This is a genomic window from Hydrogenophaga sp., from assembly GCF_011772445.1.
In the GTDB taxonomy this organism is placed as follows: Bacteria; Pseudomonadota; Gammaproteobacteria; order Burkholderiales; family Burkholderiaceae_C; genus Hydrogenophaga.
The window spans coordinates 1-55,059 of sequence record NZ_WVZN01000009.1 but is presented as its reverse complement, the minus strand read 5'-3'; the positions used below and the strand labels follow the sequence as shown (position 1 = coordinate 55,059).

55 protein-coding genes are annotated in these 55,059 nt (G+C 68.0%); 38 read left to right on the top strand and 17 right to left on the bottom strand.

Translation table 11 applies throughout. From position 1 onward, the window contains the following. The first annotated feature begins 49 nt into the window (after window positions 1-49). From GTO19_RS03820 to GTO19_RS03755, 14 genes are all read left to right on the top strand, one after another. Window positions 50-448: a DoxX family protein gene (locus tag GTO19_RS03820; protein ID WP_291017267.1), complete on the top strand. Its 399-nt coding sequence runs from the start codon at window positions 50-52 to the stop codon at window positions 446-448. Between the two features lie 141 nt (window positions 449-589). Then, a complete protein-coding gene (locus GTO19_RS03815) occupies window positions 590-1,075 on the top strand; it encodes a hypothetical protein (protein WP_291017265.1) in 486 nt (161 codons plus the stop codon). Between the two features lie 67 nt (window positions 1,076-1,142). Continuing rightward, complete coding sequence (locus GTO19_RS03810) at window positions 1,143-1,790, top strand: TetR/AcrR family transcriptional regulator (protein WP_291017263.1); 648 nt, start codon at window positions 1,143-1,145, stop codon at window positions 1,788-1,790. A gap of 132 nt (window positions 1,791-1,922) precedes the next feature. Then, window positions 1,923-3,002, top strand: coding sequence for an epimerase (locus tag GTO19_RS03805; protein ID WP_291017261.1), 1,080 nt, complete (start codon window positions 1,923-1,925; stop codon window positions 3,000-3,002). Further along, complete coding sequence (locus tag GTO19_RS03800) at window positions 2,989-3,861, top strand: GNAT family N-acetyltransferase (RefSeq protein WP_291017259.1); 873 nt, start codon at window positions 2,989-2,991, stop codon at window positions 3,859-3,861. Before GTO19_RS03805 ends, GTO19_RS03800 begins: the two co-directional genes overlap by 14 nt. A gap of 6 nt (window positions 3,862-3,867) precedes the next feature. Further along, complete coding sequence (locus GTO19_RS03795; protein WP_291017257.1) at window positions 3,868-4,932, top strand: dihydrodipicolinate synthase family protein; 1,065 nt, start codon at window positions 3,868-3,870, stop codon at window positions 4,930-4,932. A 24-nt stretch (window positions 4,933-4,956) separates the two neighbouring features. Then, on the top strand, window positions 4,957-5,733 hold the full coding sequence (locus tag GTO19_RS03790) for an ABC transporter permease (protein WP_291017254.1): 777 nt from the start codon (window positions 4,957-4,959) through the stop codon (window positions 5,731-5,733). A 43-nt stretch (window positions 5,734-5,776) separates the two neighbouring features. Further along, window positions 5,777-6,793 (top strand): ABC transporter substrate-binding protein, encoded by a 1,017-nt coding sequence (locus tag GTO19_RS03785; protein ID WP_291017251.1) that lies wholly within the window; start codon window positions 5,777-5,779, stop codon window positions 6,791-6,793. Next, window positions 6,790-7,605, top strand: a complete 816-nt coding sequence (locus tag GTO19_RS03780) for an ABC transporter ATP-binding protein (RefSeq protein ID WP_291017250.1) — start codon at window positions 6,790-6,792, stop codon at window positions 7,603-7,605. The genes GTO19_RS03785 and GTO19_RS03780 overlap by 4 nt, the downstream gene beginning before the upstream one ends. A 49-nt stretch (window positions 7,606-7,654) precedes the next feature. Further along, window positions 7,655-9,121 carry a mandelate racemase gene (locus GTO19_RS03775; protein WP_291017248.1) on the top strand — a complete coding sequence of 489 codons (1,467 nt, stop codon included), beginning with the start codon at window positions 7,655-7,657 and terminating at the stop codon, window positions 9,119-9,121. Then, window positions 9,118-10,551 (top strand): amidase, encoded by a 1,434-nt coding sequence (locus tag GTO19_RS03770; protein ID WP_291017245.1) that lies wholly within the window; start codon window positions 9,118-9,120, stop codon window positions 10,549-10,551. The genes GTO19_RS03775 and GTO19_RS03770 overlap by 4 nt, the downstream gene beginning before the upstream one ends. 137 nt (window positions 10,552-10,688) lie before the next feature. Next, window positions 10,689-11,069, top strand: coding sequence for a hypothetical protein (locus GTO19_RS03765; RefSeq protein WP_291017242.1), 381 nt, complete (start codon window positions 10,689-10,691; stop codon window positions 11,067-11,069). Then, on the top strand, window positions 11,066-12,661 hold the full coding sequence (locus GTO19_RS03760) for a M48 family metalloprotease (RefSeq protein ID WP_291017239.1): 1,596 nt from the start codon (window positions 11,066-11,068) through the stop codon (window positions 12,659-12,661). The genes GTO19_RS03765 and GTO19_RS03760 overlap by 4 nt, the downstream gene beginning before the upstream one ends. Continuing rightward, window positions 12,651-14,438 (top strand): CHASE2 domain-containing protein, encoded by a 1,788-nt coding sequence (locus GTO19_RS03755; RefSeq protein ID WP_291017236.1) that lies wholly within the window; start codon window positions 12,651-12,653, stop codon window positions 14,436-14,438. Before GTO19_RS03760 ends, GTO19_RS03755 begins: the two co-directional genes overlap by 11 nt. Before the next feature lie 34 nt (window positions 14,439-14,472). Here GTO19_RS03755 and GTO19_RS03750 read toward each other — a convergent pair whose 3' ends face one another. Continuing rightward, the gene (locus GTO19_RS03750; RefSeq protein ID WP_291017233.1) at window positions 14,473-15,252 is read right to left on the bottom strand and encodes an IclR family transcriptional regulator; all 780 of its coding nucleotides are present in this window, start codon (window positions 15,250-15,252) and stop codon (window positions 14,473-14,475) included. Window positions 15,253-15,410: 158 nt separating this feature from the next. On the opposite strand from GTO19_RS03750, the gene GTO19_RS03745 reads away from it, so the two are divergent. Genes GTO19_RS03745 through GTO19_RS03710 form a run of 8 tightly spaced genes read left to right on the top strand, consistent with a single transcriptional unit; the run spans window position 15,411 to window position 24,306 of the window. Then, window positions 15,411-17,171, top strand: coding sequence for an FAD-dependent oxidoreductase (locus GTO19_RS03745; protein WP_291017231.1), 1,761 nt, complete (start codon window positions 15,411-15,413; stop codon window positions 17,169-17,171). A 10-nt stretch (window positions 17,172-17,181) separates the two neighbouring features. After that, window positions 17,182-17,961 (top strand): glucose 1-dehydrogenase, encoded by a 780-nt coding sequence (locus GTO19_RS03740; RefSeq protein WP_291017228.1) that lies wholly within the window; start codon window positions 17,182-17,184, stop codon window positions 17,959-17,961. A gap of 52 nt (window positions 17,962-18,013) precedes the next feature. Beyond that, window positions 18,014-19,207 (top strand): ABC transporter substrate-binding protein, encoded by a 1,194-nt coding sequence (locus GTO19_RS03735; protein WP_291017225.1) that lies wholly within the window; start codon window positions 18,014-18,016, stop codon window positions 19,205-19,207. 58 nt (window positions 19,208-19,265) lie between these two features. After that, entirely contained in the window at window positions 19,266-20,189 is a 924-nt protein-coding gene (locus GTO19_RS03730) for a branched-chain amino acid ABC transporter permease (RefSeq protein WP_291017222.1), read from the top strand. Next, window positions 20,186-21,973 carry a branched-chain amino acid ABC transporter ATP-binding protein/permease gene (locus tag GTO19_RS03725; protein ID WP_291017220.1) on the top strand — a complete coding sequence of 596 codons (1,788 nt, stop codon included), beginning with the start codon at window positions 20,186-20,188 and terminating at the stop codon, window positions 21,971-21,973. Before GTO19_RS03730 ends, GTO19_RS03725 begins: the two co-directional genes overlap by 4 nt. 11 nt (window positions 21,974-21,984) lie before the next feature. Continuing rightward, window positions 21,985-22,695 (top strand): ABC transporter ATP-binding protein, encoded by a 711-nt coding sequence (locus tag GTO19_RS03720; protein ID WP_291017218.1) that lies wholly within the window; start codon window positions 21,985-21,987, stop codon window positions 22,693-22,695. 23 nt (window positions 22,696-22,718) lie between these two features. Further along, on the top strand, window positions 22,719-23,417 hold the full coding sequence (locus tag GTO19_RS03715; RefSeq protein ID WP_291017215.1) for an EthD family reductase: 699 nt from the start codon (window positions 22,719-22,721) through the stop codon (window positions 23,415-23,417). A 1-nt stretch (window position 23,418) separates the two neighbouring features. Then, the gene (locus GTO19_RS03710; protein ID WP_291017212.1) at window positions 23,419-24,306 is read left to right on the top strand and encodes a DMT family transporter; all 888 of its coding nucleotides are present in this window, start codon (window positions 23,419-23,421) and stop codon (window positions 24,304-24,306) included. A gap of 4 nt (window positions 24,307-24,310) precedes the next feature. Here GTO19_RS03710 and GTO19_RS03705 read toward each other — a convergent pair whose 3' ends face one another. From GTO19_RS03705 to GTO19_RS03695, 3 genes are all read right to left on the bottom strand, one after another. Next, window positions 24,311-24,949 carry a hypothetical protein gene (locus GTO19_RS03705; protein ID WP_291017208.1) on the bottom strand — a complete coding sequence of 213 codons (639 nt, stop codon included), beginning with the start codon at window positions 24,947-24,949 and terminating at the stop codon, window positions 24,311-24,313. 63 nt (window positions 24,950-25,012) lie between these two features. Further along, window positions 25,013-26,275, bottom strand: coding sequence for a hypothetical protein (locus tag GTO19_RS03700; RefSeq protein WP_291017205.1), 1,263 nt, complete (start codon window positions 26,273-26,275; stop codon window positions 25,013-25,015). 221 nt (window positions 26,276-26,496) lie between these two features. Beyond that, a complete protein-coding gene (locus GTO19_RS03695; protein ID WP_291017202.1) occupies window positions 26,497-27,378 on the bottom strand; it encodes an alpha/beta hydrolase in 882 nt (293 codons plus the stop codon). Between the two features lie 102 nt (window positions 27,379-27,480). On the opposite strand from GTO19_RS03695, the gene GTO19_RS03690 reads away from it, so the two are divergent. Then, window positions 27,481-28,287, top strand: a complete 807-nt coding sequence (locus GTO19_RS03690) for a hypothetical protein (protein WP_291017200.1) — start codon at window positions 27,481-27,483, stop codon at window positions 28,285-28,287. A 54-nt stretch (window positions 28,288-28,341) separates the two neighbouring features. On the opposite strand, the gene GTO19_RS03685 is transcribed toward GTO19_RS03690, so the two are convergent. From GTO19_RS03685 to dnaA, 9 genes are all read right to left on the bottom strand, one after another. Next, window positions 28,342-28,578 (bottom strand): hypothetical protein, encoded by a 237-nt coding sequence (locus GTO19_RS03685; RefSeq protein ID WP_291017197.1) that lies wholly within the window; start codon window positions 28,576-28,578, stop codon window positions 28,342-28,344. 334 nt (window positions 28,579-28,912) lie between these two features. Further along, a complete protein-coding gene (locus tag GTO19_RS22380) occupies window positions 28,913-29,275 on the bottom strand; it encodes a DUF6527 family protein (RefSeq protein ID WP_363302850.1) in 363 nt (120 codons plus the stop codon). Window positions 29,276-29,294: 19 nt separating this feature from the next. Continuing rightward, entirely contained in the window at window positions 29,295-30,512 is a 1,218-nt protein-coding gene (locus GTO19_RS03680; protein ID WP_291017194.1) for a ThiF family adenylyltransferase, read from the bottom strand. Continuing rightward, window positions 30,472-30,774 carry a multiubiquitin domain-containing protein gene (locus tag GTO19_RS03675; protein ID WP_291017192.1) on the bottom strand — a complete coding sequence of 101 codons (303 nt, stop codon included), beginning with the start codon at window positions 30,772-30,774 and terminating at the stop codon, window positions 30,472-30,474. Before GTO19_RS03675 ends, GTO19_RS03680 begins: the two co-directional genes overlap by 41 nt. Window positions 30,775-31,027: 253 nt before the next feature. Next, complete coding sequence (locus GTO19_RS03670; protein WP_291017189.1) at window positions 31,028-32,242, bottom strand: ImmA/IrrE family metallo-endopeptidase; 1,215 nt, start codon at window positions 32,240-32,242, stop codon at window positions 31,028-31,030. Next, a complete protein-coding gene (locus GTO19_RS03665) occupies window positions 32,239-32,550 on the bottom strand; it encodes a type II toxin-antitoxin system HigB family toxin (protein ID WP_291017187.1) in 312 nt (103 codons plus the stop codon). The genes GTO19_RS03670 and GTO19_RS03665 overlap by 4 nt, the downstream gene beginning before the upstream one ends. A 378-nt stretch (window positions 32,551-32,928) precedes the next feature. Next, complete coding sequence (gene gyrB / locus GTO19_RS03660; protein ID WP_291017184.1) at window positions 32,929-35,505, bottom strand: DNA topoisomerase (ATP-hydrolyzing) subunit B; 2,577 nt, start codon at window positions 35,503-35,505, stop codon at window positions 32,929-32,931. A 78-nt stretch (window positions 35,506-35,583) separates the two neighbouring features. Further along, on the bottom strand, window positions 35,584-36,690 hold the full coding sequence (dnaN, locus tag GTO19_RS03655; RefSeq protein ID WP_291017181.1) for a DNA polymerase III subunit beta: 1,107 nt from the start codon (window positions 36,688-36,690) through the stop codon (window positions 35,584-35,586). Window positions 36,691-36,812: 122 nt separating this feature from the next. Next, entirely contained in the window at window positions 36,813-38,225 is a 1,413-nt protein-coding gene (gene dnaA / locus GTO19_RS03650) for a chromosomal replication initiator protein DnaA (protein WP_291017179.1), read from the bottom strand. Window positions 38,226-38,442: 217 nt separating this feature from the next. Between dnaA and rpmH the strand changes: the two genes are divergently transcribed. The 7 genes from rpmH (at window position 38,443) to GTO19_RS03615 (ending at window position 43,844) form a co-directional block, all read left to right on the top strand. Further along, window positions 38,443-38,577: a 50S ribosomal protein L34 gene (rpmH, locus tag GTO19_RS03645; RefSeq protein ID WP_006299042.1), complete on the top strand. Its 135-nt coding sequence runs from the start codon at window positions 38,443-38,445 to the stop codon at window positions 38,575-38,577. Window positions 38,578-38,603: 26 nt separating this feature from the next. After that, on the top strand, window positions 38,604-39,014 hold the full coding sequence (locus GTO19_RS03640; protein ID WP_291017478.1) for a ribonuclease P protein component: 411 nt from the start codon (window positions 38,604-38,606) through the stop codon (window positions 39,012-39,014). After that, entirely contained in the window at window positions 39,004-39,294 is a 291-nt protein-coding gene (gene yidD, locus GTO19_RS03635) for a membrane protein insertion efficiency factor YidD (protein ID WP_291017126.1), read from the top strand. The genes GTO19_RS03640 and yidD overlap by 11 nt, the downstream gene beginning before the upstream one ends. Further along, on the top strand, window positions 39,291-41,015 hold the full coding sequence (yidC, locus tag GTO19_RS03630) for a membrane protein insertase YidC (protein WP_291017123.1): 1,725 nt from the start codon (window positions 39,291-39,293) through the stop codon (window positions 41,013-41,015). Before yidD ends, yidC begins: the two co-directional genes overlap by 4 nt. Window positions 41,016-41,126: 111 nt before the next feature. Then, window positions 41,127-42,506, top strand: a complete 1,380-nt coding sequence (mnmE, locus tag GTO19_RS03625) for a tRNA uridine-5-carboxymethylaminomethyl(34) synthesis GTPase MnmE (RefSeq protein WP_291017120.1) — start codon at window positions 41,127-41,129, stop codon at window positions 42,504-42,506. Between the two features lie 107 nt (window positions 42,507-42,613). Next, entirely contained in the window at window positions 42,614-43,105 is a 492-nt protein-coding gene (locus tag GTO19_RS03620; RefSeq protein ID WP_291017117.1) for a cyclic nucleotide-binding domain-containing protein, read from the top strand. A gap of 67 nt (window positions 43,106-43,172) precedes the next feature. Further along, on the top strand, window positions 43,173-43,844 hold the full coding sequence (locus GTO19_RS03615) for a hypothetical protein (RefSeq protein ID WP_291017114.1): 672 nt from the start codon (window positions 43,173-43,175) through the stop codon (window positions 43,842-43,844). Between the two features lie 21 nt (window positions 43,845-43,865). Here GTO19_RS03615 and GTO19_RS03610 read toward each other — a convergent pair whose 3' ends face one another. Further along, window positions 43,866-44,411, bottom strand: a complete 546-nt coding sequence (locus GTO19_RS03610; RefSeq protein ID WP_291017112.1) for an adenine phosphoribosyltransferase — start codon at window positions 44,409-44,411, stop codon at window positions 43,866-43,868. 38 nt (window positions 44,412-44,449) lie between these two features. Next, window positions 44,450-46,435, bottom strand: coding sequence for a monovalent cation:proton antiporter-2 (CPA2) family protein (locus GTO19_RS03605; protein WP_291017110.1), 1,986 nt, complete (start codon window positions 46,433-46,435; stop codon window positions 44,450-44,452). 73 nt (window positions 46,436-46,508) lie between these two features. On the opposite strand from GTO19_RS03605, the gene GTO19_RS03600 reads away from it, so the two are divergent. The 4 genes from GTO19_RS03600 to GTO19_RS03585 are packed head-to-tail and all read left to right on the top strand — an operon-like array spanning window position 46,509 to window position 49,514. After that, window positions 46,509-47,504: a KpsF/GutQ family sugar-phosphate isomerase gene (locus GTO19_RS03600; RefSeq protein WP_291017107.1), complete on the top strand. Its 996-nt coding sequence runs from the start codon at window positions 46,509-46,511 to the stop codon at window positions 47,502-47,504. Beyond that, a complete protein-coding gene (locus GTO19_RS03595) occupies window positions 47,504-48,049 on the top strand; it encodes an HAD family hydrolase (RefSeq protein ID WP_291017105.1) in 546 nt (181 codons plus the stop codon). Before GTO19_RS03600 ends, GTO19_RS03595 begins: the two co-directional genes overlap by 1 nt. Continuing rightward, window positions 48,046-48,726, top strand: coding sequence for an LPS export ABC transporter periplasmic protein LptC (gene lptC, locus GTO19_RS03590; RefSeq protein ID WP_291017103.1), 681 nt, complete (start codon window positions 48,046-48,048; stop codon window positions 48,724-48,726). The genes GTO19_RS03595 and lptC overlap by 4 nt, the downstream gene beginning before the upstream one ends. Continuing rightward, window positions 48,723-49,514 carry an SDR family oxidoreductase gene (locus GTO19_RS03585; RefSeq protein ID WP_291017100.1) on the top strand — a complete coding sequence of 264 codons (792 nt, stop codon included), beginning with the start codon at window positions 48,723-48,725 and terminating at the stop codon, window positions 49,512-49,514. The genes lptC and GTO19_RS03585 overlap by 4 nt, the downstream gene beginning before the upstream one ends. Before the next feature lie 62 nt (window positions 49,515-49,576). Here the strand turns inward: GTO19_RS03585 and GTO19_RS03580 are convergent, their stop codons facing one another. Further along, window positions 49,577-49,972 carry an RNA-binding protein gene (locus GTO19_RS03580; RefSeq protein WP_070399703.1) on the bottom strand — a complete coding sequence of 132 codons (396 nt, stop codon included), beginning with the start codon at window positions 49,970-49,972 and terminating at the stop codon, window positions 49,577-49,579. A 353-nt stretch (window positions 49,973-50,325) separates the two neighbouring features. Between GTO19_RS03580 and GTO19_RS03575 the strand changes: the two genes are divergently transcribed. Together GTO19_RS03575 and metW are read left to right on the top strand one after the other, a co-directional pair. Next, entirely contained in the window at window positions 50,326-51,564 is a 1,239-nt protein-coding gene (locus tag GTO19_RS03575) for a homoserine O-acetyltransferase (protein ID WP_291017094.1), read from the top strand. 58 nt (window positions 51,565-51,622) lie between these two features. Then, window positions 51,623-52,204: a methionine biosynthesis protein MetW gene (gene metW / locus GTO19_RS03570; RefSeq protein ID WP_291017091.1), complete on the top strand. Its 582-nt coding sequence runs from the start codon at window positions 51,623-51,625 to the stop codon at window positions 52,202-52,204. 25 nt (window positions 52,205-52,229) lie between these two features. On the opposite strand, the gene GTO19_RS03565 is transcribed toward metW, so the two are convergent. Further along, window positions 52,230-52,889, bottom strand: coding sequence for a transglutaminase family protein (locus tag GTO19_RS03565; RefSeq protein WP_291017088.1), 660 nt, complete (start codon window positions 52,887-52,889; stop codon window positions 52,230-52,232). Between the two features lie 208 nt (window positions 52,890-53,097). On the opposite strand from GTO19_RS03565, the gene GTO19_RS03560 reads away from it, so the two are divergent. Continuing rightward, a complete protein-coding gene (locus GTO19_RS03560) occupies window positions 53,098-53,625 on the top strand; it encodes a chemotaxis protein CheW (RefSeq protein WP_291017085.1) in 528 nt (175 codons plus the stop codon). 45 nt (window positions 53,626-53,670) lie between these two features. Then, window positions 53,671-55,059: Cache 3/Cache 2 fusion domain-containing protein (locus GTO19_RS03555; protein WP_291017083.1), on the top strand; the 1,389-nt coding region annotated here is incomplete at its 3' end.

Below are 55,059 nucleotides of genomic sequence, written 5' to 3'. Positions count from 1 at the left end.
CATGCTCGGGTCCCCCGTCACTGTCGACGGCTCTTTTTCACCTTGCTTCATGAACGCTCTCAACGCCCTCTTCGACCAACCGCGCTTCGGCGTGCTGCTGCTGCGCTGGACGCTGGCCATCCTCATGCTCTTCCACGGCTGGTCCAAGATCACCAATGGCGTGGGCGGCATCGTGGGCATGGTCAGCGCGCACGGCCTGCCGGGCTTTCTGGGCTATGCGGTGTACCTCGGCGAGGTGGTGGCGCCGCTGATGCTGCTGGTGGGCTTCTGGGTGGTCCCGGCCGCGCTGGTGATCTTTCTCAACATGGTGGTGGCGCTGGTGCTGGTGCACTCGGGCCATTTCCTGGACGTGACCAACTCCGGCGGCTGGCGCCTGGAGTTGCAGGCCTTCTTCCTCGTCAGCGCGCTGGCGGTGGCGTTCACGCACCGGCTCGGCCCGCAGCGTTGAGCGGGGGCATGCGTGCGCAGCGGCCGTGCGGCGGCCGAAGGCATCAGGCAAACCTCACGCGCACCATGCCCGGCGGAACCCCACCGGGGCCATTGCCCACGATAGGACGGTCGTCATATCGCGCGGTGGTGCGCCCTGTCCATGATCAAGTCCGCTTCGAAGCTCTTTCTCAGCACCAGCCAGCAGCAGCGCAAAGCCGATGACCGCCAACGCCGGCACCGCATCGCCAACCAGCCCACGCCGGGCGAGATGCTGGAGTGGCTCCAGGGCGTCAAACGCGGACACGTCCTGGTGCTGGTGAACAAGACCGGGCAGGCCGCGGACGCCCGCGTGAAAGATGTCGGGCGCGACTTCACCAATGCGCTGGACCCCGTTCGCCCTCGGGGGGCGGGGACGTTCCGCCGACTCATGCGGCGCATGCTGTCCGAACTCGCCGATGTGCCGCAGGACGGGCTGCGGGCCGCACAGCTCCTGAGCGATCTGCTCGCCAGCGATGACGTGAAGACCTTCGGCGTCGTGTGCACGGACACCCTTCTCCTGCGGTTGACGGAGCTGAACGACTCGCTTGAGCGCCAGCGGCAGGCGCGACGGGATCGTCGGGCGACGACCCTCGAGGCGTCCGAATGAGGGTGCATCCGTTTCGCGCCGAGGGCTCGCGCCGATAATCCCGCGCACCGCAACCGGTCGACCCACGATGCCCACACGCCGCGCCGCCGCCAGCAGCACACCCGACGCCGACAGCAGTGCCGCGCGCGCGGCCATCCTCGCGGCGGCCCGCGCAGAGTTCTCCGCCAAGGGCCTCACCGGCGCGCGCGTCAACGAGATCGCGGCCCGCGCCGGCGTCAACAAACAGCTCCTCTACTACTATTTCGGTAGCAAGGAAGACCTGTACCGCACAGCGCTCGAGGTGGTCTACACCGAGATCCGCACGCAGGAGCGCAGCCTCAAGCTGGGCGACATGAAGCCCGAGGAGGCCATGGCCGCGCTCATCGGCTTTTCGTTCGACTACCTGGCGCAGCACCCCGATTTCATCGGCCTGCTCAACCACGAGAACGCGCAGGGCGCGCCGCACGTGCGCGACTCCAGCGCCATCCGCGACACCAACTCGCCCCTGATCGAACTGATCGCCAAGACCCTGGCGCGCGGCATCCGGGCCAAGGTGTTCCGCCGCGGCATCGACCCGGTGGAGCTGTACATCTCGGTCGCGGGCATGTCGTACTTCTTCTTCTCCAACCGCCTCACGCTGGCGTCGATCTTCGATCGTGACCTGCAGTCCGAAGCGGCGGTGAGCGCCTACCGCGCGCACGTCGTCTCCTTCGCGATGGCCGGCCTGCGCGCCTGATCCGCACCTCGGTGAGGCCTGGGCGGGCGTCCCTGCTGGCATACCCCTATGCCGCATTTCAACCAAACGGTTGACGCTATGCGGTCACGCCCCTATGCTCATTCCATCGAGTCTGAGAAAAGGGGCGATTCCATGCCAAGCCAGCCATCCGGGGCCTCGGGGCGCAGCCGCGTCACCTTGCTGGATCCGGCCCACCTGCCCGAGCGCTTCGAGTCCGTCGAGGCGCTGGAGGAATTCCTGTCGCGGCCCAGCCAGGCCCTCATCGACGACCTCGCGCAAGTGGACGGCGACCTCATGATCCTCGGCGTGGCCGGCAAGATGGGCCCCACGCTCGCGCGCCTGGCCAGGAACGCCGCGCCGCACAAGCGCGTGATCGGCGTGGCGCGCTTCAGCGACCCCGAGGTGCGCGAGCGCCTGGAGGCCTGGGGCATCGAGACCATCACCGCCGACCTGCTGGACCGCGCGTCCATCGAGGCCCTGCCGCGCGTGCCGAACATCGTCTTCGCTGCCGGCCACAAGTTCGGTGCCAAGGACAACCAGGCCCTCACCTGGGCCATGAACACGCACGTGCCGGCCCTCGTGGCCGACACCTTTCGCGACTCGCGCATCGTGGGCTTCTCCACCGGCAACATCTACCCGCTCACCACCGTGGGCCGGCAGGGCGCCAGCGAGAGCACGCAGCCCGCCCCGCTGGGCGAGTACGCGCAGTCGTGCATCGGGCGCGAGCGCATGTTCGAGTACTTCTCGGCGCGGCACGGCACGCCGGGGCGCCTCTTCCGCCTCAACTACGCCATCGACATGCGCTACGGCGTGCTCTACGACGTGGCCTCCAAGGTGCACCGCGGCGAGGCCGTGGACGTGACCATGGGCCACGTGAACGTGATCTGGCAGGGCGATGCCAACGCGCAGGTGCTGCGTTGCCTGCGCCACTGCACCACGCCGGCCACGCCGATCAACTGCACGGGGCCCGAGACCCTGTCGGTGCGCTGGCTCGTCGAACAATTCGCCACCCGCCTGGGCGTGCCGGCCAAGGTGGTGGGCCAGGAGGCCAGCACCGCCCTGCTGTCGGACACCACGCTGGCCTGCCGCCTGTTCGGCTATCCGCTGGTGCCGCTGGGCGCCATGCTCGACTGGGTGGCCGACTGGGTGAAGCGCGAGCAGCCCGCCTTCAACAAGCCGACCAAGTTCGAGGTCAGGGATGGCGCCTTCTGAGGCCCTGAGCCTGGTGGTGCTGGGTCCGGACGACGCGCCGGACGGCCTGGCGCTGTCGGACGCGGCGGGCTGGAACCAGACCGCCGGGGACTGGCGCTTCTTCGTGCGCCACGGCCGCGTCTTCGGCCTGCGCGCCGCGGACAACGGGCGCCTGGTCGCCACCGCGGCGGCCTTGCCTTATGGCTCAGGGGTGGGCCAAGGTGTGGGCAACGGAGCGGGCGGTGGCATCGGCTGGATCTCCATGGTGCTGGTGGCCGCCGAGTGGCGGCACCAGGGCCTGGCCACGTCGCTGATGGGGCACTGCATCGCGCACCTGCGCGCGCTGGGCGCCACGCCGGTGCTGGACGCCACGCCGGCCGGGCAACCGGCCTACGCGAAGCTCGGCTTCGAGGCCGGCTTCGCGCTCTCGCGCTGGGAAGGCACGCTGGCCCAGGCACCGGCGACGCACGCCACGAACGCGGTGGACGCCGCAGCCATCGCAGGCCTGGACGCCCAGGCCAATGGCTTTGACCGCGGTGCCCTGCTGACCGACTTCCTGCAGCGCCCCGGCACGCGCGTCCACGCGTCGCCGGACAACACCGGCTTCGCACTGGCCCGCCAGGGCCGCCGCGCCACGCAGGTGGGCCCGCTCGTGGCCGCCGACGAGGCCTCGGCCGTGTCGCTGCTCCAGGCCACGTTCGCCGCGCTCACCGGCCCCGTGTTCCTCGACGTGCCCGAGCGCTGGACCGCATTGACGGCCTGGCTCGCGCAGCACGGCTTTGCGCGCCAGCGTTCCTTCGCGCGCATGGCGCTCGGCGCCGCTCCCATCGCCTCCGTCCCCCACCGGCTCTTCGTCGTGGCCGGCCCCGAATTTGGTTGACACCCCATGAGCCTGAGCCCCACCCACGTCCAACACGCCCGCGCGCTGCTGCAGCGCGGCCTGGCCATCCCCGCGCACCCGCTCGCGCTCAACGCGCAGCGCCAGCTCGACGTGCGCCGCCAGCGCGCGCTCAGCCGCTACTACCTGGACGCTGGCGCCGGTGGCCTGGCCGTGGGCGTGCACACCACGCAGTTCGCCATCCGCGAAGTCGGTCTCTACGAAGAGGTGCTGCGCCTGGCGATAGACACCGCGCGCGACTGGGTGGCCCCCGGCCGCGAGCTCGCCATGGTGGCGGGCGTCTGCGGCCGCACCGAACAGGCCATGGCCGAGGCGCGCCTGGCCCTGGGCCTGGGCTACCACGCCGGCCTGCTGAGCCTGGCCGCCATGAAGGGCGAGAGCGAGGACGCGCTGATCGCGCACTGCGAGGCCGTGTCGCAGGAGATCCCGCTGATCGGCTTCTATCTGCAGCCCGCCGTGGGCGGCATGGACTTGAGCGCCGCGTTCTGGGCGCGCTTCGCGGCCCTCCCCAACGTGGTCGCGATCAAGGTCGCACCCTTCCACCGCTACCGCACGCTCGACGTGGTGCGCGGCGTGGTCGAGGCGCGCGCCGAGGACCGCGTGACGCTCTACACCGGCAACGACGACCACATCGTGCTGGACCTGCTCACGCCCTTCACCGTCATGCGCGATGGCCAGCCCGTGAGCGTGCGCTTCCGTGGCGGCCTGCTGGGCCACTGGTCGGTCTGGACCTCGGGCGCGGTGCGCCTGCTGGCGCAATGCCAGGCCGCGGCGCGCGAGCCGGCGGTGAGCGCCGAGATGCTCGCGCTCGACAGCCGGGTCACCGACTGCAACAGCGCCTTCTTCGACGTCGCCAACGACTTCCACGGCTGCATCGCCGGCTGCCACGAGGTGCTGCGCCGCCAGGGCCTGCTCGAAGGCATCTGGTGCCTGGACCCCAACGAAGGCCTCAGCCCCGGGCAGAAAGAGCAGATCGACCGCGTGTACGCGCAGCACGGCGAGCTGGCCGACGACGCCTTCGTGGCCGAAGGGCTGAGCCGCTGGCTGGCCTGAGCATTGCCTAGCAAGGAACCCACCATGACCCAGAACAAGCTCGTGCGCTGGACCGCCCACTACCTGCCCGCCATCGGCCTGTTCGTGGGCTTCATCCTGCTCTGGCAGCTCGCGGTCACCGTGTTCGACATCCGCGAGTACCTGCTGCCCGGCCCCTACGCCGTGTGGCAGGCCATGCTCAGCGACGAGATCCCCTGGCTCGCGCACAGCTGGATCACCGGCGTGGAAATCCTCGGCGCCTTCGTGCTGGCCGGTGTGGCCGGTGTGGCCCTGGGCATGGCTATCGCGTGGTCGCAGGGCATCTCGCGCGCGCTCACGCCCTTCCTGGTGTTCGTGAACACCTTGCCCAAGGTGGCCATCGCGCCGCTGTTCCTCATGTGGCTGGGCTACGGCATCCTGCCCAACATGCTGATCGGCGCGCTCATCGGCTTCTTCCCCGTGGTCATCAACACCGCCGTGGGCCTCACGCAGATCGACCAGGACATGGTGGACCTGGGCCGCGTGTTCAGCGCGCCCAAGTGGAAGGTGTTCCTGAAGATCCGCATCCCCAACGCCTACCCCTACATCCTGAGCGCGCTCAAGGTCACCGCCACCTCGGCCGTGGTGGGCGCGGTGGTGGGCGAGTTCGTGGCCTCGCAGAAAGGCCTGGGCTACGTGATCATCACCACGCAGAGCAGCATGAACACGCCGGCCGCCTTCGCCGCGCTGGTGTGGATCTCGGTGCTGGGCCTGCTGCTCTATGGCCTGGTGGCCTTGCTCTCCCGCCTGCTCGCGCCCTGGGCCGAAGAGGCGCCGCGCTGATTCCCCGTTCGCCCTCCCACCCGTCCTCCGAAAGGAAAGCACCATGACTCCCCGGATCGCTGTTCCCCTCGCCGCCCTGTGTTCGGCGCTGCTGGCGCTGATGCCGCTGCCGGCCGCCGCGCAGGCCAAGGAGAAGTTCACTTTCGCCCTGAACTGGTTCGCCGTGGGCGACCACGCCGCCTACTGGGTGGCGCTGGACAAGGGCTACTACGCCCAGCGCGGCCTGGACGTGACGCTGGAAAACTCCAAGGGCTCGGGCGATTCCATCGCCAAGGTGGACACCGGCCGCGCGGACGCCGGCCTGGCCGACGCGGTGCCGGTCATCTCGGCCGCCTCGCGCGGCGCGCGCGTGAAGATGGTGGGCATGGTGTTCGACAAGACGCCCATGACCTTCTTCAGCCACGCCGACAAGCCTCTGCTCAAGCCCAAGGACCTGGAAGGCAAGACCGTGGCCGCGCCCGCCGGCGACAGCCAGCGCCTGGCCTTTCCCGCCTTCGCGCGCCTGAACCAGATCGATCCCAACAAGGTCACCTGGGTGAACATCGAACCCACCGCCAAGGTGGCCTCCATCGCCGAGAAGCGCGTCGACGGCGTGGCCGACTACACCACCGGCCAGCCCTTCTACGACAAGGCCATGGGCGCGGGCAAGGCGGTGCGCCTGCAGTGGGCCGACTACGGCTTCGACCTCTACGCCATGTCCATCATCGCGGGCGAGAAGACCATGGCCGACAAGCCGCAGCAGCTCAAGGCCTTCCTCGAAGCCAGCTACATGGGCTGGCGCGACGTGATGAGCAACCCCAAGGAAGCCTTGGCCATCTTCAAGAAGCGCGTGCCCGAGATCGACCTCGCCATCATCGAGGCCAACATGCAGATGGGCTTCGACCTGATGCGCACGAAGAACTACGCCGACAACGGCATCGGCTGGATCGACGAGAAGAAGATGTGCGCCTCCACCGAGATCGTGAACACCTACATGGGCCTGCCGAAGAAGGTGGACTGCAAGGACGTGTTCAACCCCGCCTTCTTCACCAAGGTGGCGATGCCGCTGACCGTCAAGTGAACCCACGCGTCCTCATCGAAGTCGACCACGCGGGCATGGTCTACCAGGCCGACAGCGGCCCGGTGGAAGCCCTGCGCGACATCTCCCTGCAGATCCACGAGGGCGAGTTCGTCGCCCTCGTGGGCCCCAGCGGCTGCGGCAAGTCCACGCTGATGCGCGCCATCGCCGGGCTGCGCCCGGTCACCAGCGGCCGCATCCTGGTGGACGGCGTGCCGGTGGACAAGCCCATCCCGAAAGTGGGCATGGTGTTCCAGGCCGCGCTGCTGCTGAAGTGGCGCACCGTGCTGGACAACGTGCTCCTGCCGGTGGAGCTGTCCGGCGGCCACCCCGCGCAGTACCGCGAGCGCGCGCTCGGCCTGCTGAAGATGGTGGGCCTGGGCGACTTCGCCGACAAGCGCCCCGGCGAACTCTCGGGCGGCATGCAGCAGCGCGCCTCGCTGTGCCGTGCCCTCATCATGGACCCGCCCATCCTGCTGATGGACGAGCCCTTCGGCGCGCTCGATGCGATGACGCGCGACGAGATGAACATCGAGCTGCTGCGCATCTGGGGCGAAAGCGCCGGTGGCGGCCAGCGCAAGACCATCGTCTTCGTCACCCACTCCATTCCCGAGGCGGTGTTCCTCGCCGATCGTGTGGTCGTCATGTCGCCGCGCCCCGGCCGCGTGGCCAACATCCGCGCGGTGGACATCGCCCGCCCGCGCACCGCCGAAACGCGCGCCGACCCCGCGCTGGGCCGCATGGCCTTCGAGCTGTACACCGAACTGTCCGGCGCCACCGGGCGGGGCGAGAGCCGCGCCGGCCCGCACTGGTGAGCGCCCGCGCGATCGGCATTTCGATGGCCTGCCGAAGGCCCTGGACTGAATGAGCACCACGCCCGACGCCCCCCGCCTGAAGGTCCTGTCCGTCGAGCGCTTCGAGTCGCCCTACCGGCTGCGCCTGCCCTTCCGCTTCGGCGTCATCACCGTCACCGAAGGCCGCCAGGCCATCGTGCGCGTGCGCGTGCGCCACCAGAACGGGCGCGAAGGCACCGGCTACGCCGCCGAGGCGCTGGGCGCCAAGTGGTTCGACAAGAACCCCGCGCTCTCCGACGCGCAGAACCTCGATCAGTTGCGCAAGGCGCTGGAGCTGACGGCCGACGCCTACGGCGCTGCGCCCGGGCTCAGCGCCTTCGACCTGTACGCCGAGCACTACCGCGCGCTGCTGGACGCGGGCGCCGCCTGCGGCCTGAACCCCCTGGTCACCAGCTACGGCCCCGCCCTGCTGGACCGCGCCGTGCTCGACGCGCTGTGCCGCATCGAGGGCCTGAGCTTCTGGCAGGCCCTGCGGCACAACCGGCCCGGCCTGCGCGCGCACGCCATCGCGCCCGACCTGGAAGGCTTTGATCTGGCGCCCTTTCTGCGCGGACTCGAACCCCTCACCAGCGTGGCGGTGCGCCACACCGTGGGCCTGCTCGATCCCATCGTCGCGGCCGACCAGGCCAGTGGCACGCGCGTCAACGACGGCCTGCCCGAAACCCTGGAAGAGGTGGTGTCCGCCTACGGCAACCGCTACTTCAAGCTCAAGGTGAGCGGCCAGGCCGACGCCGACCTGGACCGCCTGCGCCGCATTGCCTCCGTGCTCGACCGCCTCGACGAGCCCTACGCCGCCACGCTGGATGGCAACGAACAGTACGAAGACGCCGGGGCCATCGCCGCGCTGTGGCAGCGCATGGCGGCCGAGCCGTCGCTGCAACGGCTGTGCGACTCCACGCTGCTGATCGAGCAGCCCATCAAGCGGCAGGTGGCGCTGGCCCGGCCGGTGGCGGCGCTGGCGCGTTACAAGCCGGTCATCATCGACGAGTCCGATGGCGATCTCGAGGCCTTCCCCCGGGCGCGCACGCTCGGCTACGCCGGGGTGTCCTCCAAGGCCTGCAAGGGCTTCTACAAGTCCTTGCTCAACCTCGCGCGCTGCCGCGTGTGGAATCGGGTCGAGGGCCGGTCCACGTACTTCATGTCCGCCGAGGACCTGACCACGCAGCCCGGCCTCTCGGTGCAGCAGGACCTCGCGCTCGTGGCCCTGCTCGGCATCCCGCACGTGGAGCGCAACGCCCACCACTTCATCGACGGCTTCAACGGCCGCCCCCCGGCCGAGGCGCAGGCCTACCTCGCCGCCCACCCCGACCTGTACCACGAGCAGAACGGCCGCGTGCGCCTGCGCATCGAGCGCGGGCAACTGGCGCTGGGCTCGCTGGCCGGCGTGGGTTTCGGCTCCGCCGTTGACCCGGTGCTCGACGACACCGGGCCCATGCCGCGCGCCGACTGGCCGCCCACCCACTCGCCGCCGCCATGAACGACTACGAACAACACGACGGCCTGGCCTTGGCCGCCCTGGTGCGACAAGGCGAAGTGACGCCGGGCGAGCTGCTGGACGCCGCGCTCGCGCGCATCGATCGCCACAACCCCTCGCTCAACGCCGTGGTCACGCCGCTCCACGACGCCGCGCGCGGCGAGATCGCGCGCGGCCTGCCGCCCGGCCCGTTCCAAGGCGTGCCCTTTCTGGTGAAGGAGCTGGTGGCCTCCGTGGCCGGCGCCGCCACCACCGCGTCCTCGCGCCTCTACGCGAACCAGATGCCGGCGGCCGACAGCGAGATCGTGGCGCGCATGCGCCGCGCCGGCCTGGTCATCGTGGGCAAGACCAACTCGCCCGAGTTCGGCCTCTCGCCGGCCACCGAATCGCTGCTGTACGGCCTCACCCGCAACCCCTGGGACCTCGCGCTCACACCCGGTGGCTCCAGCGGCGGTGCGGCGGCGGCCGTGGCCTCGGGCATGGTGCCCGCCGCCCACGCCACCGACGGTGGCGGCTCCATCCGCATCCCCGCTTCGTGCTGCGGCCTGTTCGGCCTGAAGCCCACGCGCGCGCGGGTCACCGCCGGCCCCGAAGGCGGCGAGGGCCTGAGCGGCCTGGCCCACCAGCACGTGGTGAGCCGCAGCGTGCGCGACAGCGCGGCCCTGCTCGACGCCCTGGCCGGGCCGATGCCGGGCGATCCCTACAGCGCGGCGCCGCCCGAGCGGCCTTTTCTCGACGAGGTGGGCCGCGCGCCCGGGCGCTTGCGCATCGCCTTTGCCACCACCGCGCCCACCGGCGTCCCCGTGGACCCGGCCTGCGTGGCGGCCGTCAAAGACGCCGCGCGCCTGTGCGAACAACTGGGCCACCACGTGGAAGAGGCCTCGCCCGACTTCGACGCGCCGGCGCTGGAGCGTGGCTTCGAGATGGTGTTCGCCGCCAACACCCTGGCCAACATCGCGCGCGCCACCGGCGGGGCCATGCCGGACCGGGATCTGGTGGAGCCCCTGACCCAGGCGCTGGCCGAGTCCGCGCGCGGCCTCAGCGCGGCCGAGTACATCCTCAACCTGCAGGCCCTGCACCGCCAGGCGCGGCGCATCGCGGGCTTCTTCGAGCGGGTCGACATCTGGCTCACGCCCACGCTGGCGCAGACGCCGCGCCCGCTGGGCTGGTTCGACATCCGTTCCAGCGACGCGCGGGCCTGGCTCGCCAAGGTCACCGCCTACCTGCCTTTCACCTATCCCTTCAACGTCACCGGCCAGCCGGCGGCCTCGGTGCCGCTGCACTGGACGCCCGAAGGGCTGCCGATCGGCTGCCAGTTCGCGGCGCGTTATGGCGAAGAGGGCCCGCTGCTGCGCCTGTGCGCGCAACTGGAGGCGGCGCGGCCCTGGTTTCATCGCCGCCCGCCGGTGAGCGGGCTGGCGCGCGGCGACTGAAGCGCGCGGACCGGACAGCCTACCTTCCATCCTCCTCAGCAGACCGGCGGTCGCCCTTGAGCGCGGCGGCATCGCTAGCATTTGTCGGTTTTTGTAACAACCGTAGCGGCCGATGTATGTGACCGAGGGGGGGACACATGAACAGCATGGGCAGGTGGAGCGCGGCGTTGCTGGGACTGGTGGCGGCCGGTGCGGCGCACGCGCAACGCGAGGAAGTCATCGGTGTGGTGGCCAATCCGCCGCAGGTGGAGGCCTACGCGCAACCCGATGGGGGCGACCGGGTGCGCCTGGTGCCGGCGGCCGAGCTGGCCCACAGGCCGCGCGTGCTGGAAACCAGCGCGGACCATAGCCGGGTGCGCGTGAGCGTGGGCGGCCAGGACCTGTGGCTGGAGCGCCGTGCCTTGCGCCTGAAGGCCGAGGTCAACGCCACCTGCCACACGGTGGCGACCTCGCGCGATGCGCCGCCCATGGGGGCGGGTCGCGGCGCCAACAGCGGCTGCGCGCCGGCGAGGCCATGATGGCCGCGGGCCGCCCGCACCGCGCCACGCCGCCCCTGCTGCTGGCACTGGCGCTGTGCCTGCCCGCGTCGGCGCAGCAGGGTGCCGACCCCACCGACCCGGCCAACCGCACGGGCTCGGCGCCGGCCGCCAGTGGCGAAGCGCCCGCGCCCATCAAGGCCATTGGCGGCTTCCTGGGTGGCCTCATCGGCGGCGACCGGAACAAGCCGCAGATCGACGAGCTCAAGCCCGGTGCCTATGCGAAGTCCAACGAGGCGATCGGCGAGGAGCGCGACCTCGCGGAGATGGAAGTCTCACGCGGCGTGGTGCCCATGGAGGGTTTCACCACCTACGCCAATGGCGTGCTCGACAAGCTCAAGGCGGCCAGCGGCCTGACGCAGATTCCCGGCCAGGTGCACGTGGTGGCCAGCGGCGAACTGGACGCGGGCGCCACGGCCGACGGCAACATCTACCTCTCGGTGGCCTACCTGCGCTCGCTCAAGAACGAGGACCAGCTCACCGCGCTGCTCGCGCATGAACTGGCGCACGTGCTGCTGAAGCACCACGACTCCAACGTCTTCACGCGCACGCAGAAGCAGCTGTCGTCCATGCTGGCCGTGGGCATGGGCACGCGCAACGCGCTGGACGCCATCGGCGGCCAGCGCGCGGCCAGCGCCGCGCTCACGCCCAGCCAGCAGAAAGCCCTGGGCGAGCTGGAGGTGATGATCAAGTTCAGCGACCTGGCCCTGCACCCGGCCTGGTCGCGCCGCCAGGAGAGCGAGGCCGACCGCCTCGGCATGGACCTGCTGGTGCGCGCCGGCTACAGCCACTTCGCCGGCCTGGTGCCCTGGCTGGAGATGGTGGCGCAGTGGGACGACCTGCGCGCCCAGCGCCTGGCCGAGCAGCAGGCCCGCAAGCAGGAGACCCTGAACACGCTGTTCGCGTCGGGCCAGCTCGACCAGGGCCTCAAGCAGACCCTGGACATGGGCGCCGGCCAGATCATTGGCGCCTTGTCGCGCACGCACGAGGACGGCCAGCAGCGCCTGAGCGACATCAACGCCTACTTCGAGAACGTCTACAAGAAGGAAGTGCCCAAGGTCGCGCCGCGCGTGCAAGCCTTCGAGGCGGTGGTCAATCGCCCGGCCGTCAAGGGCATCGCCGATGGCTACACCAAGGTGTTCGAGGCCCGCGACCTGCTGGTCAAGGGCGAGCCCGGTCCGGCCGCGGCGCTGCTGACACCGCTGGTGCGAAGCGGCCCGCTGGCCCAGCACGCCCTGCCCAACACGCTGATGGTGGAAGCCCTCAAGGCCACGGGCAAGCGGCGCGAGGCCGAGGCCCACCTGGCGCGCGCGCCGCGCTGGACGCCCACCACCTGGGACGTGTACGAAACCGCGGCCCTCTTCGAGAAGGACCGCGGCAAGCGCGACGCCGCGCGCCAGATCGGCAAGACCGCCTTCGACCGGTTCTCCCGCGCGCCTTCGGCCTACCCGCGCCTGATCGCCCTGTACCGGCGCAGCGGCCTGCCTGAAGACGCTCAGCGTGTGCTCGGCGAATGCAAGCTGGTGCAGGCCGACATGCGTGAGCGCTGCGACGAGGCCGCGCGTGGCAGCTGAGGACAGCGGCGCGCCCGCGCCGGCCTGCCCTCCACCCGCTCCACCGCCGCCGGTGCCGCTGGTGGTGCTGTGCACGATCGCCGCGGGCCTGGTGCTGGCCTGGCTGTCCAACTTCTTCGACAGCGACGAGATCCTCAAGCGCCTGGCCGCGCGCAGCTTCGCGCCGCTGCTCACGCAGGGCTACGGCACGCAGGGGCAGGCCCGCATCGCGGTCGTGACCATCGACGACGGCGACCTCGACGAGTACGGCCTGACCTGGCCGGTGCCCCTGGACTTCCATCAGCGCCTGATCGGGCGCATCGCCTCGCACCAGCCGCGGGCCGTGTTCCTGGACGTGGTCTTCCTGGACGACCGGCCCCCGCCACAGGTGGAGCGCTTGCGCGAGGCCGTGTGCGCGGCGGCGGCCAAGGGCGTGCCCTTCTACTACGCGACCTACCAGCGCGTGGACCTCAGCTCCAACGTCGAGCTCATGCTGTCGACCGCGCGCACGCCCGCAGGCGAACGCTGCGCCCAGCCGGTGCGCGCGCCGGTCGAGGTCGACCGGCTCGACCAGCACCAGTGGGTGTACCTGCTCAACCCCGCCTCGGGCGCCGCGGCCCACGACCGGGCGCGCCGCGCGCCCTCGGTGGCGCTCACCCTGTACTGCCTGCACGATCCGCAGAACTGCCCGCGCGACACCGGCGAACCCATGGCCCTGCTCTGGCCCACCGCCGCCGCTGCAAGCAACCTGGAGATCATGGTCAGGCCGCGCATGGACGGGAAAGGCTACGACCCGATCTGCCGCGGCGAGTGGCACTGGTCGGAGGCCGTGCCATTCAACGGGCTCGGGCGGCGCGTGTGGCACTGGGTGTGGGCGCAGGAATACCAGAGGCCGGCCCCGCTGTGCCCCTACAACCAGGTGGTGCCTGCCTCGGCGTTCAAGGGCATCGGCTTCACGGCGCAGGAGCTCGACCAGGCGCTGCGCGATCGCTTCGTGCTCATCGGTGTCGATCTGATCGCCATCAACGACCACGTGCTTTCGCCCGTGCACGGCCGCTTGCCGGGCGTGCATTCGCACGCGGTGGCGCTGGACAACCTGATCACGCTGAACGGCCGCTACATGGGCGGTGGCGGCTTCGAGTGGCCCTGGGACGGCTGGACCTGGACCGGCTGGCAGAAGGCCACGCTGTTCAGCCTGGCCAGCGTGTGCCTGGTGGCGGGCGCGCTCGTGCCCTACAAGAGCTGGCAACGCGCTCGATTGAAAGCGGCCCGCGCGGAGCATGCGGCTTCCGGGCAATCCGCACCCTTCCAAAGCTGGGAACGTTTCGCGGAACTCGCGCGCCGGCAAGCGGGGACGCGCGGCAAGGCCTTGCGATGGCTCGTCCTGGGGGCGTTGCTGGTGTGGCTGCTGGCCTACCTGTGCAGCGCCGCGGGCGGCCCGGGGCGCTTGCTGCTCCTGTTGCCGCTGGCCCTGGCGCTGTGGATGCTGCTGAGCGGCCAGCCCGTGTTTGGCCGCCACGCCGTCCACCGCCTGGCGCTGGGGCTGCGCGTGGTGGAGGTGCTGGTCTATGCCTTGGTGACGCTGGCCATCGTTGGCCTGGGCTTCGTGGTGTTTCGCCAGGGCCCGCTGGTGATCGTGGAATACGTGGGCCTCACGGCCCTGGCCGGCGTGCTGGGCTGGGGCGAGACGGTGGCGCGGCACGCTCACGCCTTCTGGCGTGCGCTGTCGGACGGCGACCCCGTCGAGGCCTGGAACCGCCACGCGGCCGAGGAGGCGGACAAGCGCATCGATCCCTGAGCGTCAGGGGTGCTGCCTGTGGCGGCGGCCCGGCCTACTTCGCCCCGCCCACCCGGCGCGTGATCTCCGCCGCGCAGGCCAGCAGGGGCTTGGCGATGCGCCCGTTCCACGCGGTGTCGAAGGTGGCCGACGGCCCCATCACCAGCACGCCCAGCACGATGTGGCCCTCGGCGTCGAACACCGGCGCGCACAGCGCGTCGATGCCGGGGATGGGCTGACCGAGCGTGCGCGACAGGCCGTGCTGCCGGATCTCGGCCAGCGTGGGCTCCAGGTCCTGGATGGTGTGCACCGGCTTCGGCGTGGTGCCGTAGTTCGAGCGCGCCAGGTCTTCCGCCAGCAGCCGCTCCACCACCTTGGGCGGCAGGTAGGCCGCGAACAGGCGACCGGTGGCCGTGCTGGTGAGCGACATCACCGTGCCCGTGCGCAGGTTCACGTGCAGCGGCTGGATGGGTTCTTCCATGCGCACGATGGTGGGCCCCAGGTTGCCCCACACCACCAGGGCCACGCTCTGCCCGGTGGCGTGCGCCAGTTGTTCCAGCACCGCGGACGCTTCCTTCACCGGGTCCATGCGCTGCAGCTTGATGAGCCCGAGCTGCAGGGCCAGCGGGCCCAGCTCGTATTGGCCCGCGTCGTTCTGCGACACGAAGCCCACCTTGAGGAAGCTGACCATGTACGGATGGGCCTTGCCCGCCGTCATGCCGGCCGCCTTGGCCAGGTCCTTCAGCGCCACGGGGCGAACCTTGCGCGCGAGCTCCAGCAGCAGGGCGCTGCCGATCTCGATCGACTGGATACCTCGGCGGCTCTTCTCTTCCATGGGGGTGTGGGCGGTGACGGCGCGCGCAAGTGTATCCATAGGGTTTTCCCTGAGCATTTCAAACGGCTACGACCCAATCAGACAAAAAGATATTATCAAATGCGTTGACGATAGTCAGATGAGACTTCTAGAATCGCCCCACTGACCAGGAGCAATGCATGTCACAGGAGACAAAGCTCGTCGACGTACTGGTGATCGGTACCGGCGCATCGGGCATGGCCACCGCCGTCACGGCCGCCGCACAGGGGCTGGACGTGCTGGTGGTGGACAAACAGCCGCAGTTCGGCGGCACCACCGCGCGCTCGGGCGGCTGGCTGTGGATCCCCGGCACCCACCTCGCCGAGGAGCAGGGCATCACCGAGCCGCCGGGCGCCGCCAAGGCGTACCTCAAGCACGAGGCCACCACGCACTACGACGAGAAGCGCGTGGACGCCTTCCTCGAGAACGGCCCAAAGGCCATTCGGTTCTTCACCAGCCAGACGCCGCTGCGCTTCGACCTGCCGCCGGTGTTCCCCGACTACCACGCCGAAGCGCCCGGCGGCCTGCCCGGTGGTCGCTCCATGGTCACCCGCCCCTTCGACGGCCGCGAGCTCGGCCCGCGCATCAAACAGCTCGCGCCGCCGCTGCCCGAGCTCACGGTGTTCGGGATGATGCTGGGCTCCGGCCCCGAGATCCGACACTTCATGCGGGTCTTCAAGTCGCTGTCCTCGTTCTGGTACGTCACGAAGCGCCTCACGCGCCATTTCCTTGACGTGCTCATCCACGGCCGTGGCATGACGCTCACCAACGGCAACGCGCTGGCGGGCCGCCTGGCCAAGGCCGCCATGGACCGCAACATCCCCGTGTGGCTGTCGTCGCCGGTGAAGCAGTTGCTCACCGAGGGCGATACGGTCACGGGCGCGCTGGTGGAGCACGAAGGCCAACCGGTGCGCGTGACCGCGCGCCGTGGGGTGGTGCTGGCCACCGGCGGTTTCCCGTACGACGTGGAACGCCGCAAGCAACTGTTCCCGCACGCGCCCACCGGCCGCGAGCACTTCTCGCCCTCGCCGTCGACCAACACCGGCGACGGCCTGCGCCTGGCCGAGTCGGTGGGCGGGCGCGTGGACACGACCATCCCGCACGCTGCCGCCTGGGTGCCGGCCTCGGTCACCACGCGCCCGGACAAGAGCACCGGTGTGATGCCGCACTTCATCGACCGCGCCAAGCCTGGCGTGATCGCCGTCAACCCCGACGGCCATCGCTTCACCAATGAAGGCAACTCGTACCACGACTTCGTGCAGGCCATGGTGAAGACCTGCGCGGGCCGTGGCGAGACCTTCGCCTGGCTGCTGTGCGACCACAAGGCCTTGCGCAACTACGGCCTGGGCTGCGTCGCGCCCGCACCGCTGCCCATCGGGCGTTACCTGCGCAACGGCTACCTGAAGTCCGGCGCCAGCATCGGCGAGCTGGCCACGAAGCTCGGCATCGCGCCCGCCACGCTGGAGCAGACCGTGGCCGAGTTCAACCGCCACGCGGCGACCGGCGAAGACCCGGCTTTCGGCAAGGGCAGCAAGGCCTACAACCGCTACCAGGGCGACGCCGCCGTCACGCCCAACCCCTGCGTGGCCCCGCTGGAACACGGCCCCTACTACGCCATCAAGCTCGTCATTGGCGACATCGGCACCTTCGCGGGCCTGGTCACCGACGAAAAAACACGCGTGCTCAACGGCCTGGGCGAGCCCATCGCCGGCCTCTACGCCGTGGGCAACGACGCGGCCAGCGTGATGGGCGGCAACTACCCCGGCGCGGGCATCACCCTGGGCCCGGCCATCACCTTCGGATTCATCGCGGGCAATGAGCTCGCCAAGGCCGCGCCACTGGCGCAGCGGCCGGCCGCCGCGGGTGTGGGCGCGTCAACACAACTGGCACCCGCCGCCTGAGGACACCGCCATGCCCACCTACCCCGACACCCTCGCGCCGCGCCTGCTGCAAGGCCGCCTGGCGTTCATCACCGGCGCCGGCCAGGGCAACGGCCGCGCCTTCTGCCTGGGCCTGGCGCAGGCCGGCGCGCGCATCGTCGCCACCGACATGAACACCGCCGCCGTGGAGGAGACCGCGCGCCTGGTGCGCGAGGCCGGCGGCCAGGCCTGGTCCTTCACGCTCGACGTCACCTCGCCCGAGGCCTGCCGCGACGTCGCGCAACAGGTCGCGGCGCAGATCGGCGAGGTCGACCTGCTCGTCAACAACGCCGGCATCATCATCCGCGAGACCACCGCCAGCCCGCGCGCGGCCGAGAACTTCAGGAAGACCCTGGACGTGAACGTGCACGGCACCTTCAACGTCACGCACGCGCTGCTGGATTCGCTCAAGGCCACGCGCGGCTGCATCGTCAACATGGCCTCCATCGCGGCCTACGCGGGCCAGGCCGCCTCGCTCGGCTACTCGCCGTCCAAGGGCGCCATCAAGATGCTCACGCAGTCGCTGGCCCAGGAGCTCGCGCCCTTCGGCGTGCGCGTCAACGCGCTGGCGCCCGGCGTCATCGCCACGCCCATGACGGCCGCCACGCGCGAGGACCCTTCGCGCCTGCAGGGCTTCATGACGCGCATCCCGCTGGGCCGCGTCGGCGAGACGGAGGACCTCGTCGGTCCCATCGTCTTCCTGGCCAGCGACATGTCCCGCTACGTCACCGGCATCACGCTGCCGGTGGACGGAGGCTTTCTCGCGGTTTGACGCCAGCGCCAAGCCATTCCTTCCGCCCATCCCATTCACAACAGGAGACAACATGAGCATCAAGCGTTATTGGGGCGCCGCCCTGTCGGCCATCGCACTCTCTGCCTTCGCGGGTGGCGCCCAGGCCCAGGACATCAAGCTCGGCTACAACGGCGACCTCTCGGCCTCGCCCTCGGCGCAGAGCGGCCAGGCCGCCGTCATCGGCATGGAAGCCGCCATTGCCGACATCAACGCCGCCGGTGGCGTGCTGGGCAAGAAGCTGGCCCTGGTGGTGCGCGACGACGCCTCCGCGCCGCCCAAGTCCATCCAGAACATGACCGAGCTGATCGACAGCGAGAAGGTCGTGGCCGTGTTCGGCCCCACCAACTCCGGCAACGCCATGGCCTGGAAGCACATCGCCAACCAGAAGAAGGTGCCGGTGATCGGCAACGTGGGCTCGGGCACCGCCATCACCGCGCCTATGGGCTCGGGCGACAACTACATGTTCCGCGTCTCCATGGTGGACCGCGAGCAGGTGGCCGCGCTCATGGCCTACGTGAAGAAGAACAGCAACGCCAAGAGCGTGGGCCTGATGGCCGAGACCACCGGCTACGGCCAGGGTGGCATGAAGGACATGCAGGAGCTCGCCGAGAAGCAGGGCATCAAGATCGTCGCCACCGAGCACTTCGGCGTGGGCGACACCGACATGACCTCGCAGCTCAACAAGATGAAGGCCGCCGGCGTGGACACCGTGGTGGTCTGGGCCCAGGGCACGCCCATCGCGCAACTGGTGCGCAGCATGGAGAAGATCAACTACTTCCCGCTCACGCTTACCTCCTGGGCCGCCGACAACATCACCTTCTACGACGCCGCGGGCAAGGCCCTGGCCGACAAGCCCATCTTCATGCGCACCGTGAGCGAGGAGAAAACGCCCGCGCAGCAGAAGCTCTACGACCGCATCGGCAGCAAGCTCAAGGCCCCCAGCGCCTTCTCCTTCGCGCTGCACGGTTACGACTCGGTGCTGCTCTACGCCGCCGCCGCCAAGCAGGCCAACAGCACCGACGGTGCCGCCGTGCGCGCCGCGCTGGAAGACCTGAAGACCCCCGTGCAGGGCGTGCTCAAGACCTACAACCAGCCCTTCAGCAAGACCGACCGCGAGGCCCTGACCGCCGAGGACTTCGTCTGGATCCGCTGGAAAGACGGCAAGCTGCTGCCCTACAGCGACCCGATCCTGAAGACGCTCACCGCGGCGGACTTCAAGAAGTAAGCGGCCGCGCGCGCGGCGCCCTCAGCGGCCCGCGCGCCCTTTCCCGGAGACAGACAACATGACAGAAGCGCTCCTGCAGGCGGTGCTCAGCGGGCTGTGCGTGGGCGGTGCCTACGCTCTGGTTGCGCTGGGTTTCAGCGTCACCTTCACCACCACCAAGACCCTCAACTTCTCGCACGGTGAGTTCGTGACGGCGGGCGCCTTCATCGGCATGAGCGTGCTGTTCCTCGCCGTCGGCCGCCCGCTCACGGCCACCAGCTTCGGCGACGCCGAGCCCGGTGGCGCCGCGCAGTTGATGGCGCTGGTGGGCGCCCTGGGCGTGATGGGCCTGCTCGGCTGGCTGCTCTACGCCGTGGGCGTGCGCCCCTTCGCGGGCCGCCCCGGCATGGCCTGGGTGATGAGCACCCTGGGCTTCGGCGTCATCCTGCAGAGCATCGGCCTGGCCATCTGGGGCCCCAAGCCCGTGGTGGTGCCCAGCCCCGTGGGCGACCAGGTGCTGCGCTTCATGGGCGTGGGCGTGCGCCCGCAGGAGCTGCTCACCCTGGGCGTGGCCGTCGTCGTCATGGTCGGCTTCGACCACGTCATGAACCGCACCCTGCTCGGCAAGGCCATGCGCGCGGTCGCGGCCAACGGCAGCGTGGCCAGCCTCATGGGCATCAACACCAAGGCCATCATGGTGATCGCCTTCGTTGTGAGTTCCGCGCTCGCGGGCCTGTCGGGTTTTCTGCTCGCGCCCATCGCGCAGGCCTCGCTCTACATGGGCCTGGCCGTGGGCCTCAAGGGCTTCTCGGGCGCCATGATCGGCGGCCTGAGCAACCCGCGCGGCTGCGTCATCGGCGGCTTCGCGCTCGGTGTCATCGAATCGCTGGTGAACCTGTGGCAGGCGCAGTGGCGTGAGGTGGCCATCTTCGCGCTCGTCATCCTGGTGCTGGCCTTGCGCCCCACCGGCCTGTTCGGCGCGCGCGCGGTGGAGAAGGTATGAAGCGCTTTCCCCACATCGCCGGCGTGCTGCTCGCCGTGGCCGCGGTGGTCGGCCTCACGTTCGCGCTCAACAACGATTACTACCTGCGCATCCTGTTCATGATGGGCGTGTACTACCTGTGCGCGGCCGGCATGAACGTGCTGGTGGGTTACGCGGGGCAGAAGTCCCTGGGCCAGGCCGGCCTGTTCGCGGCCGGCGCCTACGCGGTGGCCCTGCTCACCACGCGCACGGAGATCAGCCCCTGGATTGCGCTCGCGCTGGCGGCGGTGGTCTCGGGCGTGTTCGGCGTGCTCATCGCCCTGCCCTCGCTGCGCGTGAAGGGCCCTTATCTGGCGATGGTGACCCTGGCCTTCGGCATCGTGGTCGAGAAACTCGTGAGCGAATGGACGGACGTGTTCGGCGGTGCGCAGGGTGTCTACGGCATCCGGCCCCTGAGCTGGGGCGAGGAGCCGCTGAGCACGCAGCAGTGGGTGTGGCTCACCGTCGCGCTGTGCGCCATCGCCCACCTGCTGTTGCGCAACCTGGTGGGTGGGCGCTTCGGCCGCGCGCTGCTCTCGCTGCAGGCGGACGAGATCGCGTCCTCGTCCGTCGGCGTGCGCGTCTACCGCGCCAAGGTCATCGCCTTCGTGGTCGCGGCCGTCACCTGCGGCATCGCGGGCGCGCTGGTGGCGCAACAGAACCAGTACGTCAACTCCGACTTCATCACCTTCCACCTGTCCATCTTCATCCTGCTGCTGGTGCTGTTCGGCGGTGCGGGCTCGCAGTACGGGCCGCTGGTGGGCACGGTGATCCTCACCGCCATTGACGCGGCCCTGGCGCGCTGGCCCGCCGCGCAGCACTTCCTCTACGGCTTCCTGCTGCTGTTCGCGCTGTATGCCATGCCCGGCGGCGTGATGGGTGTGTTGAACACCCTGTTCGCGCGCTGGCGGAAGCAGCCCGAGCTGCCATCGGGCGTGGGGCCGCGCGCCTACCGCCCGGCCGCGGCCGACGCCAGCGGCGACCTGCTCGTGGTCGAGAACGTCTCCAAGGCCTTCGGCGGCGTCAAGCCCGCGCAGGACGTGTCCTTCCGCCTGCAGCGCGGCCACGTGCACGCGCTCATCGGCCCCAACGGCGCGGGCAAGTCCACCATGATCAACATGGTCACCGGTGTGCTGGAGCCGAGCGCGGGCAGCATCTGCTTCCTGGGCCAGAACCTCGCGGGCCGGCCCGCGCACACCATCTGCCAGCTCGGCATGGGCCGCACCTTCCAGAACCTGCGCCTGTTCGCGGAGTTGTCGGTGCTGGACAACGTGAAGCTCGGCCACCACACGCGCATGGGCAACGGCTTCTTCGCCTCGCTGCTGGCCTTGCCTTTCGCGCGCCGCGAAGAGGCGCGCACCACCGAGCGCGCGCTGCAACTGCTGGCCCTGGTGGACCTGCTGCCCCTGGCCCATGCCCCCGCCGGCAGCCTGCCCTACGGCCTGCAGCGCCGCGTGGAACTGGCGCGCGCGCTGGCCACCGAGCCGCAACTGCTGCTGCTGGACGAACCCGCCGCCGGCCTCAACCCGCAAGAGACGGCGGAGCTGGGCCAGTTGCTGCTGAAGATCGCGCGCTGCGGCATCTCCATCCTCATGGTGGAACACCACATGGACCTGGTCATGTCCATCTCCGACCACGTCATCGTGCTCGACTACGGCATCAAGATCGCCGAGGGCAAGCCGGCCGCGATCCAGAACAACCCGCGCGTGATCCAGGCCTACCTCGGCGTCGAGGACGAGGCCGACGCCACACCGGCGACGGCCTGAGGGGACACAGCATGTTGAAGATCGACCAACTCGAGGTCGCCTATGGCGCCATCCAGGCCGTCAAGGGCGTGAGCCTGGAGGTCAAGGCCGGCGAGGTCATCGCCATCATTGGCGCCAACGGCGCGGGCAAGAGCAGCCTGCTGCGCTGCATCGCCGGCCTGGAGCCCGCCAGCGGCGGGCGCATCACCATCGCGGGCGAGGACTGCACCCGACTGGCGCCGCACAAGCGCGTGGGCCTGGGCGTGGCCCTCTCGCCCGAAGGCCGCGGCGTTTTCCCCGACCAGACCGTGCGCGAGAACCTGCTGCTCGGCGCCTACGCGCGCCGCGCCGACAAGGCTGGCGTGCAGCGCGCCATCGAACGCGAGTTCCAGCGTTTTCCGCGCCTGCGCGAACGCGAGGGCCAGCTCGCCGGCACGCTCTCGGGCGGTGAACAGCAGATGCTCGCCATCTCGCGCGCACTCATGAGCGAGCCGCGCCTGCTGCTGCTCGACGAGCCCTCGCTCGGCCTCGCGCCGCTCATCATCAAGGACATCTTCAAGGCCATCCGCGAGCTGCGCGAATCGGGCCTGACCATCCTGCTCGTCGAGCAGATGGCCAAGCAGGCCCTGGGCGTGGCCGACCGCGCCTACGTGCTCGAAACCGGCCGCATCACCCTGCAGGGATCGGGCGCGGAGCTGTTGAACGACCCGAAGGTGAAAGCCGCCTACCTCGGCTCGCACTGAGCCCCATCAGGAAGGAAAGTCCCATGTTCGTGCGGTCGGGTTTGATCAGGAAGAAGCCGGAGTGGAGTGACGAGGACTTCCGCCGCCACTGGCTCGGTCACCACGCCGAACTGGCGGCGCGCCTGCCCGGCCTGCGCCGCTACGAGCAGAACCACGTCACCGACAGCCTGCAGCGCGGCTTCAGCTACCCGCGCGGGCCGGAACAGCTCGACGGGTTCTCCATGCTCTGGTTCGACAGCGAACAGGCCATGCGGGCGGCCATCCAGACGGAAGCCGGCCAGGCGCTGATTGCCGACGAGAACCACTTCATCGGTGATTTGCGCATCGTCACCATCGACCAGATGGAGGTCATCGAGCCCGAGGCCGATCGCCCGCTGCTCAAGCGCATGTCCTTGTTGAAACGGCGCGAAGACGTACCGCCCGACGAGTTCAAGACCGAGTGGCGCCAGGAACACGCGCACCTGGTGAAGCGCGTGGCCGGCGTGCGCGGCTACCGCCAGAACCTCATCGTGGGCCGCGAGGCGCCCAAGGGCCACCCCGTGGAGCGCGACGGCCTGCCCATCGACGGCATCGTCGAACTCTGGTTCGACGACACCGAATCGCTCAACCAGGCCTTCGCCTCCCCCAAGGGCCAGACCCTGATGACCCACGCGCGCGAGTTCATCGCCGAGATCACCACCTTCCTCGTCGAACGGCACGTGGTGGTGGGCGAGCGCGGCTGACGTGGCCGACGGCCGGCGCGCGTACGCCCTGCTCCTGGTGGCCATGGCCATCTGGGGCGTCAACCTCTCGGCGGTGAAGGCGCTCACCGACAGCCTGGACGTGCTGACCGTGGCTGCGGTGCGCATGGTCGTCGCCACCATCGCGCTGACGGTGCTGCTGTTCCTGCGGCGCGAATGCCTGCCCGCGCTGCGCGGGCGCGACCTGCTGGGCCTGACCGCCTGCGCGCTGTTCATGGTTTACGGCAACCAGATCCTGTTCGCCAGCGGCTTGTCGCGCACCACGGCCACCAACGGGGCGCTCATCATGTCGCTGGGGCCATTGGTGTCGGCCTTGCTGGCGGCGCTGGTGTTTCGCGAAGCGCTGGGCGCGCGCCGCCTGGCCGGCGTGGCCATCGGCTTCGCGGGCGTGGCCCTGGTCATCCTCAACCGGCCGGGCGCGCAACTGGGCAACGGCTCCCTGGGTGATCTGCTGATCCTGTCGTCCCTGGTGTGCTTCTCCTCGGGCGGCATCGCGGTGCAGAAGCTGTCGAAGGCCTTCACGGTGCTGCAGATCAGCGTGGTGATCCATGTCATCGGATCGGTGCTGCTGGTGCTGCACGCCGCGTTGTCGCCGACTGCGCGGCTGGCGGACCTGGCCGAGGCCTCGACCACGACGTGGTCGCTGATCCTCTACTCCGGCGTGCTGGCGACGGCGCTGGCGGCGCTGGTGTGGAACCTGTCCATCGCGCGGCTCGGGGCGGCGCGCACGGCGATGGGGTTCTATTGGGTGCCGATCTTCGGGGTGGGGTTTGCGGTGGTGTTTCTGGGAGAAGCGCTCACGGTGTGGCACGCGGTGGGCTTGGGCTCCGTGATCGTGGGGTCGCGCTTGGGATTCGCGCCCAGGCAATGAGCCTTCAAGGCAGGCCGACGTGCGCCTTCACCACGGCCACCACGCCACCACCCGCCGCCTTGGCCGCGCCTTCGACGAACTGGCGCGCCAGGGCCTTGAAGCGCTTCACGCGCTCGGCTGCGCTCTGGGTCTTCCTGGCCTCCTCGTAGCCCTTCATGAAGGCGGCCAACTGCTGCTTGTCGAACAGCGTTTCCAGCACCGCGAACAGGCCGTGGGCGGACACACGGATAAGCTCGGAATTGAAGGGGTGATCGAAGATCTGCTGGCGCAGCTTGAGCTGGCCCTGCAGCCAGTTCTTGGCCAGGGTGTCTTCGATGATCAGGCAGATGCGGTCTTCCTGCGGCTCGAGCGTGGCAACCGCCAGCGCCGCGAGCAGCCGGCCCATGGCCTGGTCCTCTACGCGCCCGCCGAACTTGAGCGCCGCTTCGTAGCGCAGCTTCTTGACCTTGGCCACCGGCGTGCGCAGCCGCTCGCTCACCGTCTGGTTGCTCAGCGAGGCCAGAGGCCCCGAGCCACCGAGGCCGTGGCGATCGAGCAAGGCCATCACCAGGGCATCGATGTCCGACTTGGGCATGGAACCCAGCCCGAACTTCAGGTAGTTCTCGAGGAATTCATCGGCAAACGTGGCGGGCTTGGGGGCCATGGCGTGGCGGCTCCTGATGACAACAGACCGGAGGCCCGTCTTGAACGCGAGCCGCGCGAAGTTTCAGCGGTTGGGAAGCCGCTGGGTCAAGGCCCTGATCGCAATGGCCCGCAAGCACAGCCTCTTCCCCTCGATGAGCGCCACGTAGTCCACCAGAAAGTTGCGGAACGACGGCTCCCAGATGCCCGAGTGTGCCCCAATGATCTCCTGCCCGCTGTAGGCCACCAGCACCGGGCTGTACGGGATGTGTGGAGCCCGGGGATCAGGTGCCAGCAGCGCGCCGCCAACGTTGGTCCTCGGGTTGGTGAAGTCCATTGGAACCACCTGCTCGCAGTACCTCTGTGGGTCCCATTCGATCGGCGTGGCATCGGCGTTCAGCTCCAGCGTATGCGTACGCTGGTGCTCCGCCTCCCCAAGCGCGAGCAGCCATTCGTCTCGCTGTCGCTGGTCACGGAACGGCGGCCGCAGCAGCGAACTGAACCATCTACCGATAGGGAAGAGGCGTTGTCGTGCGGTATCCGCCTCACCGGAGAAGACAGTCAGCACCGGCGTCTGAGTCAGCGGGTAGCTGCGTTGCCGGTAAAGATCGTGAATGCGGTTGAACTGCATCGCCTCCAGCGCCGGGTTGATCAGTATCACCAAGTCGCCGACGGAAGATACCGGTGGAATTTCAGCCAGGCGTCGCTCCTGTCCGGCACCCAGCGCCATGACCCTGGCAATCGTTTGATCCCGCCGCACCAGGTCATCCTCGAACACCGACGCCGTTGCCCTGTGCAATACCTGACCGCCAAACGAATGGCCAAGGAACACCAGCCCCATGAATCGGGGACTGTCTTTGGCGTTCGCCTCCTTGTAGATCTCATTGAGCCGGAGAACGAACTCTCGCACCGCGCCCTGCCCCACCCTCTCGGCGGCCGCCTTGCGCCCCCAGAACGTCGCATAGTCGAGCAGACCCGGCAGGGAGCGGCCGCGCCACCCCAGGTAGATGCCGATGACCCTCACACTCTTTCCGGCGCCCAGCCCCTCTCGCGCCGCGATGTATGCCGGGGCCGCAAGGGTGGCGCGCACCTGCTCTACAGCCTTCTTGAACTCGGTTCGGTTCTGGTTGTCGGTGTGCGCGTTGTGGTGCCATCCATGGGCGAACGCGACGACGATCGTGTTGGTCTCGGCGATGCTTGCCTTGATCCGGTCGAGAGCGGCGCTCTGCTGCTCTGAATGCCAAAGCTGACCAAAGTCATCGACCTCGACGTCGAACCAATCGTCCACCGGCGGACCGGTCTGGAATTGCCTGTGTCCGTAGCCGTTGCAGCCGGCCAGTACCAGCATGGCTGCGATCGTGACAGCGACCGTCAGCCAAAGCGAAGCATGCGAGGAAGGGCTCACGCAACCTCCTTTCTGGGCGAGGGCATGGCAGTCTGCAGCCGCACTTCTGTGCGCGCATCCTCCATCTTTGGGAGCCCGGCGAGAGAGCCGATGGCCATGCCTGCAGCGCCGTCGAGCAGTCCGCAAGGGCGCTGGCGCGCTACCAGCCTCTTGGCGCGCCGCAGTTAACCGAGCGTGCGCGAGAGAAAGTCGCGCATCAGGCGCGCGACCTCGTCGAGGTGCGTCTCCAGCAGCCAGTGGCCGCCGTCGGGCAGCAGGTGCAGCTCTGCCTTCGGCAGATCGCGCAGGTAAGCGCGCGCGGAAGGCGCCGGCATGTAGCCGTCCTTCGGGCCCCACACGATGAGCGTCGGCGGTTGGTGGTCCCGCAGGTAGGACTGGTAGCGCGGGAACCAGTCGAGGTTGTCCTTGAGCCCTGCGATCACGTCCACGGCGATCTGCCCGCGCCGGGGTGTCATCAGAGACCAATGCAGCCGCCACAGATCGGGCGGGATGCGCATCGCCACCTCGGGCGACACTTCATTGAGGAACTCGTCCTTGAAGCGCTCTTCGCTGACCGCCTCCGCCAGCTTGGCCTTCGCTTCAGCGGTGGGGTGGCGGAAGTAGGCCTGCAGCGGTTCGTACTTCGGGCCCAAGGCGTCTTCGTAGATGTCGCCGTTCTGAATGACGAGTGCCGTGATGCTCTGCGGCCGTGCGATCGCCAGGCGCAGGCCGATCTGCGAACCGAAGTCGTGCAGGTACAGCGCGAAGCGCGGCACCTCCAGGCGCTGCATCAGGCGGTCGAGGAAGTCGGCGTAGCCGTCGAAGTCGTAGCGGAAATTTTCAGGCGTGCCGCTGTAGCCGCAGCCGGGGAAGTCGGGGGCGATGAGGTGCCAGCGGTCGGCCAGCAAGGGGATGAGCTGGCGGAATTCGTAGGAGGAGCAGGGGTAGCCGTGGGGGAGGAGGAGGGTTGGGGCCGAGGGAGGGCCGGCTTCGCGGAGGAAGACTTCGAGGCCGTCGAGGTTGATGTAGCGATGCTGGACGGTGATGTGTGCGGGCTGGGAGTCCATGCCGCTTCGCCGGCAAGTGACGTGCCTTGTTGGGGTTGCGGAGCTTGATATCGCCTGCGGGCGGCATCACTCATATCATTTGCCCGCTAAGGGAGGTGATTCATGAGCGACGAGACAACGCGGATCGGGGTGGGGGCTGCAATCGCGGCTGATGGGGGCGGAACGAGCGTGGTCAGCGACTTGCGAAGTGCCGACGACAAGGCGCCACCACCAAGAACGCCCAGATGGACATGGCAGGCCGTACTGGCCTTTGCGACAGCCTTTACTGGCGCTTCTGCGGTGCTCCTACATTTGATAGGCAACGCGTTTCACGAGGCTTACTTTTCGCAGTGGGGCATCGACACCGGGCCTTTCCCCAAGTCATCGGATTGGCTGGTAACCATGGGGTACTACGGGATCTCGAATGCTCTCGCGACTGCGGCCCTGGCGATGTTGGAGCACTGGTACGTCGTCATGTTGAGCGGCATTGGTCTGGCCTTCTACCTATGGCTTCTCTTTAGTCCCTGGAATCCGTTTGATTCCCTTGGCAAGTGGTCGACGCTGATGCCAAGCCTGCCGAAGTGGGCCCGAAAGTCTCTTCTTGTCGCAACCGTTGGTGCGCTGATGAGCGTGTTGTCACTACCGATCATCTTCTTGCTCGTCATATTCATTGGAATCCCCGCGGAGATCGGGCGCGGGATCGGTGAAGGCGTCGCGCAACGTGAAGCGAAGGACTTCGAAAAGGGCTGTGAAGCCTCCAAGCGCAAGTGCATCCGCCTTCTGAGGGATGGTTCGCCAGTTGGAGAGGGCTACCTGCTGGAGAGCTCGCAGACGCACATCGCATTTCTGGATGTGTCCATGCAGAGGGTGCGCATAGTGCCGAGGGAGGACCTGGAGCTTCAGCCATTGCGGCTTCCGACCGCGAAGTAGCGTCGGCAATGCAGGGGTTGGAACCGTTGAGACCTCAAAAGCGAACGAGTGGTCTCAGCCAGTCTGCGGTCGCTGAGGCTTCGCCTGGCGGTTGCTGTTGTTGTCGAAGCGGATGGCGTCAACGTCTGAATAACCGCCCAAAACTAGCTGCGCTATGGCGCCTGCGAGTTGCTGCGTGCCAAATACGACTCCGTTGCTCCCGAAGCGGGTGGCAAACGTGTAGCCGACGCCGTCGATGCCGCCATCACCGAGGTTGTTGAACGTGTAGCTGACATTGCTCGCCAGCCCCAACGAAGACAAAGTCGAGATGGCGACTAGTTGGAAAGTAGCCGGTCGTCGAGTTGCTGAGGGCGTGCCGAAATTCTTCAGTCAACTGGACGCCGGCTGGGCCGGGTCCACCCGAAACGGAAAAGTCGGCGCCCTGCGCACTTGGAACCGCCGAGAAAGGTGCAAAAGCCCCGAAGTCAATGTTGACTGGGGCTGCGAGTGCTGATCGCATGCACAAGGCGGCCACCAGAACACATGCAGTCGAGAAGATGGGCGGATCGAGTTGATCCAAAAGGTGTGACAGAAATGCCGCTCGCCCTGATCAAGGTCGGCCAAGGCGAGCGGCGTCATACGGCGTCTACACGCCGAGCCATCGTCTAAACCGGGCCCACCAGCTGGATGGCTTGGCGGACGCCTCTCTGTCCAGATAGGCCTGGAGCCGCTCCTGATCGCGCTGCCTGCCAGCACGAACACGGGCCTCGCTCCATTGGTCAGACCAAACCACCCGACCGCGCTGGATCAGATAGTGTGATCGACACGGGAACTGCCAGTTGCCGATGGAGGGGCGGACAGTGACACCTTGCGGTGTCTCGTCCACTTGCCATTCGGCCGGCCCCAAGGGGGTTCTGACCTTTGAGCCACACCCACATGCGCACAGGTGATGAGCGGTTTCAAATTCCCGAGACACGTACAAGATTCCCGGCGCAAGCGTGGGCGGCATGGCGACCACGTGTTTAACCTTAAATCTCATCGGCCGTCATCCCCGCCATCTTCAGGTCAGACAAGTCGAACAGAAGATGGCTCTGAGCGGTCGCCTCGGTATAGAACTGGCGCAATTGCTTGTAGCGGATCACCGCCAGCGCCGCGTTCAACCCGTTCAGCTCGGCAATCTGGACGTTGGTGCGGTAGATGTTCTCCGGCGTCTCACTGACTTCAGCCAGGCCCATCGCACGCATCTGCTGAGCTTTTTCTACACAGAAGTACGTCGTGCGCAACATGCCGCTCAACGCCCCTCCTGCGCGCTTCAATCCCATGCCTACGTCGATGAACGGAATCCCAAGACCGATCAGGAGATCGAAGATGGCCCCCCGGGCTGGCCCCTTGTCCACACAGACGAACGCGAAGGTGACGCCTTCGAGCGCGGGGCCGGATTCCGAATCGACGTACTGCTTGTACAGCTGCACGCCTGAGCGGAAACCCTCATAACGCCCCTGATAGACCACCGCCTTGGGTTGCCCCAACTCCCATTCCTCCAGCTTCCCTTGTGACCGGTAGGCGTTATGGACGTGGAAGTAGTCGCCGTCGAAGCCACGGATCTCCCTTACAGGCGTCTTCACCATGTAGTCCAACACAGAGCTCCCGGTGCCGCCCAAGCCGATGATGGCGATGACGTCATCCTTCAACTTGGCCGACAAGTCAGCGATCTCCGCCTTCGAACTTAGGCTGTCTTGGTATCGAAACACCGACGGCTCTGGGATGTCCTCGACCGCCTTGTAGGTGAGCGGGTTGGAGCCATGGCGTTCCATGGCCGGACCAGCCACGATGCCCACATAGCTTTCGATCTTCTCGTAGAAGTTCTGGTAGCCATGAAGAGCACCGGCGATGCGCGGCTTGTTCGAGAAGCGTCGTTGAACGACGACATCCGCACAGGCCGCAGACAACTGCAGCTGGTGAGTGCCTGCATCGATCAGCGGGATCGGCACGCCGTCCAAACCGCAGGGGTGTGTGCCCGCGAAAAGGATCGTGTGATCTTCCTGCTGGACCAGGTCCGTAGCATCGACGGGGACCAACTTGGTGGCGATGGCACCCCACTGTTCGGCGCCTTGCTGATCGAGGTAGGGGATGTCCCGGATGATCATCCAGCCGCTGTCGAAAGTGACGGCGTATCCCTTCCCGACCAGGCGCGCGATGTCGTCGTTACGACTGACCAGTTTCTGAAACTGTGAAGCGGATGCCATCTTTGACTTTCACCGATGCGCCAGGGACCAGAATGCCTTCCGGCTTGTCGCCGTTTCCACGCGTCCACTTCACTGAGTAGGTGATTGGTGAATCCGGGTCGTAGTCCGGGACCTCCAGCTTGACCACCTGAGCGAACGAAATGGGCTCGTTCTTGGGCCAGCGGTGCTGTTTGGCTTCGACAAAGATGGTCACGTACTTGTCGCTGGCGCTTTTGCCATCGACGTCTTCGTTTCCCTTGGGATGCAGATTCTCGTTACCCATTTTGTTTTCCTGTTAATGGGTGGCATGGAGCGACCCGCCCCGAATGGGGCAAGCCACTAACGGTGCCGGCTGGCCTAGCCGGCGGCCGAACGCACACTTGACGGAAGACAACGAGCTGCAGACAATCGCGAACGCCAATCCGGCGAGTCACAAGCTCGTCACCCCGCGGCCGGGTGCTTCAGCATCCGGCCGTTCCTATTTGGTGCTGATCACTCGGACCTCCATTTCGATGAGTTGATGTTTGGTAGCTCCATCAAGCGACCACTTGGAACCAGGGCTTGACCGAACCGGCTTCGGAAATCAAATTGCTCAGCAGGCGCCAGTTGCCTGTTTGATGGCGCACTCGCCCAGCTACGATGGCCGGGGCGACTCCAGCAAGTGCGGCCAGTTCTCGGGCGTCTTCTGCAGAATGCGTGTGTTGGACTTTGGCAGCAGCCCAAAGCTCCGGCGGTATGAGTGCCTCCTGTGCTCCCAGGTCAGCCTCGTCTTCCTGCGACTGCCCTGCGCGACCCTTGTCGTCCAAGTTGTCGGCAATGAAGCGGCACTGCGGCGTCAAGTGCTTTTGCACATGGACTGCTTCATGCAGCAAGGCAAACCAGAAGTTGTCGACACGGTCGTGCCGAAGGGTGAGGCCAATGATCGGGCGATCGCCATCGAGCATCGCGCAGCCGTCGAGATAGGTTTTCTTGAACGGCAACTCCGTCACCAAGCAAATGCCGTGCTGGCTCAGGAATTCCTGCGCCAGCTTGGGACCTTGCTCGAAACGAGATAACTTGGCCAGATCGCGCAGCCACGTCGGCGTGATGGTTCCTGCCTTGTAGATGCCTTGCGGGGGGTTCTGGTGTGCCTTATCCACGACCACTGCACGCCAGATGAACAATGCGTGGGTGTCCATCGTTCGCCCCCCGCTTTGGTGGAGCGGAGCGCGCAGCAAGGCCGGTTCATGTGCCAAGTGGGCAACGCGCTCGAGGAATGCTCGCACCTGCTTCTCAGCGGCATCTCGCACCGTGCTCGTAACCAAGCCACGTTCGCGCATTTCCTTCAGCGGAAGCTTCTCGATGGGGTACGAGTCAGCCAGTTCAAGCGTGGCTTCGTCGTGGGAAGAGCCATCGATGAGCGCCTTTGCAGGAATTCCCAGGCCATTGTGCAGGCGTTGGATCATCTGCAAGCTCAGCGGCCGCTTGCCTGCGAGCACTTCAGACACCTTGGACTGGGAGCCGATGAACGGCTCCAGATCCTTGCGCGTGAGCTTTTGCTGCTCCATCCGGAAGTTGATCGCCTCCAGCGCAGACACAAATGGACGGCGCACATGATCGCGTTCGTAAGCGCCGATCACCAGCTCGAGCAGTTCGAACTCGGCCTCTTCGTCCGAGCCGGTGGACAGCTCTGTCGACATCAGCATAGACAAACGTTTCAAGGCAGCCTGAAGTTCTTCGTCGGTCTTCAGGACGCGCACTTGATGCTTCATGCCCGGCTCCCCATTGCTGCGCTGTTTGCCGAACGCCGCAATGCTGGAGCCAGCGTTACAGCCCAAACGTTCTCAACCAAGAGAACACCTCGTTCAAAGCGGGTTGTCACGTCGATCTTGTACAAATCCTTGATGTTGAACACCACGCGAATCGGCTCGACGACAGCTGTCAGGTAGCGGGCACGAACAGCGTCCGGTCCCGACCAAGTCGCCTCCTCGACTTCTAGCTGCCAAGTGGCCAAAGGCCCCCGCGAAGACGGGTGAGCTTCCGCGAATTTAGCTAGCTTGGAGGTGCCGTAGAGCCGCATGTCATATCCCTTTATGGGATAAATTGTGCCCATCCCTACAAGGGATGTCAAGGCCGCGCCTAAAAGTCGCAAACGGCCTGCGCAAGGCTTCGGTTTTGTCCGAGGTTGTTTCAGCTGCGGTCGCGGATCTGGTTGGGGGCCGTTCTATCTAGCCATGGCGTCGTTTCACGCAAGCCATCGACATCGAAAAGACCAGCATCCGAATGACTGCGACGTGGCGCAGATCGGACGTGAAGGGAGCCGACTCAGCTGGCCGCAACCAGTCTGAAGCGGACGCCGCTTCTTCATTAATGCATCGAAGGCGGCATTGGCACTTAGAAAGCTTTGGGCTTTCCTGAGTCGGCGTGGCCGCGCGCCGCCAGCGGCACGCCCACCACCTCAAACGTCAATATTCCCCGCCCTCAGCGCATTCGTCTCAATGAAATCCCGCCGCGGCTCCACCTCGTCCCCCATCAGCATCGTGAACACCCGATCCGCCTCGATCGCGTCGTCGATCTGCACGCGCAGCAAGCGCCGCACCTCCGGGTCCATGGTGGTCTCCCACAGCTGCTCGGGGTTCATCTCGCCCAGGCCCTTGTAGCGCTGGCGCGCGGTGGTGCGTTCGGCTTCGCTGATGAGCCATTGCATGGCGGTGCGGAAGTCGCTCACGCGCTCTTCCTTCTGCCGCTCGCCCTCGCCGCGCATCACCTTGGCACCTTCGCCCAGCAGGCCGCGGAAGGTGTTGGCGGCTTCGGCCAGGGCCGCGTAGTCGGCGCCGTGCACGAAGTCCTGCGTGATGACGCTGCTCTTGATATTGCCGTGGTGGCGGCGGCTGATGCGCAGCACGGGCTTGTCGGTGCGTTGGTCGAACTCGGCCGTCACGGTGGCGGGCACGCCGGTGGTGCTCAGCTCGCGCAGTTTGGTCTGCAGCTCTTGCGCGCTGGCGGACGCGGCTTCCATGTCGTCCAGGCCCAGGGTCACGCCGTCGGCCACGGCGCGCAGCGCCTCGGCGTCCATGAAGGCGGAGAGGCGCGCGATGACGTGTTCGGCCACCTGGTGCTTGCGCGCCAGTTCTTCCAGCGTGCTGCCTTCCAGGGTGGCGTTGGACGCGCCACCGGTGAGCACCTTGGCTTCCTTCAGCGCGATGCGCAGCAGGAAGCCGTCGAGCGCGGCGGCGTCTTTCAGGTAGAGCTCTTCCTTGCCGCTCTTCACCTTGTACAGCGGGGGCTGCGCGATGTAGATGTGGCCGCGCTCGACCAGCTCGGGCATCTGGCGGTAGAAGAAGGTGAGCAGCAGGGTGCGGATGTGCGCGCCGTCCACGTCGGCGTCGGTCATGATGATGATGCGGTGGTAGCGCAGCTTGGCGACGTCGAAGTCGTCCTTGCCGTCACCCGTGCCGGCCTTGCCGATGCCGGTGCCCAAGGCGGTGATGAGCGTCAGGATTTCGTTGGAGGTGAGCAGCTTCTCGTAGCGCGCCTTCTCCACGTTCAGGATCTTGCCTCGCAGCGGCAGGATCGCCTGGAACTTGCGGTCGCGGCCCTGCTTGGCGGAGCCGCCGGCGGAGTCGCCCTCCACGATGTAGAGCTCGCACAGGGCCGGGTCTTTCTCCTGGCAGTCGGCCAGTTTGCCGGGCAGGCCCATGCCGTCCAGCACGCCTTTGCGGCGCGTCATCTCGCGCGCCTTGCGCGCGGCTTCGCGGGCGCGCGCGGCCTCGACGATCTTGCCGCAGATGATCTTGGCGTCGTTGGGGCGTTCCTGCAGGTAGTCGGTCAGCAGGCGGGCCACCACGTCTTCCACCGGGCCGCGCACCTCGCTGGAGACGAGCTTGTCCTTGGTCTGGCTGCTGAACTTGGGTTCGGGCACCTTCACGCTCAGCACGCAGCACAGGCCTTCGCGCATGTCGTCGCCGGTGACTTCCACCTTGGCCTTCTTGGCCAGTTCGTTCTCTTCGATGTACTTGTTGATGACGCGCGTCATGGCGGCGCGCAGGCCGGTGAGGTGGGTGCCGCCATCCCGTTGCGGGATGTTGTTGGTGAAGCAGAGCACCTGCTCGTTGTAGCCGCTGTTCCACTGCATGGCGACCTCGACACCGATGTTGGTGCCCTGGTCGCTCTGGCGGTCGCCCAGCGCGTGGAAGATGTTGGGGTGCAGGACGGTCTTGCCCTTGTTGATGAACTCGACGAAGCCCTTGACGCCGCCGGCGCCGGAGAAGTCGTCTTCCTTGCCGCTGCGCTCGTCGAGCAGGCGGATGCGCACACCGTTGTTGAGGAAGCTGAGCTCGCGCAGGCGCTTGCTCAGGATCTCGTAGTGGAAGTCGTTGTTCTCTTTGAAGATCTCGGTGTCGGGGAGGAAGTGCACCTCGGTGCCGCGCTTCTCGGTGTCGCCCGTGATCTTCATCGGCGAGATCTCGATGCCTTCGGCGTTGGACTCGACGATGCGGTTTTGCACGAAGCCACGCGCGAACTCGAGCTGGTGCACCTTGCCTTCGCGACGCACGATCAGGCGCAGCCATTTGCTGAGCGCGTTCACGCAGCTCACGCCCACGCCGTGCAGGCCGCCGGAGACCTTGTAGCTGTTCTGGTCGAACTTGCCGCCCGCGTGCAGCTCGGTCAGCGCGATCTCGGCCGCGCTGCGCTTGGGCTCGTGCTTGTCGTCCATCTTCACGCCCGTGGGAATGCCGCGGCCGTTGTCGACCACGGTGATGGAGTTGTCGGTGTGGATGGTGACGACGATGTCGTCGCAGTGGCCGGCGAGCGCTTCGTCGATGGAGTTGTCGACCACTTCGAACACCAGGTGGTGCAGGCCGGTGCCGTCGGACGTGTCGCCGATGTACATGCCGGGGCGCTTGCGCACGGCCTCCAGGCCTTCGAGGATCTGGATGGAGCCCTCGCCGTAGCCTTCGCTTGCCCCGGCCTGGTTGGCGTCGATCTTGGGCTGGAAATTGGAGCTTTCGGGGCTCGAAGAAGCGTCGGACATAGGAACTTTCTCTATCGCTAAAACGCCAAACCCGCTGGTCAGCGGGTCGGCTCGATGTCGGGTCGGGAGGCTGCGCGCTCAGATGCGCATGGGCATGACGACGTACTTGAACGCGTTGTCGTCGGGGTTGGTCACCAGGGCCGAGCTGTTGCCATCCGCGAGTTCGACACGGACCATTTCCTGGCCCATGTTCTGCAGCGCGTCGATGAGGTAGGTGACGTTGAAGCCGATCTCGATGGTGTCGCCGCCGTAGTCGATGTCGAGTTCGTCCACGGCCTCTTCCTGCTCGGCGTTGCTGGAGGCCACGCGCAGGGTGCCGGGCTCCACGTTCAGGCGCACGCCCTTGAACTTCTCGCTCGTCATGATGGCGGTGCGCTGCAGGCTGGAGAGCAGCGGCGCGCGGCCCAGGGTGACGATGTTCTTGTGGTTCTTGGGGATGACGCGGTTGTAGTCGGGGAACTTGCCCTCGACCAGCTTGGTGACGAACTCCATGCCGTCGAAGCTGAACTTGGCCTGGTTGGCGGCGAACTGCATTTCGATGGCGCCGTCCTTGTCGGACAGCAGGCGCTGCAGCTCCAGCACGGTCTTGCGCGGCAGGATGACCTCTTGCTTGGGCACTTCCACGTCGAGCGTGGCGGAGGCGAAGGCCAGGCGGTGGCCGTCGGTGGCCACCAGGCTGAGCTGCTTGCCCTCGGCCACGAACAGGATGCCGTTGAGGTAGTAGCGGATGTCGTGCACCGCCATGGCGAAGGACACCTGGCCCAGCAGGCCCTTGAGGGTTTTCTGCGGCACGCTGAACACGGGGCCGAAGCTGGCGGATTCCTGCACCAGGGGGAAGTCTTCGGCCGGCAGGCTTTGCAGCGTAAAGCGGCTCTTGCCACCCTTGAGGATGAGCTTGCCGCCGGTGTGCTCCAGGCTCACGGTCTGGTCGCCCGGCATGGTGCGCAGGATGTCGATGAGCTTGCGCGCGCCCAGGGTGGTGGCGAAGCTGCCGCTGTCGCCGTCGAGCTCGGCCGTGGTGCGGATCTGGATTTCCAGGTCGCTGGTGGTGAGCTGCAGTTGCGAGCCCGACTTGCGCAGCAGCACGTTGGCCAGGATGGGCAGGGTGTGGCGCCGTTCCACGATGCCCGCGACCGACTGCAGCGCGGCCAGAACCTTGTCCTGCGAGGATTTGAAAACGATCATCTGCGGCTCTTTCTTGATGAAGATGCTCCCGGGCCGGGATCGGCGGGCCAAAACCCCCCTATTCTCGCCCTTTTTGAACGCTGTTTACCAGCTTGACTGGCTTGGAAAGGCTCACGCCGGCCTCACCCCTTCAGGGTCTGCTCCAGGACGTGCAGTTGCTGGTTGAGTTCGGTGTTCGTCTGGCGCTCGCCGGCGATCTTGCGCACGGCGTGCAGCACGGTGGTGTGGTCGCGCCCGCCAAAGAGCTCGCCGATCTCGGGCAGGCTCTTCTGGGTGAGCTCCTTGGCCAGGAACATGGCGATCTGGCGCGGCCGGGCGATGCTGGCCGGGCGCTTCTTGCTGTACATGTCGGCGACCTTGATCTTGTAGAAGTCGGCCACCGTTTTCTGGATGTTCTCCACGCTGATCTGCCGGTTCTGGATCGACAGCAGGTCTTTCAGCGCGTCGCGCGCGAGCTGGATGGAGATGTCCTTCTGGTTGAAGCGCGAATAGGCCAGGATCTTGCGCAGCGCGCCTTCGAGCTCGCGCACGTTGGAGCGCACGTTCTTGGCGACGAAGAAGGCCACTTCCTCGGGCATCACGGCGCCTTCGACGGCGGCCTTGTTGATCAGGATGGCCACGCGCATTTCCAGCTCGGGCGGCTCGATGGCCACCGTCAGGCCGGAGTCGAAGCGCGACACCAGGCGCTCATGGATGTCGGCCAGGCCCTTGGGGTAGGTGTCGCTGGTCAGCACGATGTGGCTCTTCTTGGCCAGCAGCGCCTCGAAGGCGTTGAAGAACTCTTCCTGGGTGCGATCCTTGTTGGCGAAGAACTGCACGTCGTCGATCAGGAGCAGGTCGAGCGAGTGGTAACGCGCCTTGAACTCATCGAAGGTCTTGCGCTGATAGGCCTTAACCACATCCGAGACGAACTGCTCGGCGTGGATGTAGAGAACTTTGGCCTGGGGCCGCTCGGACAGCAGGTGGTTGCCAATGGCGTGCACCAGGTGGGTCTTGCCCAGGCCGACCCCGCCGTAGATGAACAGGGGGTTGTACAACTGCCCCAGGCTGCCGGCCACGTGCATGGCCGCGGCCCGGGCCATGCGGTTGGCCGAACCCTCCACCAGGGAGGCGAAGGTGAGCGAGGGATTGAGCCGGGTCTTGGGGGTGCTGGCGGGTTCGGCGGGCGCCACGTCGGCCAACTCGCCGAACACCGGGTCCGCCGGCGCGTCGAACACGGGGCGGTTGGCGGGCATTGCCCTGGCGGGGGCTTCACGCGGAGCGAGCGCCAACTCAAGCGTCACAGGCGCGCCGTGCACGCTTTCCAGCAGGGCGCTGATGCGGCTTGCATACTGCGCGCGGATCCAGTCGAGCTTGAAGCGGTTGCCCACGGCCAGCACCACCTTGGACGCGTCCGGCGCGACCGTGGCGGTCAGGGGCCGGATCCAGGTGTTGAACTGTTGCTCGGGGATTTCCTGGGCGAGGCGTTCGATGCAGGCCGCCCAGATGGAGCGGTCGTCGCGCAGCGCGGCAGACGGGGTGGTGCCCTCGGACATTCGGGAAAGGGGGAAGCTGTTTGTAGTTGTGGACAAGGGGCGGCACCCCAGGGCGCGCATTGTAGGCACGCGCGGCAGTTATCCACAAGCGCCGCCGGGCAATTTCAGCCCGCCCGCGGGCCTGGTGGGGCTGGCCCGGGGCCAAAGGACATTGTCTTGCCGCGGCAGGGGGTTTCTGGCGATAATTGCGGGTTTCCCCGATTTCAGAGCTCATACCATGAAACGCACCTATCAGCCCTCCAAGATCCGCCGCGCACGCACCCACGGCTTCCTCGTGCGCATGAAGACGCGCGGTGGCCGCGCGGTCATCAACGCCCGCCGCGCCAAGGGCCGCAAGCGTCTGGCGGTCTGAGTCCGGTCGAGCCTCGCCCGCCGGTGATCCAGCGGCTGCGGACCCGGCCCCAGTTCCAGGCTGTGCTGGCCAGCGCCCCCGTGGCCAAGACGCCCCACTTCGCTCTCCACCGCCTCGTCCTTGAGCCGGCCGAGGGCCTTGACGCGCTGTTTCCCGCCGCCGGCCCCTGGCTCGGTGTGCTGATTCCCAAGCGCTGGGCCCGTCGGGCCGTCACTCGCAACGCCATCCGCCGCCAGATCTACGCCACCGCGCCCTCGGGCGACGGGTTGCCGGCGGCGGCGCACGTGGTGCGCCTGCGCGGTGCGTTCGATCCCAAGCAGTTCGTCAGCGCCAGTTCCGAAGCGCTCAAGCGCGCCGTGCGCGCCGAGCTGCTCGGCCTGTGGTCGCGCGTGCCCACGCGGACCGCGCCCGCTGCCCCCCGCGGCCATGTGGCTTGACCTTCCCCGTCGCACCCTGATTGCCCTCGTCAAGGGCTATCGGCTGCTGCTGAGCCCCTGGCTGGGCAGCGGTTGTCGCTTCGAGCCCACCTGCTCGGCCTACGCGCTGGACGCCTTGCAGCGCCATGGTGCCCTTACCGGCAGCCGCCTCACGCTGAATCGGCTGGCGCGCTGCCATCCCTGGTGCGAGGGCGGCCACGACCCGGTGCCCACCGCGCGCCCCGAGGGCCTGTTCACGCGCCTGCTCATCCGAAACCCCGAAAACAAGAACGCGTCATGAATGACATTCGTCGCTCCATCCTGTGGGTGGTCTTCGGTTTCGCCATGGTCCTCATCTGGGACAAATGGCAGATCCACAACGGCAGGCCCGCCACCTTCTTCCCCACCAGCTCGCCGCCGGCCGTGACCGCGCCCGCGAATGGCGCGCCCACGCCCGCCCAGGCCGATGCCTCGCTGCCGAGCGCTTCGACGTCGGCCCCAGCCTCGCCTACGGCCGGTGCCAGTGCGGTGCCGGGCGCCGAGGCCTCCGCCCCGGCGGCGGCCACGCGCCACGAAGTCACCACCGACGTGCTGCGCCTGAGCTTCAGCAGCGAAGGCGGCGCCTTGATCGGCGCGCAGTTGCTCAAGCACGCCCAGGCATCGGGCGGCGCCGACCGCGCGATCCAGACACCCTTCACCCTGCTCTCGCAGACCGGCCAGCGCACCTACGTGGCACAAAGCGGCCTGGTGGGTGGCAGCTTCCCCACGCACAAGACGCCGATGCGCCTGGCGGGCGATGCGCCTGCCTCCTTGGCCGAGGGCCAGGACTCACTGCAGATCCGCTACGAATCCGCGGAAGTGGGCGGCGTTCAGCTGGTCACCACCTACACGCTCAAGCGGGGCCACTACGACATCGGGGTGCAGCACGAGGTCCGCAACCTCGGCGGCGCGCCGGTGAGCCCGCAGCTCTACCGCCAGCTCGTGCGCGACGGCAGCACGGTGGAAAGCCAGACGCCCTTCTATTCCACCTTCACCGGCCCGGCCGTCTACACCACGGAACAGAAGTTCCAGAAGATCGAGTTCAAGAACATCGACGGCGACAAGGCCAGCTACGTGAAGAACGCGAGCGACGGCTACGTGGCCATGGTGCAGCACTACTTCGCCACCGCCTGGCTGATCGACGCGGGCGTGGCGCGCGAAAACTTCGTGCGCAAGGTGGCCGACAACCTTTACTCGGTCGGCAGCCTGGCGTCCTTGCCCACCATCGCACCGGGCCAGTCGCAGACGGTACAGGCCCGCCTGTTCGTGGGCCCGCAAGACGAGAAGCAACTCGAAGTCCTTGCCCCCGGCCTGGAACTCGTGAAGGACTACGGCTGGCTCACCATCCTGGCCAAGCCGCTGTACTGGCTGCTCGAGAAGATCCACGGTTTCGTGGGCAACTGGGGCTGGGCCATCGTGTTGCTGGTGGTGCTGATCAAGGCCGCCTTCTACTGGCTCAACGCCAGCGCCTACCGCAGCATGGCCAAGATGAAGGCCATCAACCCGCGCATCATGGAAATGCGCGAGCGCCTCAAGAGCAACCCGCAGCAGATGCAGCAGGAGATGATGAAGATTTACCGCGAGGAGAAGGTCAATCCCCTCGGCGGCTGCTTCCCCATCCTGATCCAGATTCCCGTGTTCATCGCGCTCTACTGGGTGCTGCTGTCCAGCGTGGAGATGCGCAACGCGCCCTGGGTGGCCTGGATCCATGATCTGTCCTCTCCAGATCCGTTCTACATCCTGCCGCTGGTGATGGCCGCCACCACCATGATCCAGACCGCGCTCAACCCGCTGCCGCCCGATCCCCTGCAGGCCAAGCTGATGTGGATGATGCCGCTGGTGTTCTCGGTGATGTTCTTCTTCTTCCCGTCGGGCCTGGTGCTCTACTGGATCACGAACAACGTGCTGACGATCGCGCAGCAGGCGCACATCAACCGCCGCATGGGTGTGCCGCTGAAGTTCAACATGCCCAAATTCAGGTAACCCCCTGCGCCGCTTCGCGGCTTCCCCCTTGCAGGGGGACGACACCCACGGCCCGGCGAAGCCGGTTCCGTGGTGTCCCTGGGTCTGGGGGCTGGCGCACCACCGCTTTTTATGCTCCCGCATCACGCTGATCCCATTGCTGCGATTGCCACCGCCCCCGGCCGGGGCGGCGTGGGCATCGTGCGGGTGTCGGGCAAGGGGCTCGCGCCCTTCGTGCGTTCGCTGCTCGGGCGCGACCTGAAACCGCGCGAGGCCACCTACGGGCCTTGGCGCGGGGCCGACGGGCAGCCGCTGGATCATGGGCTGTCGCTGTGGTTTCCGGCGCCGCACTCCTACACCGGCGAAGACGTGCTGGAGCTTCAGGGCCACGGCGGGCCGGTGGTGCTGCAGTTGCTGCTGGCGCGCTGCCTGGAGGTGGCGCGCGCCACCCTGCCGGGCCTTCGCCTGGCGCGCGCTGGCGAGTTCACCGAGCGCGCCTTTCTCAACGACAAGCTCGACCTCGCGCAGGCCGAGGCCGTGGCCGACCTGATCGACGCCAGCACCGAAGCCGCGGCGCGCAGCGCGGCGCGCTCGCTCGACGGCGCGTTTTCGCGGCGCGTGCACACCTTGCAGGAATCGCTCACGAACCTGCGCATGCTGGTCGAGGCCACCCTGGACTTTCCCGAGGAAGAGATCGACTTCCTGCAGAAGGCCGATGCGCAGGGCCAGCTCGATCGCCTGCGCGCGGCGTTGTCGGTGCTGCGCGCCGAGGCGCGTCAGGGCGCCTTGCTGCGCGACGGCCTGCAGGTGGTGATCGCCGGCCAGCCCAACGCCGGCAAGAGCTCCTTGCTCAACGCGCTGGCGGGCGCCGAGCTCGCCATCGTCACGCCCATCGCCGGCACCACGCGCGACGTGGTGCAGCAGACCATCCAGATCGAAGGGGTGCCGCTGCACGTGACCGACACCGCCGGCCTGCGCGACAGCCCGGAGATCGACGAGGTCGAGCGCATCGGCATCGAGCGGGCGTGGCAGCGCATCCGCGGCGCCGACGCGGTGCTGTTCCTGCACGACCTCACGCGCTGGGGCGAGCCGCGCTACCGCTACGCCGACGCCAACATCGCGCGCGGCCTGCCGGCGGGCGTGCCGGTGCTGCATGTGTGGAACAAGCTGGATCAGGCGGACGCCGCACCGCAAGGAGCCGACGACATCGCCCTGTCGGCCAAGCTCGGCACCGGGCTCGACGCGCTGCGCCAGCGCCTGTTGCAGCTGGCGGGTTGGCAGCCCGGTGGCGATGGGCTCTTCATGGCGCGCGAGCGGCACCTGCAGGTGCTCGCGCGCGTCGATGAGCACCTCAAACTCGCTGCAGAGCACCTGTGCGAGGCCGCCGCGCAACTCGATCTGCTGGCCGAAGAATTGCGCCTCGCGCAACAGGCGCTGGGCGAAATCACCGGCGAGTTCACGGCCGACGACCTGCTGGGCGTCATTTTTTCGCGTTTTTGCATCGGCAAATAGTTTTCCGTGCCGCCGTTCACGGGTTGTGCCGCACCGCTGGGAACCGATCTGTAAGGATGGGTTACGCCGGTGTTGCGCCGTGCGACGCGCTGGGGTTCACTTGGCGCATGAGTGCCCCCACCGCCGCCCCCGCGCGCTTCGACATCCAGCATCTGGCGCAGGCCATGCGTCACAGCAGTGCCCTGGACGCGGTGCCCCTGAACCTGAGCGACGCCCATTGGGTCACCCTGGCCAACTACATGCAGCCCGTTGCCTTGCAGCAGGGCCAGGTGCTGATCGAACAAGGCGTGAAGGACCGCACCGTCTACTTCGTCGAGAGCGGCACGCTCACCGTGCACTACGAGGACGCCAAGGAACGCGTGCGCATCGCCGTGGTGGGCGCGGGCTCCCTGCTGGGGGAGGGCGCCTTCTTCAGCCATCTCCCGCGCAGCGCCACCGTCAACGCGGGCAGCGACTGCCGCTTGTGGTGCCTCATGCCATTGCGCTTTCGCGAGCTGGGTGTGCGACACCCACAGATTGCCCTGGAACTGACCATCGCGATGTCGGCCGTGCTGGCGCGGCGCATGTACAACAAGCCCAAGCGCGTGGCGGTGACTTGACGCCGTTCAACGGCTCGTTACGCCACGGCGACAGTCCAGCCCCTTACGCTCACGAACCCGCCGCCACGTGATCACCACACTCAACATGTCGTTCCTGAACTGGTTGTCGGCCCGGAAACCGTTCGCTGGCAAGGGCGCCCTTGCGCGCGCCCGCAACGCCTTTCGCACCACCACCATGCCGCTGATCTCGCCGCGGCGTGGCCGCCGGCTGTTGCGGCGCGAGCAACTCTTCGCGGTGGTGCGCGAGTCGCTCATCCGCGGCGGCGTGCTGTCCACCAGCTACTCGTTCAAGGTGCTCAACCTCGACGCCAACGGCGACACCTTCATCGCGCTGGTTGACCTGGCGCTGCCCGCCCAGTCCATGCCCGACGAGTTCCTGCTCGAGATCGAGCGCTGGATCCAGCAAAGCGCCAAGAGCCGGCACGTGATGGACGTGCGCGGCGTGTACTGGCGCCGCAAGGCCACGCCCGAGCAGGTGGGCCAGGCCCTGCGCGCGGCGGTGCCGGCGCAGACGCGGCGCGAGGTGCCGGACACGTCCATTCCCCGGCCGGCGGTGTCCGCCAGCCGAGCGCCCGCGCAGGCCGTGGGCGAGGACGAGGTGCGCGCCTTCCGTGACGCGATCAATTCGCTGCCGGCGGCGACCATGCGCCACCCCCAGGAGCCTCAGTTGCCGATGCCCACGCCTGAGGCAGTGAGCGATTTCGCCGCGCTCAGCGACACGCAGCACGGCAAGATCTGAGCCGCGCGGGCCCAGGCCCGCTCAGTGCCCCTCGAAATCGATCAGCGTGAACAGCGCCAGGCCGCTGTCGCGCAGCTTGGCCGAGCCGCCGAGTTCGGGCAGATCGACGATCGCGGCGCCCTCGGTCACCTCGGCGCCCAGTTTCTCCAGCAGGCGACGCCCCGCCATCATGGTGCCGCCGGTGGCGATCAGGTCGTCGATCAGCAGCACGCGGTCACCCGCCTTCACCGCGTCGGTGTGCAGCTCCACCGTGGCGCTGCCGTACTCCAGCTCATAGGTTTCTTCCACCGTGTTGAAGGGCAGCTTGCCCTTCTTGCGGATGGGGACGAAGCCCACGCCCAGTTCGTAGGCCAGCACGGAGCCGATGATGAAACCGCGCGCGTCCAGTCCCGCCACCACGGTCGGGCGCAGGGCCGGGTCCATGTAGCGGTGCACGAAGGTGTCGATGAGCACGCGAAAGACCTTCGGGTCCTGCAGCAGCGGGGTGATGTCGCGAAACATCACGCCCGGTGCGGGCCAGTCGGGCACGGTGCGGATGTGGGAGCGCAGGTAGGCGGCGGTGTCCATGGCGGGGATTATGGAAGACGGCCCCTGCGCCCCGCGCTTCAGCCCGACAGCAGCTTCTCTTCGGCCAGCGCCAGCGCGGCGGACTGCCCACTGAGCACCAGCGTGTCGCCTCCGGCAAGCACCGTCTCGTCTTGCGCGGCGCCGGGGCGCCCGTTGGCGTGGCGCAGACTGACCACGCGCACGCCCATGGCCGGCAGGGCCAGGCTGCCCAGCGAATGGCCGACCGTGCGGCCGGCGCGTGGCAGCGTCACTGTGGTCAGGCGCTCCTGCTGCAGCTCGTCCGCGGTGTCGTCGTCGGCGCCGCGGAAGTAGCCGCGCAGCAGCTCGTAACGCGCGTCGCGCTGCGCCTGCACCGCGCGCAGCACGCGGCGCATGGGCACGCCCACCAGCGCCAGCGCGTGGCTGGCCAGCATCAGGCTGGCCTCGATGGCCTCGGGCACCACCTCGGCCGCACCGGCCGCGCGCAGCCGCTCGAGGTCGGCGTCGTCCATGGTGCGCACCACCACCGGCACGTGCGGCGCATGCTCCGAGGCGTGGTGCAGCACCTTGAGCGCCACCGGGGTGTCGTTGAAGGTCACGACGGCCGCGCTGGCGCGGTGCAGCCCGGCGGCCATGAGCGCCTGCAGCCGGGCGGCGTCGCCGAACACCACCGAATCGCCCGCCGCGGCGGCCTGGCGCACGCGGTCGGGGTCCAGGTCCAGGGCCATGTAGGGGATGCCTTCGGCCTCCAGCAGCCTGGCCAGGTTCTGTCCGCAGCGGCCGTAGCCGCAGATGATCACGTGCTTGTCGGCGTTGATCGCCTTGCGCGCGATGGCGGTCATCTGCACCGACTGCATCAGCCAGTCGCTGCCCACCAGCCGCGTGACGATGCGGTTGCTGTACAGCATGGCAAAGGGCGTGAGCATCATGGACACCACCATGCTGGCCAGCACGGGGTTGAACAGCTCGGGCGGCACCAGGCTGTGCTGCCCCGCCAGCGTGAGCAGCACCAGACCGAACTCGCCACCTTGCGCCAGGTAGAGACCGGTGCGCAGGGCGGTGCCCATGGGCGCGCCGAAGGCACGCGCCAGCGCCGTGATCAATACCAGCTTGAAAGCCACCGAGGCCACCAGCATGAACAGCACCAGCGACCCATGCTGCAGCACCAGCCGCCAGTCCAGGCTCATGCCGATGGTGATGAAGAACAGGCCGAGCAGCACGTCGTGGAAGGGACGGATGTCCGTTTCCACCTGGTGCTTGTATTCCGTCTCGGCGATGAGCATGCCGGCCACGAAGGCCCCCAGGGCCAGCGAGAGCCCGGCGTGCTCGGTGATCCAGGCCAGGCCCAGCGTGACGAGCAGCAGGTTGAGCATGAACAGCTCGTCGCTCTTGCGCCGCGCCACCAGGGTGAGCCACCAGCGCACCACGCGCTGCCCGCCGGTGAGCAGCACGCCGAGCAGCACCCCCGCCTTCAGCAGGGCCAGGCCGAGCGCTTTGGCGAGTTCTTCTGGTGGCGCCGACAACGCCGGGATGAGCACCAGCAGCGGCACCACCGCCAGGTCCTGGAACAGCAGCACGCCCATCACCCGCTTGCCGTGCTCGGATTCGAGCTCCAGGCGCTCGGCCATGAGCTTGATGACGATGGCCGTGCTGCTCATCGCCATGATGCCGCCCATGGTCAGCGCCGCCTGCCACGACAGGCCCCAGGCGCTGGGCAGCGCCAGTCCCAGCAGGAACGAGGCCAGGGCAGCCAACACCATCGTGCAGACCACCTGCGACAACCCCAGTCCGAAGACATGGCGCCGCATCGCGCGCAATTTGGGCAGGCTGAACTCCAGCCCGATCACGAACATGAGGAACACCACGCCGAATTCGGCCAGGTAGCGCAGCCCGCCGGAGTTCTGCGACAGCGCCAGCGCGTGCGGGCCGATGAGCACGCCGACCGCGAGGTAGCCCACCATGGGTGGCAGCCGGTAGCTGCGGCAGGCCACCACCGCCAGCACGGCGGCCAGCAGGTACAGCAGCGCGAGGTCGAGTGAGGTCATGGCGCGCATCGTAAGCGCGGCTTCGCCCCCGCGCGGGCCGGGGTTTCGCGGGGCCGCGGCGATAATCCGCCGCATGTCCGCCTTCCCCCCGATCGACCCGTCGCGGGCCCGCCAGCTGGCCATCGAAACCCTGCAGATCGAAGCCGACGCGGTGAGCGCGCTGGCCCGGCGCGTCGACGCCGCCTTTGCCCAGGCCGCCCAGCGCCTGCTCGACTGCCGCGGGCGGGTCGTGGTCATGGGCATGGGCAAGAGCGGGCACATCGGCCGCAAGATCGCCGCCACGCTGGCCTCCACCGGCACGCCGGCCCTGTTCGTGCACCCGGCCGAGGCCAGCCACGGCGACCTGGGCATGATCACCCGCCAGGACGTGGTGCTGGCGCTGAGCAACTCCGGCGAGAGCGAGGAGCTCAGCGCCATCCTGCCTTTCATCAAGCGCATGGGTGTGCCGCTGATCGCACTGACCGGACGTGCCGACTCCACCCTGGGGCGCCACGCCGACGTGGTGCTCGACACCTCGGTGGCCAAGGAGGCCTGTCCGCACAACCTCGCGCCCACGGCCAGCACCACGGCGCAGCTCGCCATGGGCGATGCACTCGCGGTGGCGCTGCTCGATGCGCGCGGCTTCCTCGCCGACGACTTCGCGCGCTCCCACCCCGGCGGCGCGCTGGGCCGCAAGCTGCTCACGCACGTCGGCGACGTCATGCGCCGCGACGAGGCCGTGCCGCGCGTGACGCCCGATACCGGGCTGATGGCGCTCATGCGCGAGATCAGCGCCAAAGGGCTGGGCATGAGCGCCGTCGTCGCGGACGGCCGCGCGGTCGGCATCTTCACCGATGGCGACCTGCGCCGCCTGATCGAGCGAACCGGCAACGGTACCGACCTGCGCGCGCTGACCGCGCGCGAGGTCATGCACCCGGCGCCGCGCACCGTGCGCGAACACGCGCTGGCGGTGGAGGCCGCCGAACTCATGGAGGCGCACAGCATCACCAGCCTGCTCGTGGTGGACGAGGCCGGTCAACTGGTGGGCGCGCTCAACAGCAACGACCTCATGCGAGCGAAGGTGATCTGATGGCGCCCGTGCTGACCTTCGCCCCGGCGCTGCTGTTGCGCGCCCAGCCCGTGCGCGTGGCCTTCTTCGATGTCGATGGCGTGCTCACCGACGGTGGGCTGTATTTCAGCGAGGCGGGCGAAACGCTCAAGCGTTTCAGCTCGCTCGACGGCCACGGCCTGAAGCTGCTGCAACGCCACGGCATCACGCCGGCCGTGGTCAGCGGGCGCGACGGCAAGCCCCTGCGTCAGCGCCTGTCAGCGCTGGGTGTCACCCATGTGCGTCTGGGCACGGAGGACAAGGCGCCCGCGGCCCAGTCCATCCTCGATGAACTCGGCCTGGGTTGGGAAGCCGCCGCCGCCATGGGCGACGACTGGCCCGATCTGCCCCTGCTGCGCCGCGCCGCCCTGGCCGTCGCACCGCCGGCCGCGCACGACGAGGTGCGCGCCATCGCCCACCACGTCACGCACCGTGCCGCGGGCGAAGGCGCGGCGCGCGAATTCTGTGACCTGCTGCTGATGGCCCGTGGTGCCTACGCGGCCGAGCTCGAGGCCGCCGCGCGGTGAGCGCCGACGACGACTTCGACCTCATCCCGGGCCTGGACCGCAGCGCGCCACCCGAGCCGCGCCGGCGCCCCGCCCCGTGGTGGGATCGCCTGTCCATCTACCTGCCCATCATGCTCATGGGCCTGCTGGCGCTGGCGTCGTACTGGCTGCTGCGCGCCACGCCGCCCGCGCCAGAACCCCAGCCCGAGCGGCCGGTGACCAGCGAACCCGACTACTTCATGCGCCGCTTCTCGGTGAAGTCCTTCGATGCCGCCGGCCAGCTCAAGGCCGAGGTCATTGGCGACGAGGCGCGCCACCACCCCGACGACGACCGGGTCGAGATCGATAACGCGCGCATCCGCAACCTGGCCGAATCCGGCGCCGTGATGCGCGCCACGGCACAGCGCGTCACCACCAACGCAGAAAACACCGTCTTCGTGCTCGAGGGCGACGCCGTGGTGGTGCGCGAAGGCGGGCGCTCGGACGCAGGCGAACCCCTGCCGCGCCTGGAGTTTCGTGGTGAGTTCCTGCGCGTGGAGCTCGAACCCGTCGAGCGCGTGACCTCCGACCAACCGGTCGAGCTGCTGCGCAACGGCGACCGAATCAACGCGCAAACGCTGGACTACCGCGGCGACGAGCAGGTCGCCGATTTCCGCGGGCGCGTGCGCGTCCAGCTCAACCCCCGGGCCGCCCCATGAACCCGCCTGCCGCCCCCCTGGTCTTCATCACCGGCGCCTCCAGCGGCATCGGCCAGGCACTGGCCGCACGCTTCGCGCGGGCCGGCTACCGGCTCGCGCTGGTGGCGCGCCGCACCGCCGACCTGCAGGCCTGGGCCGATGCCCAGGGGCTGGGCCCCGATCGCTGCCGCATCTACGGCGCCGACGTGTCGCAGGTCGAGAGCATCGTGTCCGCTGGACAGTCCTGCCTGGCCGAGCAGGGCTTGCCCGAGGCCGTGATCGCCAACGCCGGCATCAGCGTGGGCATGGACACGGGCGAGCGCGACGACCTGGAGGTGCTGTCGCGCACCTTCGCCACCAACAATGTGGGCATGGCGGCCACCTTCCACCCCTTCGTGCGACCCATGCAGGCTCGGGGCACGGGCACGCTGGTCGGCATCGCCAGCGTGGCGGCCATTCGCGGCCTGCCCGGCCACGGCGCCTACTGCGGCAGCAAGGCCGCCGTGGTGAGCTATTGCGAAAGCCTGCGTGGCGAGCTTCGCGGCAGCGGGGTCGCGGTGGTGACCCTGGTGCCCGGCTACGTGGACACCCCCCTCACGCGCGAAAACCGCTACCCCATGCCCTTTCTGATGTCGCCCGAGGCCTTTGCGGACCGCGCCTTCGACGCCATCGCCGGGCGTGCCAGCTACCGCGTCATTCCCTGGCAAATGGGTGTGGTCGCCAAACTGCTGCGCCTGCTGCCCAACGCCCTGTTCGACCGCCTGCTGCAGGGACGCTCCCGCAAGCACCGCGCGGGCGAGGGCCGCTGAAAAACAAAAACCCCGCGAGGTCGTCGCGGGGTTTGCTGGAGGACGGGGGACGTCCGCCGGGATCAGTAGCCGCCGCGGCCACCGCCGCCATCGCGACGACCGCCACCGCCGTAGGGGCTGCGGAAGCCGCCGTCCTGGCCGCCACCACCGAAGCCACCTTCACGACGGCCACCGCCGAAGCCACCGCCACCGCTGCGCGGGGGACGCGGCTCCATCGGGCGCGCTTCGTTCACCACCAGGCTGCGGCCGCCGAGCGACTGGCCGTTCATGCCCTGAATGGCGGACTGCGCTTCAGCGTCACTGCCCATCTCCACAAAGCCGAAGCCCTTGGAGCGACCGGTTTCGCGCTCCATCATGACCTTGGCGCTGTTGACAGCACCGTAAGCCGAGAAGGCCTGTTGCAGGTCTTCGTCGCGCACCGTGTACGGCAGGTTGCCGACATAAAGTTTGTTGCCCATTCGAGGGACTCCTGAAAACACAAGAAAAGAAGCGATGGAGGAGCCCCGTCGTCCGGCACAGGTGCAGCGCGCGAAACCAACCGATCACTTGACACGCGGCCGCCTTGGCGGCACGCCGGGGCATTATGCGCCGATCGTCGGAAAGCCGGTGACAAATTTCCGGACGATGCAAGTCAAACCCCTGGCCGATGCGCGGTTACAACATGCCTGGCGCTTATACTCCCCGCCCAGCGCCGATTTGTCCGGATTGCGGGCGCTCAACAAATGCCGCTAAAGGGGAGCTCGGAGATGCCCGGTTCGCCTTTTGGCCACCGGGTTTTCTGTTTCAGGCCCTGCGCAAGCGGGGAACGAGCGTGATCGTCACCCCCGTCACCTACCGATTCGACCAGCCGCTGACCCTGCGGGGCGGCGCGGTGCTGCCGGCCTACGAGCTGGTGGTCGAGACCTACGGCACCCTCAACGCCGACAAGTCCAACGCCGTGCTGGTCTGCCACGCGCTCAACGCCTCGCACCACGTGGCTGGCTGGCACGCCGACGCCAACGGCCAGCCCCTGGCCCGCTCCGAGGGTTGGTGGAACAACATGATCGGCCCGGGTAAACCCGTAGACACCGACCGTTTCTTCGTCATCGGCGTCAACAACCTCGGCTCCTGTTTCGGCTCGAGTGGCCCCACACACACCAACCCGGCCACCGGCCAGGCCTGGGGCGCGGACTTTCCCGTGGTCACGGTGGAAGACTGGGTCGAGACCCAGGCCCGCCTGCTCGACGCCATGGGCATCGAGACCCTGGCCGCCGTGATGGGCGGCAGCCTGGGCGGCATGCAGGCGCTGGCCTGGACGCTGCAGTACCCCGAGCGCGTGCGCCACGCGGTGGTGGTGGCCAGCGCGCCCAACCTCACGGCCGAGAACATCGCCTTCAACGAGGTGGCGCGCCGCGCCATCGTCACCGACCCCGACTTCCACGGCGGCCATTACCTGCGCCAGGGCACCCTGCCGCGCCGCGGCCTGCGCATCGCCCGCATGATCGGCCACATCACCTACCTCAGCGACGACGTGATGAACGAGAAGTTCGGACGCGCGCTGCGCGCGCCTGAACTTGAAGAAGCGGTTCCTGGCGGCGTCCGACCCGCCGCCGGGCCGCCCCAAGGCGGGTCAGCCCCCTCGGGGGGCAGCGACCCGCGCAGCGGCGGAGCGTGGGGGTACAAGTACACCACGCAGGACGTCGAGTTCCAGATCGAGAGCTACCTGCGGTACCAGGGCGACAAGTTCAGCGAATACTTCGACGCCAACACCTACCTGCTCATTACCCGAGCGCTGGACTACTTCGACCCGGCGCGGGAACACGGCGGGCGCCTGGCCGCGGCGCTGGCGCGCGCGCAGGCCCGCTTCCTGATCGTGAGCTTCAGCACCGACTGGCGCTTCTCCCCCGCCCGCAGCCGCGAGATCGTCAAGGCCCTGCTCGACAACCGCCGCGAGGTGAGCTACTGCGAGATCGATGCGCCGCACGGGCACGACGCCTTCCTGCTCGACGATGCGCGCTACCACGCGGCCGTGCGCAGCTTCTTCCAACACACCGTGGGGGCCGTGCGATGAGCGCCACCCGGCCGCCCGAAGGCGCTCGCACCGCAGCGCGCCGCGCGAAGGTTTCACCATGAGCGAACGCGACCTGCTCGACTCCATTGCCCGACTCGTTCCCCCTGGCTCGCGCGTGCTCGACCTGGGCTGCGGCGACGGCGCCATGCTGGCCCACCTGCAGGCCACGCGTGGCTGCACGGGCTACGGCGTCGAGATCGACGACGCCGAGGTGCAGGCCTGCCTGCAGCGCGGCGTCAACGTGCTGCAGCTCAACCTCGAAGAGGGCCTGACCATGTTCGGCGACAACGCCTTCGACGTGGTCCTGCAGATCGACACCCTGCAACACCTGCGCAACGCCGAGACCATGCTGCGCGAGACCGCGCGCGTGGGCCGCATCGGCGTGGTGGCCTTCCCCAACTTCGCTCACTGGCCCAACCGGCTGGCCGTGCTGCAGGGCCGCATGCCGGTGACCAAGCGGCTGCCCTTCCAGTGGTACGACACGCCCAACATCCGCGTGGGCACCTACGCCGACTTCGAGGTGCTGGCACGGCGCAACGGCCTCACCGTGGAAGACGGCTTCGGCCTGCACGAAGGCCGCGAGGTGCGCGTATTGCCCAACCTGATGGCCAGCACGGCGGTGTTCCGCTTCTCCAAGTGAGTTGAACGCGCCCGCCCACGCCGGTTCAAGGCGTGGCGTTCTCGCGCGCCGCGTCCGCGGCGAAGTCGCCCTCGGCCGCGGCCTGGCCGAAGCCCGGGTAGATCACCGCGAAGTCGGCGGTGATGCGCTCCAGCGGCAGGTCGTCAAAGCTGCCGCGCTCGTTCACGTACTCCATGTGGCGCTGGCCGGCCCGGTCGTAGGGGTGGTACAGCGAGTCGTGCACGCCGTCGAACGCCAGCGGCAGGAGACCGAACTTCTCGCACAGCGAGAGGTTGAAGGCCGGTGTGGCCTTGCGCCAGGCGCCGTCGATCCAGAGTTCGGTGTAGCCGTGCCAGACGAAGACGTCGCTGCCCATGGTGCGGCGCAGCTTTTCCGTGCTCATGTGGTTCTTCACGTCGGCGAAGCCCAGGCGCGCCGGGATGCCGGCGGCGCGCGCCACGGCCGCCATCAGCACGGCCTTGGGCACGCACCAGCCATGGCCTTGTTGCAGCGTGGTGCTGGCGCGCATGCCGGCGGGTGAAAGGTCGATGCGGTAGGGGTCGTAGCGGATCTGGTCGCGCACGGCCAGGTAGAGCGAGACCGCGCGTTCGCGCACCGAATCGCCCCGCGCGTGTTCGTGCGCAAACGCACGGACCGACGGGTGGTCGCTGTCGATGGCGGGGCTGGGGTCGAGGTGGGTGGACATGGCCGGAAGTTAGCAGAGGCCCCGCACCCCGGGCGCGCCTGGGGTGAAGCGGCGAATGCTTTGGTACTCAAAGAATGCCCGGCGCGGCACGTCGGTGCCTGATAGGCCGGGGTTTGTCGTCCTTTTTCCGACTTCAGACCGCGCGGCCCTGGCCGATAGTCCCCTCACCCCCATTCCCATTTCCTTTCCTGCAAGAGGACAGACAGCCATGGACATGCGCAACGAAGCCACCCACATCGCCCGCCAGGACGGCGCGCGCGCCGCCGCGCAAGCCGCTGCCAGCGCGGAATTCCTGACCTTTCGCCTGGGCGCCGAGGAATACGGCATCGACATCCTGCGCGTGCAGGAGATCCGTTCCTACGAAGAACCCACGCGCATCGCCAACGCGCCCAGCTTCATCAAGGGCGTGGTCAATTTGCGCGGCGTGATCGTGCCGGTCGTGGACCTGCGCATCAAGCTGGGCTGCGAGAAGGTCGAATACAACGGCTTCACCGTGGTCATCGTGCTCAACGTGCGCGGCCGCGTGGTGGGCGCCGTGGTCGACTCGGTGTCCGACGTGCTGGAACTGGCCGGCGACCTCATCAAGCCGGCGCCCGAGATGAGCGCCTCGGTCGACACCAGCTTCATCACCGGCATCGCCAGCGTGGGCGAACGCATGCTGATCCTCATGGACATCGAGGCACTCATGTCGAGCGCCGACATGGGCCTGATCGAAAGCGCGCAAGCGCTGCAATAAAAGGCCGCGCCTGCCGCCGCCGCTCGTGGAAGGAGACACCTGACCATGTTCCGATCGAATCACTCAACGGACAAGAAGAGCGGCGCCTCCGTGGCCCGCCGACTGTCCCTGCAAGCCGTCGCGCTGCTGGCCGGCACGCTGGCCGTCATCAGCATCAGCATGGCCTTCGTGGTCGAAGGCAATTCGCGCACGCGCCTGGCCACCGCCGCCGGTGACAAGGCCGCTGCTCTGGCGGATTCGGTGGACGCCTTCGACGCGACGGCGCGCATGATGACCGAGCGCGCCTACCAGCCGTTCCGCAAGAAGTTCGCCGAGCACTTCGAGCTCGACGTGGCCAACAACATGCTCAAGAGCTGGGGCATGCTGCTCAATGGCGACAACAGCGAGGCCGACTCCTTCCACCTCGCCAACGGCGGCGTGGCCACCATCTTCATGCGCAAGGGCGATGACTTCGAGCGCATCAGCACCTCGCTCAAGAAAGAAAACGGCGAGCGCGCCGTGGGCACCACCCTGGCGCGCAACCACGCCGCCTATCCGCTGATGCTGCAGGGCAAGCCGTACACCGGCCGTGCCGTGCTCTTCGGCAATGCGTACATGACGCACTACGAGCCCGTGAAGGACGCCGCTGGCCAGGTGGTCGGCATCCTGTTCATCGGCTTCGACATCCGCGACTTCCAGGCCTCGCTGGACAAGCTCGTCACCGACGCGACCTACTTCCAGTCGGGCGGCACGGCGATCATCGACCCGCGCGACAGCAATGCCAACGCGCTGTTCATTTCGCCGCCCGCGCTGGCGGGCAAGAAGGTGCTGGAGGTCAACCCCCAGGCCGGCGCGATGATGGACGAGATGCGCGCGGGCCAGGACGTGTTCGTGCGCGATTCCGTCGCCCTGCTCAATCCGCAGATCACCAGTCCCTGGGCCGTCAAGCGCGACACGCAGGCCAGTGGCTGGTGGGTGATCGCCGAGGTGTCGGACGACGAAGCCATGGCCTCGCACTGGCGCATGATGTATATGTTCTGGGGCCTGCTGATCTTCACGACCGTGCTGCTCGGCGCCGGCCTGTTCGTGCTGATCCGCCGCAACGTGAGCGCGCCCCTGGGTGAGCTCACCAAGGCAGTCACCACCGTGGCCCAGGGCGACCTGACGCAGGCGTTCCAGACCACGCGGCGCGACGAACTCGGCACGCTCGTTGTCGAGGTCGAGGCCATGCGCCAGCGCTTCCTGGACATGATGCGCCAGTTGCGCAGTGCCACCGACAACATCAACACGGCCTCGCAAGAGATCGCCACCGGCAACCAGGACCTGAGCGCGCGCACGGAGCAGACCGCGAGCAACCTGCAGCAGACGGCGGCCAGCATGGAGCAGCTCACCGGCACGGTGCGCCAGAGCGCGGACGCCGCGCGTCAGGCGAACCAGCTGGCGGCCAGCGCCGCC

What these genes read in the sequence shown, in the direction of transcription:
- GTO19_RS03820 (WP_291017267.1), top strand. Translation starts at nt 50, where the DNA reads ATGAACGCTCTCAACGCCCTCTTCGACCAACCGCGCTTCGGCGTGCTG.
- GTO19_RS03815 (WP_291017265.1), top strand. Translation starts at nt 590, where the DNA reads ATGATCAAGTCCGCTTCGAAGCTCTTTCTCAGCACCAGCCAGCAGCAG.
- GTO19_RS03810 (WP_291017263.1), top strand. Translation starts at nt 1,143, where the DNA reads ATGCCCACACGCCGCGCCGCCGCCAGCAGCACACCCGACGCCGACAGC.
- GTO19_RS03805 (WP_291017261.1), top strand. Translation starts at nt 1,923, where the DNA reads ATGCCAAGCCAGCCATCCGGGGCCTCGGGGCGCAGCCGCGTCACCTTG.
- GTO19_RS03800 (WP_291017259.1), top strand. Translation starts at nt 2,989, where the DNA reads ATGGCGCCTTCTGAGGCCCTGAGCCTGGTGGTGCTGGGTCCGGACGAC.
- GTO19_RS03795 (WP_291017257.1), top strand. Translation starts at nt 3,868, where the DNA reads ATGAGCCTGAGCCCCACCCACGTCCAACACGCCCGCGCGCTGCTGCAG.
- GTO19_RS03790 (WP_291017254.1), top strand. Translation starts at nt 4,957, where the DNA reads ATGACCCAGAACAAGCTCGTGCGCTGGACCGCCCACTACCTGCCCGCC.
- GTO19_RS03785 (WP_291017251.1), top strand. Translation starts at nt 5,777, where the DNA reads ATGACTCCCCGGATCGCTGTTCCCCTCGCCGCCCTGTGTTCGGCGCTG.
- GTO19_RS03775 (WP_291017248.1), top strand. Translation starts at nt 7,655, where the DNA reads ATGAGCACCACGCCCGACGCCCCCCGCCTGAAGGTCCTGTCCGTCGAG.
- GTO19_RS03770 (WP_291017245.1), top strand. Translation starts at nt 9,118, where the DNA reads ATGAACGACTACGAACAACACGACGGCCTGGCCTTGGCCGCCCTGGTG.
- GTO19_RS03765 (WP_291017242.1), top strand. Translation starts at nt 10,689, where the DNA reads ATGAACAGCATGGGCAGGTGGAGCGCGGCGTTGCTGGGACTGGTGGCG.
- GTO19_RS03760 (WP_291017239.1), top strand. Translation starts at nt 11,066, where the DNA reads ATGATGGCCGCGGGCCGCCCGCACCGCGCCACGCCGCCCCTGCTGCTG.
- GTO19_RS03750 (WP_291017233.1), bottom strand. Translation starts at nt 15,252, where the DNA reads ATGGAAGAGAAGAGCCGCCGAGGTATCCAGTCGATCGAGATCGGCAGC.
- GTO19_RS03745 (WP_291017231.1), top strand. Translation starts at nt 15,411, where the DNA reads ATGTCACAGGAGACAAAGCTCGTCGACGTACTGGTGATCGGTACCGGC.
- GTO19_RS03740 (WP_291017228.1), top strand. Translation starts at nt 17,182, where the DNA reads ATGCCCACCTACCCCGACACCCTCGCGCCGCGCCTGCTGCAAGGCCGC.
- GTO19_RS03735 (WP_291017225.1), top strand. Translation starts at nt 18,014, where the DNA reads ATGAGCATCAAGCGTTATTGGGGCGCCGCCCTGTCGGCCATCGCACTC.
- GTO19_RS03730 (WP_291017222.1), top strand. Translation starts at nt 19,266, where the DNA reads ATGACAGAAGCGCTCCTGCAGGCGGTGCTCAGCGGGCTGTGCGTGGGC.
- GTO19_RS03725 (WP_291017220.1), top strand. Translation starts at nt 20,186, where the DNA reads ATGAAGCGCTTTCCCCACATCGCCGGCGTGCTGCTCGCCGTGGCCGCG.
- GTO19_RS03720 (WP_291017218.1), top strand. Translation starts at nt 21,985, where the DNA reads ATGTTGAAGATCGACCAACTCGAGGTCGCCTATGGCGCCATCCAGGCC.
- GTO19_RS03715 (WP_291017215.1), top strand. Translation starts at nt 22,719, where the DNA reads ATGTTCGTGCGGTCGGGTTTGATCAGGAAGAAGCCGGAGTGGAGTGAC.
- GTO19_RS03705 (WP_291017208.1), bottom strand. Translation starts at nt 24,949, where the DNA reads ATGGCCCCCAAGCCCGCCACGTTTGCCGATGAATTCCTCGAGAACTAC.
- GTO19_RS03700 (WP_291017205.1), bottom strand. Translation starts at nt 26,275, where the DNA reads ATGCTGGTACTGGCCGGCTGCAACGGCTACGGACACAGGCAATTCCAG.
- GTO19_RS03695 (WP_291017202.1), bottom strand. Translation starts at nt 27,378, where the DNA reads ATGGACTCCCAGCCCGCACACATCACCGTCCAGCATCGCTACATCAAC.
- GTO19_RS03690 (WP_291017200.1), top strand. Translation starts at nt 27,481, where the DNA reads ATGAGCGACGAGACAACGCGGATCGGGGTGGGGGCTGCAATCGCGGCT.
- GTO19_RS22380 (WP_363302850.1), bottom strand. Translation starts at nt 29,275, where the DNA reads ATGCCGCCCACGCTTGCGCCGGGAATCTTGTACGTGTCTCGGGAATTT.
- GTO19_RS03680 (WP_291017194.1), bottom strand. Translation starts at nt 30,512, where the DNA reads ATGGCATCCGCTTCACAGTTTCAGAAACTGGTCAGTCGTAACGACGAC.
- GTO19_RS03675 (WP_291017192.1), bottom strand. Translation starts at nt 30,774, where the DNA reads ATGGGTAACGAGAATCTGCATCCCAAGGGAAACGAAGACGTCGATGGC.
- GTO19_RS03670 (WP_291017189.1), bottom strand. Translation starts at nt 32,242, where the DNA reads ATGAAGCATCAAGTGCGCGTCCTGAAGACCGACGAAGAACTTCAGGCT.
- GTO19_RS03665 (WP_291017187.1), bottom strand. Translation starts at nt 32,550, where the DNA reads ATGCGGCTCTACGGCACCTCCAAGCTAGCTAAATTCGCGGAAGCTCAC.
- gyrB (WP_291017184.1), bottom strand. Translation starts at nt 35,505, where the DNA reads ATGTCCGACGCTTCTTCGAGCCCCGAAAGCTCCAATTTCCAGCCCAAG.
- dnaN (WP_291017181.1), bottom strand. Translation starts at nt 36,690, where the DNA reads ATGATCGTTTTCAAATCCTCGCAGGACAAGGTTCTGGCCGCGCTGCAG.
- dnaA (WP_291017179.1), bottom strand. Translation starts at nt 38,225, where the DNA reads ATGTCCGAGGGCACCACCCCGTCTGCCGCGCTGCGCGACGACCGCTCC.
- rpmH (WP_006299042.1), top strand. Translation starts at nt 38,443, where the DNA reads ATGAAACGCACCTATCAGCCCTCCAAGATCCGCCGCGCACGCACCCAC.
- yidD (WP_291017126.1), top strand. Translation starts at nt 39,004, where the DNA reads ATGTGGCTTGACCTTCCCCGTCGCACCCTGATTGCCCTCGTCAAGGGC.
- yidC (WP_291017123.1), top strand. Translation starts at nt 39,291, where the DNA reads ATGAATGACATTCGTCGCTCCATCCTGTGGGTGGTCTTCGGTTTCGCC.
- mnmE (WP_291017120.1), top strand. Translation starts at nt 41,127, where the DNA reads ATGCTCCCGCATCACGCTGATCCCATTGCTGCGATTGCCACCGCCCCC.
- GTO19_RS03620 (WP_291017117.1), top strand. Translation starts at nt 42,614, where the DNA reads ATGAGTGCCCCCACCGCCGCCCCCGCGCGCTTCGACATCCAGCATCTG.
- GTO19_RS03610 (WP_291017112.1), bottom strand. Translation starts at nt 44,411, where the DNA reads ATGGACACCGCCGCCTACCTGCGCTCCCACATCCGCACCGTGCCCGAC.
- GTO19_RS03605 (WP_291017110.1), bottom strand. Translation starts at nt 46,435, where the DNA reads ATGACCTCACTCGACCTCGCGCTGCTGTACCTGCTGGCCGCCGTGCTG.
- GTO19_RS03600 (WP_291017107.1), top strand. Translation starts at nt 46,509, where the DNA reads ATGTCCGCCTTCCCCCCGATCGACCCGTCGCGGGCCCGCCAGCTGGCC.
- GTO19_RS03595 (WP_291017105.1), top strand. Translation starts at nt 47,504, where the DNA reads ATGGCGCCCGTGCTGACCTTCGCCCCGGCGCTGCTGTTGCGCGCCCAG.
- GTO19_RS03585 (WP_291017100.1), top strand. Translation starts at nt 48,723, where the DNA reads ATGAACCCGCCTGCCGCCCCCCTGGTCTTCATCACCGGCGCCTCCAGC.
- GTO19_RS03580 (WP_070399703.1), bottom strand. Translation starts at nt 49,972, where the DNA reads ATGGGCAACAAACTTTATGTCGGCAACCTGCCGTACACGGTGCGCGAC.
- metW (WP_291017091.1), top strand. Translation starts at nt 51,623, where the DNA reads ATGAGCGAACGCGACCTGCTCGACTCCATTGCCCGACTCGTTCCCCCT.
- GTO19_RS03565 (WP_291017088.1), bottom strand. Translation starts at nt 52,889, where the DNA reads ATGTCCACCCACCTCGACCCCAGCCCCGCCATCGACAGCGACCACCCG.
- GTO19_RS03560 (WP_291017085.1), top strand. Translation starts at nt 53,098, where the DNA reads ATGGACATGCGCAACGAAGCCACCCACATCGCCCGCCAGGACGGCGCG.